This is a genomic window from Nocardia asiatica NBRC 100129 (assembly GCF_000308415.1).
Lineage (GTDB): Bacteria > Actinomycetota > Actinomycetes > Mycobacteriales > Mycobacteriaceae > Nocardia > Nocardia asiatica.
The window spans coordinates 1-55,913 of sequence record NZ_BAFS01000279.1; the positions used below are offsets into that span (position 1 = coordinate 1).

55 protein-coding genes and 1 riboswitch (1 of these 56 running past the window's edge) are annotated in these 55,913 nt (G+C 69.2%); of the genes, 26 read left to right on the forward strand and 29 right to left on the reverse strand.

Translation table 11 applies throughout. The features are described from left to right. Positions 1-159 precede the first annotated feature (159 nt). The 5 genes from ON27_RS26970 to thiC all read left to right on the forward strand — a co-directional run bounded on the left by ON27_RS26970 (position 160) and on the right by thiC (position 5,718). Complete coding sequence (locus ON27_RS26970) at positions 160-768, forward strand: TetR/AcrR family transcriptional regulator (protein WP_280411954.1); 609 nt, start codon at positions 160-162, stop codon at positions 766-768. 75 nt (positions 769-843) lie between these two features. After that, positions 844-2,040 carry a homogentisate 1,2-dioxygenase gene (locus tag ON27_RS26975; protein ID WP_043733877.1) on the forward strand — a complete coding sequence of 399 codons (1,197 nt, stop codon included), beginning with the start codon at positions 844-846 and terminating at the stop codon, positions 2,038-2,040. Continuing rightward, positions 2,037-3,215, forward strand: coding sequence for a fumarylacetoacetase (fahA, locus tag ON27_RS26980; protein ID WP_043733942.1), 1,179 nt, complete (start codon positions 2,037-2,039; stop codon positions 3,213-3,215). Before ON27_RS26975 ends, fahA begins: the two co-directional genes overlap by 4 nt. Before the next feature lie 134 nt (positions 3,216-3,349). Further along, the gene (locus ON27_RS26985; protein ID WP_043733879.1) at positions 3,350-3,796 is read left to right on the forward strand and encodes a hypothetical protein; all 447 of its coding nucleotides are present in this window, start codon (positions 3,350-3,352) and stop codon (positions 3,794-3,796) included. 156 nt (positions 3,797-3,952) lie between these two features. Beyond that, positions 3,953-4,075: riboswitch (TPP riboswitch) on the forward strand. Continuing rightward, on the forward strand, positions 4,066-5,718 hold the full coding sequence (gene thiC, locus ON27_RS26990) for a phosphomethylpyrimidine synthase ThiC (RefSeq protein WP_043733880.1): 1,653 nt from the start codon (positions 4,066-4,068) through the stop codon (positions 5,716-5,718). Its footprint overlaps the riboswitch before it by 10 nt. Positions 5,719-5,809: 91 nt before the next feature. Here thiC and ON27_RS26995 read toward each other — a convergent pair whose 3' ends face one another. Both ON27_RS26995 and ON27_RS27000 read right to left on the reverse strand, forming a co-directional pair. Continuing rightward, entirely contained in the window at positions 5,810-6,289 is a 480-nt protein-coding gene (locus tag ON27_RS26995) for a DNA-directed RNA polymerase subunit beta (protein ID WP_245560185.1), read from the reverse strand. Between the two features lie 318 nt (positions 6,290-6,607). After that, on the reverse strand, positions 6,608-7,837 hold the full coding sequence (locus tag ON27_RS27000) for a helix-turn-helix domain-containing protein (RefSeq protein WP_043733881.1): 1,230 nt from the start codon (positions 7,835-7,837) through the stop codon (positions 6,608-6,610). Between the two features lie 284 nt (positions 7,838-8,121). Here ON27_RS27000 and ON27_RS27005 point away from each other — a divergent pair, with 284 nt between their 5' ends. Both ON27_RS27005 and ON27_RS27010 read left to right on the forward strand, forming a co-directional pair. Then, positions 8,122-8,661, forward strand: coding sequence for a hypothetical protein (locus ON27_RS27005; RefSeq protein WP_043733882.1), 540 nt, complete (start codon positions 8,122-8,124; stop codon positions 8,659-8,661). Between the two features lie 31 nt (positions 8,662-8,692). Continuing rightward, the gene (locus tag ON27_RS27010; protein WP_157227356.1) at positions 8,693-9,676 is read left to right on the forward strand and encodes a hypothetical protein; all 984 of its coding nucleotides are present in this window, start codon (positions 8,693-8,695) and stop codon (positions 9,674-9,676) included. Positions 9,677-9,860: 184 nt separating this feature from the next. On the opposite strand, the gene ON27_RS27015 is transcribed toward ON27_RS27010, so the two are convergent. Further along, on the reverse strand, positions 9,861-10,322 hold the full coding sequence (locus tag ON27_RS27015; RefSeq protein ID WP_051047026.1) for a MarR family winged helix-turn-helix transcriptional regulator: 462 nt from the start codon (positions 10,320-10,322) through the stop codon (positions 9,861-9,863). Between the two features lie 90 nt (positions 10,323-10,412). Here ON27_RS27015 and ON27_RS27020 point away from each other — a divergent pair, with 90 nt between their 5' ends. Together ON27_RS27020 and ON27_RS27025 are read left to right on the forward strand one after the other, a co-directional pair. After that, positions 10,413-10,874, forward strand: a complete 462-nt coding sequence (locus ON27_RS27020; RefSeq protein WP_043733885.1) for an SgcJ/EcaC family oxidoreductase — start codon at positions 10,413-10,415, stop codon at positions 10,872-10,874. 45 nt (positions 10,875-10,919) lie between these two features. Further along, positions 10,920-11,378 carry a hypothetical protein gene (locus ON27_RS27025; RefSeq protein ID WP_043733887.1) on the forward strand — a complete coding sequence of 153 codons (459 nt, stop codon included), beginning with the start codon at positions 10,920-10,922 and terminating at the stop codon, positions 11,376-11,378. A gap of 39 nt (positions 11,379-11,417) precedes the next feature. On the opposite strand, the gene ON27_RS27030 is transcribed toward ON27_RS27025, so the two are convergent. Beyond that, positions 11,418-11,975: a TetR/AcrR family transcriptional regulator gene (locus ON27_RS27030; protein WP_043733888.1), complete on the reverse strand. Its 558-nt coding sequence runs from the start codon at positions 11,973-11,975 to the stop codon at positions 11,418-11,420. A gap of 39 nt (positions 11,976-12,014) precedes the next feature. On the opposite strand from ON27_RS27030, the gene ON27_RS27035 reads away from it, so the two are divergent. Continuing rightward, positions 12,015-13,259 (forward strand): KasA/KasB family beta-ketoacyl-ACP synthase, encoded by a 1,245-nt coding sequence (locus ON27_RS27035; RefSeq protein WP_043733889.1) that lies wholly within the window; start codon positions 12,015-12,017, stop codon positions 13,257-13,259. Between the two features lie 141 nt (positions 13,260-13,400). Continuing rightward, on the forward strand, positions 13,401-14,195 hold the full coding sequence (locus ON27_RS27040; RefSeq protein WP_043733890.1) for a thioesterase family protein: 795 nt from the start codon (positions 13,401-13,403) through the stop codon (positions 14,193-14,195). Between the two features lie 6 nt (positions 14,196-14,201). Here ON27_RS27040 and ON27_RS43175 read toward each other — a convergent pair whose 3' ends face one another. Further along, complete coding sequence (locus ON27_RS43175) at positions 14,202-14,378, reverse strand: hypothetical protein (protein ID WP_157227357.1); 177 nt, start codon at positions 14,376-14,378, stop codon at positions 14,202-14,204. Further along, the gene (locus ON27_RS27045) at positions 14,375-14,665 is read right to left on the reverse strand and encodes a hypothetical protein (RefSeq protein WP_043733891.1); all 291 of its coding nucleotides are present in this window, start codon (positions 14,663-14,665) and stop codon (positions 14,375-14,377) included. The genes ON27_RS43175 and ON27_RS27045 overlap by 4 nt, the downstream gene beginning before the upstream one ends. A 137-nt stretch (positions 14,666-14,802) precedes the next feature. On the opposite strand from ON27_RS27045, the gene ON27_RS27050 reads away from it, so the two are divergent. After that, entirely contained in the window at positions 14,803-15,645 is an 843-nt protein-coding gene (locus ON27_RS27050; RefSeq protein ID WP_043733893.1) for a DUF5919 domain-containing protein, read from the forward strand. Continuing rightward, complete coding sequence (locus ON27_RS27055) at positions 15,642-16,442, forward strand: inositol monophosphatase family protein (RefSeq protein ID WP_043733894.1); 801 nt, start codon at positions 15,642-15,644, stop codon at positions 16,440-16,442. Before ON27_RS27050 ends, ON27_RS27055 begins: the two co-directional genes overlap by 4 nt. Before the next feature lie 117 nt (positions 16,443-16,559). Here ON27_RS27055 and ON27_RS27060 read toward each other — a convergent pair whose 3' ends face one another. Next, entirely contained in the window at positions 16,560-16,967 is a 408-nt protein-coding gene (locus ON27_RS27060) for a glyoxalase superfamily protein (protein WP_043733895.1), read from the reverse strand. Positions 16,968-17,031: 64 nt separating this feature from the next. Continuing rightward, on the reverse strand, positions 17,032-17,676 hold the full coding sequence (locus ON27_RS27065) for a TetR/AcrR family transcriptional regulator (RefSeq protein ID WP_043733896.1): 645 nt from the start codon (positions 17,674-17,676) through the stop codon (positions 17,032-17,034). An 84-nt stretch (positions 17,677-17,760) separates the two neighbouring features. Between ON27_RS27065 and ON27_RS27070 the strand changes: the two genes are divergently transcribed. Together ON27_RS27070 and ON27_RS27075 are read left to right on the forward strand one after the other, a co-directional pair. After that, positions 17,761-18,843, forward strand: coding sequence for an epoxide hydrolase family protein (locus ON27_RS27070; RefSeq protein WP_043733898.1), 1,083 nt, complete (start codon positions 17,761-17,763; stop codon positions 18,841-18,843). 167 nt (positions 18,844-19,010) lie between these two features. After that, positions 19,011-19,634, forward strand: a complete 624-nt coding sequence (locus ON27_RS27075) for an NAD(P)-dependent oxidoreductase (protein WP_043733899.1) — start codon at positions 19,011-19,013, stop codon at positions 19,632-19,634. Positions 19,635-19,701: 67 nt separating this feature from the next. Here ON27_RS27075 and ON27_RS27080 read toward each other — a convergent pair whose 3' ends face one another. Beyond that, the gene (locus tag ON27_RS27080) at positions 19,702-20,838 is read right to left on the reverse strand and encodes a GTP-binding protein (RefSeq protein ID WP_043733901.1); all 1,137 of its coding nucleotides are present in this window, start codon (positions 20,836-20,838) and stop codon (positions 19,702-19,704) included. Positions 20,839-20,927: 89 nt separating this feature from the next. On the opposite strand from ON27_RS27080, the gene thiD reads away from it, so the two are divergent. After that, positions 20,928-21,773, forward strand: coding sequence for a bifunctional hydroxymethylpyrimidine kinase/phosphomethylpyrimidine kinase (thiD, locus tag ON27_RS27085; RefSeq protein ID WP_043733902.1), 846 nt, complete (start codon positions 20,928-20,930; stop codon positions 21,771-21,773). A 163-nt stretch (positions 21,774-21,936) separates the two neighbouring features. Here thiD and ON27_RS27090 read toward each other — a convergent pair whose 3' ends face one another. Both ON27_RS27090 and ON27_RS45425 read right to left on the reverse strand, forming a co-directional pair. After that, positions 21,937-22,659 (reverse strand): TetR/AcrR family transcriptional regulator, encoded by a 723-nt coding sequence (locus tag ON27_RS27090; protein ID WP_043733903.1) that lies wholly within the window; start codon positions 22,657-22,659, stop codon positions 21,937-21,939. A gap of 153 nt (positions 22,660-22,812) precedes the next feature. Beyond that, on the reverse strand, positions 22,813-22,935 hold the full coding sequence (locus tag ON27_RS45425; protein ID WP_280413528.1) for a hypothetical protein: 123 nt from the start codon (positions 22,933-22,935) through the stop codon (positions 22,813-22,815). Between the two features lie 152 nt (positions 22,936-23,087). On the opposite strand from ON27_RS45425, the gene ON27_RS27095 reads away from it, so the two are divergent. From ON27_RS27095 to ON27_RS27105, 3 genes are all read left to right on the forward strand, one after another. Beyond that, entirely contained in the window at positions 23,088-24,362 is a 1,275-nt protein-coding gene (locus ON27_RS27095; protein ID WP_051047028.1) for a bifunctional glycosyltransferase family 2/GtrA family protein, read from the forward strand. Then, entirely contained in the window at positions 24,362-26,455 is a 2,094-nt protein-coding gene (locus tag ON27_RS27100; RefSeq protein WP_043733905.1) for a glycosyltransferase family 39 protein, read from the forward strand. Before ON27_RS27095 ends, ON27_RS27100 begins: the two co-directional genes overlap by 1 nt. Before the next feature lie 586 nt (positions 26,456-27,041). Beyond that, positions 27,042-27,386, forward strand: coding sequence for a hypothetical protein (locus ON27_RS27105; RefSeq protein ID WP_043733906.1), 345 nt, complete (start codon positions 27,042-27,044; stop codon positions 27,384-27,386). 126 nt (positions 27,387-27,512) lie between these two features. On the opposite strand, the gene ON27_RS27110 is transcribed toward ON27_RS27105, so the two are convergent. The 7 genes from ON27_RS27110 to ON27_RS27140 form a co-directional block, all read right to left on the reverse strand. Beyond that, a complete protein-coding gene (locus ON27_RS27110; RefSeq protein ID WP_043733908.1) occupies positions 27,513-28,127 on the reverse strand; it encodes a TetR/AcrR family transcriptional regulator in 615 nt (204 codons plus the stop codon). Positions 28,128-28,132: 5 nt separating this feature from the next. Then, a complete protein-coding gene (locus ON27_RS27115) occupies positions 28,133-28,909 on the reverse strand; it encodes an enoyl-CoA hydratase family protein (RefSeq protein ID WP_043733910.1) in 777 nt (258 codons plus the stop codon). A gap of 11 nt (positions 28,910-28,920) precedes the next feature. Next, complete coding sequence (locus ON27_RS27120) at positions 28,921-30,081, reverse strand: acyl-CoA dehydrogenase family protein (RefSeq protein WP_043733911.1); 1,161 nt, start codon at positions 30,079-30,081, stop codon at positions 28,921-28,923. Then, positions 30,081-32,108 (reverse strand): acetyl/propionyl/methylcrotonyl-CoA carboxylase subunit alpha, encoded by a 2,028-nt coding sequence (locus tag ON27_RS27125; protein ID WP_043733913.1) that lies wholly within the window; start codon positions 32,106-32,108, stop codon positions 30,081-30,083. Before ON27_RS27125 ends, ON27_RS27120 begins: the two co-directional genes overlap by 1 nt. Positions 32,109-32,140: 32 nt before the next feature. Then, positions 32,141-33,739, reverse strand: a complete 1,599-nt coding sequence (locus tag ON27_RS27130) for an acyl-CoA carboxylase subunit beta (RefSeq protein WP_043733914.1) — start codon at positions 33,737-33,739, stop codon at positions 32,141-32,143. Next, positions 33,736-34,887 carry an acyl-CoA dehydrogenase family protein gene (locus tag ON27_RS27135; protein WP_043733915.1) on the reverse strand — a complete coding sequence of 384 codons (1,152 nt, stop codon included), beginning with the start codon at positions 34,885-34,887 and terminating at the stop codon, positions 33,736-33,738. Before ON27_RS27135 ends, ON27_RS27130 begins: the two co-directional genes overlap by 4 nt. 70 nt (positions 34,888-34,957) lie before the next feature. Continuing rightward, a complete protein-coding gene (locus tag ON27_RS27140; protein ID WP_051047029.1) occupies positions 34,958-36,676 on the reverse strand; it encodes an acyclic terpene utilization AtuA family protein in 1,719 nt (572 codons plus the stop codon). A 180-nt stretch (positions 36,677-36,856) separates the two neighbouring features. On the opposite strand from ON27_RS27140, the gene ON27_RS43180 reads away from it, so the two are divergent. Continuing rightward, positions 36,857-37,024 (forward strand): CG2302 family histidine operon protein, encoded by a 168-nt coding sequence (locus ON27_RS43180; RefSeq protein ID WP_157227359.1) that lies wholly within the window; start codon positions 36,857-36,859, stop codon positions 37,022-37,024. Positions 37,025-37,049: 25 nt separating this feature from the next. On the opposite strand, the gene ON27_RS27145 is transcribed toward ON27_RS43180, so the two are convergent. The 5 genes from ON27_RS27145 to ON27_RS27165 form a co-directional block, all read right to left on the reverse strand. Continuing rightward, positions 37,050-37,778, reverse strand: coding sequence for an adenylate/guanylate cyclase domain-containing protein (locus ON27_RS27145; protein ID WP_051047033.1), 729 nt, complete (start codon positions 37,776-37,778; stop codon positions 37,050-37,052). A gap of 554 nt (positions 37,779-38,332) precedes the next feature. After that, positions 38,333-39,094: an ABC transporter permease gene (locus ON27_RS27150; RefSeq protein ID WP_043733917.1), complete on the reverse strand. Its 762-nt coding sequence runs from the start codon at positions 39,092-39,094 to the stop codon at positions 38,333-38,335. After that, positions 39,094-40,098 carry an ABC transporter ATP-binding protein gene (locus ON27_RS27155; RefSeq protein ID WP_043733949.1) on the reverse strand — a complete coding sequence of 335 codons (1,005 nt, stop codon included), beginning with the start codon at positions 40,096-40,098 and terminating at the stop codon, positions 39,094-39,096. The genes ON27_RS27150 and ON27_RS27155 overlap by 1 nt, the downstream gene beginning before the upstream one ends. A gap of 367 nt (positions 40,099-40,465) precedes the next feature. Further along, on the reverse strand, positions 40,466-41,152 hold the full coding sequence (locus tag ON27_RS27160; protein WP_043733919.1) for a hypothetical protein: 687 nt from the start codon (positions 41,150-41,152) through the stop codon (positions 40,466-40,468). Positions 41,153-41,271: 119 nt separating this feature from the next. Beyond that, complete coding sequence (locus ON27_RS27165) at positions 41,272-41,970, reverse strand: MerR family transcriptional regulator (protein WP_043733920.1); 699 nt, start codon at positions 41,968-41,970, stop codon at positions 41,272-41,274. A gap of 84 nt (positions 41,971-42,054) precedes the next feature. Here ON27_RS27165 and ON27_RS27170 point away from each other — a divergent pair, with 84 nt between their 5' ends. Then, entirely contained in the window at positions 42,055-42,507 is a 453-nt protein-coding gene (locus tag ON27_RS27170; protein ID WP_043733921.1) for a DUF6194 family protein, read from the forward strand. 283 nt (positions 42,508-42,790) lie between these two features. Next, positions 42,791-43,777: an aldo/keto reductase gene (locus tag ON27_RS27175; RefSeq protein ID WP_043733923.1), complete on the forward strand. Its 987-nt coding sequence runs from the start codon at positions 42,791-42,793 to the stop codon at positions 43,775-43,777. Between the two features lie 97 nt (positions 43,778-43,874). Here ON27_RS27175 and ON27_RS27180 read toward each other — a convergent pair whose 3' ends face one another. Genes ON27_RS27180 through thiO form a run of 3 tightly spaced genes read right to left on the reverse strand, consistent with a single transcriptional unit; the run spans position 43,875 to position 45,959 of the window. Further along, the gene (locus tag ON27_RS27180) at positions 43,875-44,678 is read right to left on the reverse strand and encodes a thiazole synthase (RefSeq protein ID WP_051047030.1); all 804 of its coding nucleotides are present in this window, start codon (positions 44,676-44,678) and stop codon (positions 43,875-43,877) included. Next, on the reverse strand, positions 44,671-44,889 hold the full coding sequence (gene thiS, locus ON27_RS27185; RefSeq protein ID WP_043733924.1) for a sulfur carrier protein ThiS: 219 nt from the start codon (positions 44,887-44,889) through the stop codon (positions 44,671-44,673). Before thiS ends, ON27_RS27180 begins: the two co-directional genes overlap by 8 nt. Continuing rightward, positions 44,886-45,959: a glycine oxidase ThiO gene (gene thiO / locus ON27_RS27190; RefSeq protein ID WP_174377885.1), complete on the reverse strand. Its 1,074-nt coding sequence runs from the start codon at positions 45,957-45,959 to the stop codon at positions 44,886-44,888. Before thiO ends, thiS begins: the two co-directional genes overlap by 4 nt. A gap of 57 nt (positions 45,960-46,016) precedes the next feature. On the opposite strand from thiO, the gene thiE reads away from it, so the two are divergent. Further along, a complete protein-coding gene (gene thiE, locus ON27_RS27195) occupies positions 46,017-46,715 on the forward strand; it encodes a thiamine phosphate synthase (protein WP_043733926.1) in 699 nt (232 codons plus the stop codon). 9 nt (positions 46,716-46,724) lie between these two features. On the opposite strand, the gene ON27_RS27200 is transcribed toward thiE, so the two are convergent. Further along, the gene (locus ON27_RS27200; RefSeq protein ID WP_043733927.1) at positions 46,725-47,417 is read right to left on the reverse strand and encodes an NUDIX hydrolase; all 693 of its coding nucleotides are present in this window, start codon (positions 47,415-47,417) and stop codon (positions 46,725-46,727) included. Positions 47,418-47,601: 184 nt separating this feature from the next. On the opposite strand from ON27_RS27200, the gene ON27_RS27205 reads away from it, so the two are divergent. Genes ON27_RS27205 through ON27_RS27215 form a run of 3 tightly spaced genes read left to right on the forward strand, consistent with a single transcriptional unit; the run spans position 47,602 to position 52,611 of the window. Beyond that, on the forward strand, positions 47,602-48,984 hold the full coding sequence (locus ON27_RS27205; RefSeq protein WP_043733953.1) for a GlnX family signal transduction membrane protein: 1,383 nt from the start codon (positions 47,602-47,604) through the stop codon (positions 48,982-48,984). Beyond that, positions 48,981-49,961, forward strand: coding sequence for a glutamate ABC transporter substrate-binding protein (locus ON27_RS27210; protein ID WP_043733928.1), 981 nt, complete (start codon positions 48,981-48,983; stop codon positions 49,959-49,961). Before ON27_RS27205 ends, ON27_RS27210 begins: the two co-directional genes overlap by 4 nt. 7 nt (positions 49,962-49,968) lie before the next feature. Continuing rightward, on the forward strand, positions 49,969-52,611 hold the full coding sequence (locus ON27_RS27215; RefSeq protein ID WP_245560187.1) for a serine/threonine-protein kinase: 2,643 nt from the start codon (positions 49,969-49,971) through the stop codon (positions 52,609-52,611). Here the strand turns inward: ON27_RS27215 and ON27_RS27220 are convergent. After that, positions 52,608-53,819, reverse strand: coding sequence for an acetate kinase (locus ON27_RS27220; RefSeq protein WP_043733957.1), 1,212 nt, complete (start codon positions 53,817-53,819; stop codon positions 52,608-52,610). The two genes, ON27_RS27215 and ON27_RS27220, sit on opposite strands and share 4 nt — an antisense overlap. Before the next feature lie 71 nt (positions 53,820-53,890). Beyond that, positions 53,891-55,913, reverse strand: partial view of a phosphate acetyltransferase gene (gene pta, locus ON27_RS27225; protein WP_043733959.1) — the 3' portion only. Its footprint extends 50 nt past the window's final position; only the last 2,023 of its 2,073 coding nucleotides appear in the window; the start codon falls outside the window, past its right edge; the stop codon is at positions 53,891-53,893.

The following is a 55,913-nucleotide window of genomic DNA, read 5'->3' on the forward strand; positions in this document are numbered from 1 at the left end:
AAAGGGCAAGGGCGCCAGCGACCATGCCCCGGTGATCGCCGAATTCGCCGACGGACCCGAGCGCCCGTGACCCGCCCGGCACAGCCGCCTTTCCCCCGCCGCAGCACCGGGAACCGGACAGCGGGCGCCAGGCTGGGCGGCCTGAACAGCGATCCATCGGTGGGGCCACGACAGCGGGCGCAACACCTCGGCCCGGAACGCCGCCGCCCGCAGGTGCTCGACACCGCGCTGGCCATCGCCGTCGAGCACGGCATCGCCGCGGTGACCATGGCCGCGATCGCCGAGCGGATGAAGGTGACCCGGCCGGTGGTCTACGCCTGCTTCGCCGACCGCGTCGAACTGATCGAGGCCCTGATCCAGCGTGAGGAGGGCTACCTGGTCAGCGGCGTGCTCGAGGTGGTGACGCCGCGCGACGTGGACGCCGACGAAACCGTCTTCGTCGAGGGTTTTCGCGCGCTGCTGACCAAGGCCGCGAGCAGACCCGACGCGTGGCGGCTGGTCTACGGCAATCCCGACCCGGCGGTGGCGAACTCGTTCGGTCGTGGCCGCGCGCTCGTCATCTCGCGCTGCGCCAAGCTCCTGCGTCCGACGTTGCGGGCTTGGGGCACCGCGGACGCCGAACGCAAGCTGCCCGTGCTGGTGGAGCAGTGGGTCTCCGCGGGCGAGGCGGCGGTGCGCGCGCTGCTCGCCGACCAGGACGGCTGGACGCCGGCGGATCTGGGCGAGTTCGTCGGGGCCGCGGTCTACCGTGCCCTGCGAAACGCCTGATAGCCGATTTTTCCGGGCCTGATCTCACTACGATGGTGATCAACTATCCGACCACCGGTTGGCGGAGGAACGGTCATGGCGTTCTATCGGCGAGTGGGTGCGGTACCACCGAAGCGGCACACCCAGCATCGTGACGAGCAGGGCCGGCTCTACTACGAGGAGCTGATGGGCGAGGAAGGCTTCTCCGGCGACTCCTCGCTGCTCTATCACCGCGGCCTGCCGCCCGCGTTGGTGGACTCGACGGTGTGGGAGTTGCCCGATCAGCGCACGACGCCGAATCATCCGCTGCGCCACCGTCATCTGCGCCTGCACACCCTGTTCCCCGGCGACACCCCGGCCGAGACCGATCCGGTAACCGGGCGGCGGCTGCTGCTGGCCAACGCGGACGTGCGGATCTCCTACGTCGTCGCCAAAGGCGGTTCGCCGCTGTACCGCAACGCGATCGGTGACGAGCTGGTGTACGTGGAGTCGGGCGCGGCGGTGGTCGAAACCGTGTTCGGCGCGCTGCCCGCGCGGCAGGGCGATCAGGTGCTCGTCCCGCGCGCCACGACGCACCGCTGGCGGCCCAGCGGCCCGGAACCGTTGCGGGCGTATGTGATCGAGGCGACCGGCCACATCACGCCGCCCAAGCGCTACCTGTCGAGGTTCGGCCAGTTGCTCGAGCAGGCCCCGTACTGCGAGCGCGACCTGCGCGGTCCGGCCGAGACGATCACCGCGTCCGGCACCGAGGTGGAGGTGCTCGTCAAGCACCGCCCCGGCGGGCAGGTCCTCGGCACGCGGATGATCTACGCCACCCACCCGTTCGACGTGGTGGGCTGGGACGGCTGCCTGTATCCGTACGTCTTCAACATCGGCGATTTCGAGCCGATCACCGGCCGCATCCATCAGCCGCCGCCCGTGCACCAGGCCTTCGAGAGCGCCAACTTCGTCGTCTGCAATTTCGTTCCGCGCAAAGTGGACTACCACCCGCAGTCGATCCCGGTGCCGTACTACCACTCCAACGTCGATTCCGACGAGGTCATGTTCTATTGCGGCGGGAACTACGAAGCGCGCAGAGGGTCCGGGATCACTCAGGGCTCGGTGTCGGTGCACCCCGGCGGCTACGCCCACGGTCCCCAGCCCGGCGCCTACGAGAACAGCATCGGCATCGAGTACTTCGACGAACTGGCCGTCATGGTGGACACCTTCCGCCCGCTCGAACTCGGCGAAGGCGCACTGGCCTGTGCGGATCCGACCTACGCGTGGACCTGGTCCGGGCGGGGCCCCGAGTGAGGACCAGGGTCGAAGTACCGCCCGACTCGCTGTTCGGTACGGACAACCTGCCCTACGGGGTGTTCGTACCGCGGGGCCGAGACCCCCGGGCCGGAGTCCGGCTCGGTGATCACGTCATCGACCTGGCCGCGGTACTGGACGACCCGGTGTTCGCCGCACCGAGCCTGAACGCCTTCCTTGTGCAGGGCCCCGCACGCTGGGGCGCGGTCCGCGAACGGGTCCGCGAAGCGGTGGACGGCGAGATCGACAACGCCGCGGTCCATCCGCTGGCCGACGTGGAACTGCGGCTGCCCGTGCGGATCGGCGATTACGTCGATTTCTACGCGAGCATCGATCACGCGACGAACCTCGGCCGCCTGTTCCGGCCGGACGGCGATCCGCTGCTGCCGAACTGGCGTCACCTGCCGGTCGGCTACCACGGCCGAGCGGGCACCGTCGTGGTCTCCGGCACGGCGGTGGCACGGCCCTGCGGCCAGCGCGCGACGGAGTCCGATGCACCGGATTTCGGCCCGTCGCGGCGGCTGGACATCGAAGCGGAGCTGGGCTTCGTGGTCGGTGTCGGCTCGCGGCTGGGGGTACCGGTCGGGATCGACGAGTTCGCCGACCGGGTCTTCGGCGTCGCGCTGGTCAACGATTGGTCCGCCCGCGACATCCAGGCCTGGGAGTACCAGCCGCTCGGCCCGTTCCTCGGCAAGTCGTTCGCGACGTCGATGTCCCCGTGGATCACCCCGCTGGCGGCGCTGGACTCGGCGCGGATACCGCTGCCGGAACAGTCGCCCGCGCCGCTGCCCTACCTGCGGGCAACCGAGCCGTGGGGCCTGGACATCGAACTCACCGTGACGTGGAACGGACAACCGGTCACCTACCCGCCGTATGCCCGCATGTACTGGTCGCCGGCGCAGATGCTCGCCCATCTCACCGCGAACGGCGCCGCCACCCGCACCGGCGATCTGTACGCCTCCGGCACCATCTCCGGGCCCGCGCGGGATCAGCGCGGCTCGTTCATCGAGTTGTCCTGGGGCGGCCGCGAGCCGATTCTGGTGAACGACCAGCAGCGCGCCTTCCTGGAGGACGGCGACGAAGTGACGATCACCGCGTCGGCTCCCGGTCCGGGTACCGCCCGGATCGGGCTGGGCGAGGTCACCGGCCGCATCCACCCGGCACGTCCGCGCTGAGAATCCGGCCCGGCAACGCCGGTACCACCGGCACGGCCGACGCCCGGCTGCCGGTGACCGCTTCCGACGCTTGAGCACGACGCGATCCGGGTACGCCGCCGCTACAGCCGCCACATACGCCAAGGAGCGAGGTCATGACCGATCGCCCGGATGTTGCGCACCGCAGGCCGGATGGCGTCGACGACGTCACCGTGGCCGCGACCGGAAAACTCTCGGAAGCTCTGGAGACCGTCGAACGCGCCCGCGGTCACCTGTACGCCTTCCACCAGCTGACCGGCGGGGCGGACCTCGCGCTCGACCAGGCGGTAGAGCTGTTGCGCGAGGCGGGGCACGACGGCTTGGCCGAACGCGTATCCACCGAACTGATCGGGCGCAACGTCCTGGCCGGACGCTGGACCTTCCAGATCATCGAGGAATACGACGACGGGTACTACGGCCTGTTCCGCGACATCGAACGAGCCGCCCGAGACGAATTGCTCGACGGTCGCCGCCACCTCTACGAGGCCGAGATGAAAGAAGCCCGCCGCACCCACGGCGCACCCGGACATTCGGCCGGGCCGGAGACGACGGAGGCCCCGTAACAACCGCCGGGATCACCGGCGCGACCGAGCGGGCACGCAGGCGCGTTCGGTCGCCGCCGTTCGTGCTGCTGACCCGCACTACCCGCGAATTCACTCGATCCCGGCGAATCGCCGGGCGAGTGTCAGGGCGGTCCGGGTATGGTCGGGCGGGAAAATTTCACACCCAACGGGGGCTCGCACCAGCGGGCTGAGAGGACGGCTAGCCGAGAGGCGTCAGGGCCGTCGACCGTATGAACCTGACCGGGTAATGCCGGCGTAGGGAGGAAAAGATGGCACTCGCCGATGCGTCCGACGGCCGAACCGCACCCGTCGACAGCGTCACCACCGGCCCCATCGAGGGCAGCGTCAAGCACTATCTCGAAGTCGAGGACCTGCGCATTCCGGTGCGCCGGATCAACCTGACCAACGGGGAGCACTTCGACGTCTACGACACCTCCGGCCCGTACACCGACGAGACGGCGACGATCGATCTCGAAGGCGGTCTACCGAAGCTGCGCGACACCTGGGCCAAGCCGGAGGGCGCCGGTCCGCGCACCCAGCTCGCCTGGGCGCGCGCGGGCATCGTCACGCCGGAGATGCGCTTCATCGCCGCCCGCGAAGGGGTCGCGCCGGAGGTGGTGCGCGAAGAGGTGGCCGCGGGCCGCGCCGTGATCCCGGCCAACCACAAGCACCCGGAGCTCGAGCCGACCATCATCGGCAAGAAATTCCTGGTCAAGATCAACGCGAACATCGGCAACTCGGCCGTGTCCTCCTCGATCGCCGAGGAAGTGGAGAAGATGGTGTGGGCGACGCGCTGGGGCGCGGACACCATCATGGACCTGTCCACCGGCAAGAACATCCACGAGACGCGCGAGTGGATTCTGCGCAACTCGCCCGTCCCGGTCGGCACTGTGCCCATCTACCAGGCGCTGGAGAAGGTGAACGGCGACCCGACTGCGCTCACCTGGGAGATCTACCGCGACACCGTCATCGAGCAGTGCGAGCAGGGCGTGGACTACATGACCGTGCACGCGGGCGTGCTGCTGCGCTACGTGCCGCTGACCGCCAAGCGGGTGACCGGCATCGTCTCGCGCGGCGGGTCGATCATGGCGGCGTGGTGCCTGGCGCACCACCAGGAGTCGTTCCTGTACACGCATTTCGAGGAACTCTGCGAGATCCTGGCGCGCTACGACGTCACCTTCTCCCTCGGCGACGGCCTGCGGCCCGGCTCGATCGCCGACGCCAACGACGAGGCGCAGTTCGCCGAGCTGCGTACCCTGGGCGAACTGACCAAGATCGCGAAATCGCACGGGGTGCAGGTGATGATCGAGGGCCCCGGTCACGTGCCGATGCACAAGATCGTGGAGAACGTCCGGCTGGAGGAGGAATGGTGCGAAGAAGCGCCGTTCTACACCCTCGGACCGCTCGCCACCGACATCGCTCCCGCCTACGACCACATCACCTCGGCCATCGGCGCGGCGATCATCGCGCAGGCGGGCACCGCCATGCTCTGCTACGTGACGCCGAAGGAACACCTCGGCCTGCCCAACCGCGACGACGTGAAAGTCGGTGTGATCACCTACAAGATCGCCGCGCACGCCGCCGACCTGGCCAAGGGGCATCCGCACGCCCAGCAGCGCGACGACGCGCTGTCCAAGGCGCGTTTCGAATTCCGCTGGCGTGACCAGTTCGCGCTGTCCCTCGACCCGGACACCGCGCGGGAGTACCACGACGAGACGCTGCCCGCGGAGCCCGCCAAGACCGCCCACTTCTGCTCCATGTGCGGTCCCAAGTTCTGCTCGATGCGGATTTCGGCGGATGTGCGCGAGTACGCCGCGCGTCAGGGCCTGACCGAGACCGAAGCGCTGGAGGCCGGTATGGCGGAGAAGTCGGCCGAGTTCGCCGACAAGGGCAACGCCGTCTATCTGCCCGTCGTCTCGTAACAACCGCCCGCCGCCCGCCGCGTTCCGGCGGGCGGCGGGATGAAGGGTTCAAGCCCCCGAAGCTTGGCGTGTTGTCGAACTGGGCGCGCGTTCATCGCGCCGTGCGAACCGCTCGGGCGAGCAGGCACGCGCGCACGGCGTCCACCACCACCCGCCCCGAGGGCCGGTAGGCGTCCTGCGGTGCCTCGAGCCATACCCGGTATCGGTTGGCGCTGTCGACCGGGGACGGAAGCGCGATCGACGCACCGTCACGGAAGACCTTCACCCGGTCGCGGAACAACCCCGCGAACGTGCGCGGCTCGTCGGGCAGATCAGGGCGCAACAAGAACGTCCAGGTTCGCGAATACGGGTGGACGATGATCGGACCGAGACTGTGGCCCCCACTGCGCAACCGATCCGCCACCGCGTGGCCCAATGGTTCGGGCGCCGACACACCCCACACGATCGACCCCGCTCGCACGACGATGCGGCCGAGGGTTTCCGGTTCGACCTCCGCAGGAAGCTGGCACACCCGTTTGTAGAACGCGCACCGTCCGTGCGGGGTCGTCAGATCGAAGTTCTCCGCGCTCACGCCTGCACCCCCGCGTCAGTGTGGTCGGCGGTGGAGAGTATCGACTCGTCCTTCGGATACGCCGCTATCCGTTTCAACTCGGCCACCCCCGCCGAATACAACCCCCGCTCACCGCTCGCATCCATACCCCTGCGCCTCCCTGCCATCCGATTGGAAAGCACCCGACGCCGAGGGCATCAACACCAGCCAGCAGCCATAGCTGCGCTGGCGCGGCCGAGATGGGGAATCGGCCCGCTCACCCCGGCGTCGGGGCCGGAGACGACGTTATGAGCGGGGCCACAACGGATTTGTCCGAAAAGGACAGGCGGTGAATCGAACTCAGTTTCTCGGTGCCAGGTCAGGTGCGATTCCTAGACGCCAGGCCAGGCCGCGCAGATTTCGGCCCCCGGCGTCCCGTCGGGCGGTGCGGAGCTGATCCGCGATGGCTTCACGAACGAAGAAGTCAGTGCGAACCTGTTGCGGTGCGATGTCTTCGGCCTTCATGAGGAGGGCGAGACCCTTGTCTCGGTACTTCGGCTCGGAAAGGAGCGTCCGCCCGGCTTCGGCGTAGTAGTTGGCGCGGCGGGACTGCGACGGAATGGACTCGATGGGCAGACCTCGCGCCAACTCCACGGCACCTGCCCCATCTCCGAGTTCCATTCCGATCGACGACCGCCACATGCCGACGTTGGTGCGACCGAACCACAGTCGGGCAAAGCCACCGATTTCCTCATCCATCCGTGCCGCGACTGCTTCGGCCTCCGCGAGGTGTGTGTCAGCGGTGTCCCTATCGGATTGCACCGCTCCCGCCAGCGCTGCGGACAAGTGGAGCATGCCGTATGCCTGCAAGGCGGAGCCGTCATCGAGATGCGGCCTGAGTCTGTCGGCTGTACGCACGGCACGGTCGTACTGTTGCGAGCGCGAGAGCGAGCCCGCGATACTGCCGCGCAGCCAAACCGCGAACCCGATCCATGCAGGTGACTCGAGTTCTTCCGCGCATGCGTACGCAGCCTTCACGATCATGATGGGCAAGCCCCGGACTCCGAGCCGCTTGGTCGTCTGCGCCAACGCGTAATAGCAGCGGATGATGCCTACCAGGACATCTCGTCTCCACTGGGGCCGCCGGACGTACGCCGCGTGCAACTCGGTCAGCAGGCCAGGAGCCAACGCACAGGCAGCCGCGTAGTCGGTGGACTCCCGAACGAGTTCCAGCGCAGCCAGATCCTCAGCGATCTCCGCCCATTCGCGGATATCAGTTCCGGGATCGGTGCCGAGTTCACAAATCTCCAGCGCGTTCTCGACGGCGATCAGACCGGCGTACGCCTCGGCCGCTGGACCATCGGTGATCTCCCACGGCTGACCATTGAACTCCGAGGGCGATACCTTCAGTGCACGCGCGATCGCCTCGAGGGTGGCGCGATTGGACAACGGTTGTTCTCCGCGCTCGAGTCGGCCGAGATATCCATAGCTGATACCAGCCAGGCCCGCGACCACTTCGAGGCTCTGCCCGCGCCAGGCGCGGATCTCGCGCAGCCTGCGCCCGACTTCGTTCGGTGGAATGTCGTTCATGGCGTGCTCCTCCGCCGATGGCTCCCACTTGCGACGGTACCTGCGGAATCCCATCATGCCGGTGGGAGACAGGCAACAAAATGCGGGACTCCCGGCGCTGGCTCCCGGCCGATCCTCGTGCGGCAGGTCCGGCGGTGGGATATGCACTCGTACAAGTCGGTGTTCTTGTCGGGCTCCTGGCCGATCCCGGTGCGAACGGGTCCGTGTTTCGCGCACAGCCCGCCGGAGGCGTGGGAAACTCGGCCTGTTCGTCGTCGCGGGGTCTGATCGAACAGGGAGGAAGCATGGGCAGGGACGTCGCCTACACCGAGGCCGAGCGTCGGCAGATGGACGCCGACCAGCACGACCCCCGATGGTTGGCCTGGCTCGCGGACATGGACGCGGGCCTGGAGCGATTCTTCACCGAAACCGCGCCCGGGATGCCCGATGATCCGTGGTCGGCCGACGGGCTGCGCCATGCGGAGGCGCGCGCGCTCGAGCTGTTTCCCACTTTCGAGTCGGTGAGTCTGCCGGAGAGCCGCGCGATTGCCGACGAGTTCCACCGTTATCTGGGTGAGGTTTTCCGGCGCAGGTTCGAAGGCCACTGGTACAACGTGCCCAGCCACGACGATAGGCAGCACACCCGAGGTTACGGGCCAGTGGTCGATCTGCCGTTCACAGATGTGTACTTCACCGTGATCTCTCAGCTGACAGCGGCCATGGATCGGCGGACCGGACACTTCTGGGCACGGACGTTCGAGCGGATGCAGACCGCGCACCGCGAATGGGTGGATGCCGGACGCCCGCCGCTGAGTGTCTGGCTCGCACAGCGCAACACGCATTAGCAATCACATATTCGTGCGCAGGGGGGATGGCATGGATGAAGAAGAGCGCTACCGCCGCTATGTAGACCGGCAGTGGTTTCGTGGTCTGCGTGCCCGTCTGCCTGCGGACTATCGGCGTGTGCGAGATTCCCGCGCCCGCTCGCGCGAATTCGGCAATCTGTTTCGCGATGGGATGTGCGAGCTGCTCGGCCGGACAGCGGAAACCGGGTGGACGACAGAGCTGCGGTACGACACCAAAACCGGTCGCCGGTTCCACGACTCCGCCAACCCCGAGCGGTTGCGAGCAATGGAGTTCAAGGCCGGACGACTCGGAGACAAGTGCCTGCCCCAGCTCGAGAAAGACGCTGCCGCGCTCGAGGCCGGATGGACCATCGAGTGGTACAAGGTGCCCGGGGCCAAAGTGGATTCCAAGGTCGCGGTGAAAATGCAAGAACTGTCCGAGCGCTACCCCGATCAGTTCGTCGTCATCACGGTCACCCGCGAACAATTCGCCAAGGCGATCGAGCTGGGCAAGCAACGCGAGCGTGAGCGCGCCGAGCGTGAGCGCGCCCGCCAACAACCCGCTAGGGAAGCCGAGGCCCGCACCCATCCGCAACCACCCATCAAGGCGGACACGCAGCGAATCGAACAAGAACGCGCCGAAGCCCGCGCCGACGAGCGCGCCATGCAAGCCATGCTCGACTTACACACCCAACACCAGCATGCCCAGCAGGCGGAGCAACAACGCACCCCGGACACCCGCGCCGAGACCGGGCAGACCCGCGACACCGCATCCGAGCGCGACCCCACCGACGCAGCCCGCACAGCGCGGAAAGCGGCCGAACAGGAACGCGCCGAACGGATCGCCCGCGCCGTGCGCGAGGGCCTTCCTCCCGAAGTCGCGCGACTGCTGATCGAGGGACAGGCCCAACCGCTCTCGACCGCGCTGCAATCCCCGTCACATGACACGCCCCAGGTCACCCGGGGCGGAACACTCGGCCAGGACCGTACCCGAGGACAGTCCCGCGAGCAGTAATCGGTGCCCTCGAATCGAGTTTCCGGCGACGGTGGATTCAGACGCCGGTTCGTTGCTCGATCACGCGTCGGCCACCGTCACCGAGACGCACCGCAACGCGATCGCCGGAGCGCCCGGCATATCCGCCGATCCGCCCGTCGTCTGGTAGCGAACTGCCGCCTTGTCCCGGCCCGGCGGCGGTGCGCTACTCCGCTCCCCTTAGCAGCGCGGTGACCCGCAACGAAGTCTCGTGCAGCCGGTCGAACACCTCGAGCACGAGTTCCAGCTGCTCGGCGGTGTATTCCTTCATGGCCGCACCGAATTCGTTCGCCAGCACTTCGTAGTGCGGCGCGAGCGCGTCGATCTTCTCTTGGACCACGCTGACGATGACCCGCCGCCGGTCCTGCTCGTCGTGTTCCCGGCGCACATATCCGGATTTCAGCAGTCGGTCGATCATCCGCGTGATGGCTCCGGTGGTCAGCCCTGTCTGCGTGGCGAGTTCGCCCGCCGTGGCCGGGCCGCCGAGGCGCAACAGATTCAGGCAGCGCAGATCGGTCACGTGCATGCCGAGTCGATCGGCCACCGCCTGATGCATCATCACGGCGTCGGTGGCGCTGCGCTGGGCGGCCAGCGTCAGCGCGACGCCCAACTCCGCACGGTTCGACATGTTGACAACCTCGCCTTACTCGATCAATATCTTACTGAATCAACTATTTACTCGATCAGTTATTGATCGGCTCATCTTACGGGAGATGCCATGTCCATCGACCAGCGCACCGACGCCGACGCCGTCCGTGACCTCTTCGATCGCCAGGCGCAGGCATGGGCCGACGGCGACGCGGAAACGTTCGCCGCCCTGTTCACACCGGACGCGGACTACGTCACCTGGGTCGGCACGCACTTCAAAGGGCGAGCGGCCATCGCCGCGAGCCATGTACCGCTGTTCGAGAAGTACCTGAAGGGCACCCGACTGGACGGGGAGATCACCCAATTGCGCTTCCTGACACCCGATATCGCGATCATCCACAGCAAAGGCGCGGTACTGAAAGGCAAACAGCGGCGCACCCGGCGCAACACCAAAGTGCAGACCACCGTCGCCGTGCGACAAGACGGCCGATGGCAGCTCGCCGCATTCCACAACACCAAGTACCACTGGCTACTGGAGACGCTGGCAACGAAATTCGATCCCCGCCAAGCCCCTTCCAAGCTCGCGAGCTGATCCTCGGCACTGTGACACTGTCCTGCTACTTCGAGAAAGTTGTACGTGGACGACGACGAACGCCAACTGTGGGAGTTCGCGGTAGGACTCGGGTTGCCGGACGCGACCGGGCCCGGAGCTCTCGACGGCGAGGGAATCCACCCGGTTGCGCTGGCGCTCGAAGAGAGCGCCCATCGGATCCGCGGGGTGAACCGTATCCCGTGCTTCACCAGCTTCGGGCCGGTCACCTCGGTCGATGAGTTCGCTCAGCGGGCTTGGGGCGACGCGTACGACCCGGCGCGTGTCCCAGTCGAATGCCGTCTCGCCGTCTATGTGACCGATGACGAGTTGGATGAACTGGTGCTGGCGGTCGTAGCGGATCTCGGCATCGACGTGGACGGATACTCCTCAGTAGTCGGCCGTAAGGTCACCCTCGGCCTGCGAACCATCTCACTCGAATCGCCAGAGAACAGATTCTTCCAGCATCTCGTCGACCAGTACCGGGATCGGCCGACCACGGATTGACTGCGACGCGCTGAAGGCAGGATCGCAAGTCGAGCGAGATCATGGCACCGTCTGCTCGATGAGCCGGCGGGCCGCTCGATCGGTGCGTTCGACGTCACCGGTGATCAGCCGGTCTTGCAGAATGCCGCGCAAGCCTGAGACCAGCAGAGTCGCGACGACTTCGGGGTCATCGACGGACTGGATGACGCGCAGCCCGTCGGCCAGCGCCGAGACGAACGCGGCGATGGCCGAGGTGGCGTAATCGCCGTAGGGACTGTGTGGCGCGCAGGCCGCGCCGAGGACTTGAAGCATCACCCGGACGCTCGTGCGGCCCTCACCCGAGGTGTTGGCGGTCCAGAAGTCCCACAGACGGTCACGTAGTTCGGGCGCATTCCTGATGCCGGTGAAGAGGGCCGCGATGTCGGGGCGCTGCGTCGCCAGCGCTTGGACCAGCAGCTCCTCCTTGGTCGTGAAGTAGTAGATCAGCATGCGGGAGCTGGTGCCGAGTTCGGCGGCCAGCGGGCGCAACGACAGGTCCGCCAGCCCGTGCTCGGCGATATAGCGCACGACGGCAGCGAGGAGCTCGGCGCGTTTGGCGTGGTCGAGAGGGCGAGCCATGAGTTTACTGTAGCGATCGGTACAGGTATTCATGACATCGTGACTGTAACAATCGCTTCAGAAACTCGGGATTCAGTCGTGGTCACCGGGTACGCGGCGACCACGTCGCTGGCCGACGACATGGATACGACCTGGTCCGAATTACTGGCGGGGCACAGCGGAATCGGCGCGCTGGAGGACGACTTCGTTAAGGAGTACGACCTGCCGGTCCGCATCGGCGGCAAGCTGAAGTCACAGCCGGGGGCCGAGCTGACCAGGGTCGAACAGCGCAGGCACTCCTATGTGGAACAGATGGCGCTGGTGCTCGGCCGCCGGGTCTGGCGCTCGGCGGGTGCGCCCGAGGTGGACGGCGACCGATTGGCGGTGGCCGTCGGCACCGGGCTCGGCGGCGGCGACGCGCTGATCTCGGCGGTCGACGCGATGCGCGCGGGCGGCTACCGCAAAGTGTCGCCGATGTCGGTGCCGATGGTCATGCCGAACGGGCCCGCCGCCACCGTCGGCCTCGAAATAGGAGCCAGAGCGGGGGTTTTCGCACCGGTCTCGGCCTGCTCGTCGGGTTCCGAGGCGATCGCGCACGCGTGGCGGCTGATCACCACCGGCGAAGCGGACGTGGTGGTGGCGGGCGGGGTGGAAGGGCACATCGACGCCGTGCCCATCGCGAGTTTCGCGATGATGCGCGCCATGAGCACCCGCAACGACGAGCCGGAACGCGCGTCGCGCCCGTTCGACCGGGACCGCGACGGGTTCGTGTTCGGCGAGGCGGGTGCGCTGCTGGTGCTCGAGTCGGAGCGGCACGCACGCGCGCGGGGCGCGACCGTGCACGGGCGGGTGCTCGGCGCGGGCATCACCTCCGACGCCTATCACATCGTCGCGTCCGAACCGGAGGGGGTCGGGGCCGCCCGCGCGATGCGCAAGGCCATCCAGACCGCCGGGCTGCGGCCAGCGGACGTCCAGCATGTCAACGCGCACGCCACCGCCACCTCCATCGGCGACGCGTCGGAAGCCAACGCCATCACCTCCGTCGTGCCCGACGCCTCGGTCTACGCGCCCAAATCCGCGCTCGGGCATTCGATCGGTGCGGTCGGCGCTCTGGAATCGCTGGTCACCATGCTCACCCTGCGGGACCAGGTCGTGCCGCCCACCCTGAACCTCGACAATCCCGATCCGGCGATCGACCTGGACATCGTCGCGGGCGGGCCGCGTGCCCAGCGCATCGACTTCGCGCTGAACAACTCGTTCGGTTTCGGTGGGCACAACGTCGCGCTGGCGTTCGGCCGGGTCTGACGGCGGCGCGGATCGGGAGCCGGGCTACCGTCGAGAGAAAGAAGGATCGGCCCGGAGGACGTACCGACGTGGGTGAGCGCCAGCAAAGCAACCGAGGACACAGCGTGCGGTCGCGCGACGAGCCGAACTGGGGGCGCGGCCGTGCATGACGCGTTCTACCTCCCCGACCCGGACCAGCCGGATCGCTACCTCTCGACCGAACTCACCCGTGGCCCCTGGTCGCCGGACGCCCAGCACGCGGGTCCGCCGTCGGCGCTGCTCGGGCACGTGATCGAGCGGTGCGAGCCGCGACCGGGATTCCAGGTCGGCCGGGTCGCCGTCGAGATCCTCGGCCCGGTGCCGCTGGCGCCGCTGACCGCGGCGGCGCGCGTCGTCCGCCCCGGTCGCAGCGTGGAACTCGTCGAAGCGACGCTGTCCACCGAGCGCGGGCCGGTTCTGCGGGCGAACGCCTGGCGATTCAAGCTGGCCGAGCCGGAACTGCCGCTGCCGGAACGTTTCCTGCCGTCGGGGACGCGCCCCGGCCCCGAAACAGCGGACGCGCCGGAGCCGTTTCCGTCCACCCAGCCGATCGGTTTTCACACCGCCATCGATTACCGCTTCGTCAGCGGGTCGTTCGCCGAACCCGGCCCGGCGGTCTGCTGGATCAGGATCAAGCACCCGATCGTGGCGGGCACCGACCCGAGCCCGCTCGAGCGCACCCTCGCGGCCGCGGATTCCGGAAACGGCGTCAGCGCGGTGCTGGACTGGTCGAAATACCTGTTCATCAACACCGACCTGACGGTCACCCTGCACCGCCAGCCCGCAGGCGAATGGATCTGCCTCGACGCCGTCACCTATCCCCAACCGCATGGCATAGGTATGGCCGAATCGGCGCTCTACGACGAAAAGGGCCCCTTGGGCCGCAGCACCCAAACCCTCTTCCTCGGCACCCGCTGACCGGCTTCATCCGCACACCACCGAAACTCGTTCCAATGCGCGAAGGAATTGCAGACACTCCCCTCCGTGGCCGGCGTGCTGGGTCAGGATGATCTTCGCGACGTCGAAGGAGATCTCGCCGGGTTGTTCACCACAGATCCGGTGGCGGATTCGAACGATATCTGCGCTGACGGGCAAGGTCACAGCACCCTCCGCTGTGCCCGTACGTCGGGAACGACGTGTCCGGCATCGACCAATGTCCAGTAGGCATAGGCTTTGTCCGGGCAGGAATCGATGCTGCAACGAACATGGTCTTGCATGGTCGCATGTGCGTGCTCGATGTCGAGGCGATCGAAGATGTCGGTGACGGGCACGGCTGATTCAGGTAGTGCGTCATCTCTATCGAGTAGGTACGGCAGGACAAAGAAAGTGCCGCCGGCCAGCAGCGCCAGCGCGACGGTAACGACTCCTGCGGTGACGATCTGATTCATGTCGAGAAGTGTCGGCAGCGCACGAGTCTGTCCGCGTCGCCGCCGATGCCTCACCTTGATCCGCAGAAACAGCGGATGTATCTTCTATGTCTCATCTATGCCGGTACTGCCAAGCCGACCCTAGAGGTGGTGCACCTGTGGGAACCGTTCTGAAAGCCTTACTTCAACAGCGCCACCTTCAGACCGTCTCCGCGTTCAATCGCGAATACGACCGGATCGCAGACAAACTCGAACCGGAGCTGGTCGGTGCCGGACCTAAGAAGGCCCAGTTCTACCGTTGGCTCTCCGGGGGCCTCACCAGCCTGCCGTACCCCCATCACCGCCGAGTTCTGGAGGCTATGTTCCCAGGCCGGTCGGCTGAAGAACTTTTCGAAGACTGCGCGGATCCGAGCGACGTCCGGATGGACCGCCTCGTTCGATCTCGACCTTCGAATCACATGGCCGACGTCGAAGCAATTTTCGCGAACCGGACCGATTTCCTGCACGCCATGCCCCCACGAGAACTCTTCGAGGGTACCCGTCGGATCGATATGGCCGGCCTGTCACTGAATCTGCTCTGCCAGCAATACTCGGATACTGACCTCGTTCGACTGCTCGAGTCCGGCACCAATCTTCGCTGCCTATTCCTCGACCCGAACGGCTCTCACATCCGCGCTCGGGAGAACGAGGAGGGTCACGCCCCGGGCGTGCTGTCGAGCCTCACCGAACTCAACATGAAGTGTCTGATCCGGGTGCAGAAGAGGTATGCGGCAGAGCAGGCAGAGCGCATCCAGCTCCGCACCTACGATGAGACCGTACGCTTCAACATCACCATCATCGATGGGGCTGTCTGCATCATCCAACCGTATCTGCCGAGAGCTCGAGGCGTTGAATCGCCAACTCTGGTCGCTCGAAAATCGGATACTGCGGGGCTCTTCGACACCTTCTCCGAAATATTCGAAACGATGTGGTCCAGCGCTCGGGAGGTACCGTCGGTATGACAGTGAGTCGAGACGAACTGCTGAAAGTCGCACGTTCGGCTGTTGACCGAGGGGCCGAGCTGCTCCGTACAGCCGAACGAGGCCGTATCCGCGCGAAGAGCGACCGTGACTACGTGACCGACCTGGACCGCCGGATTCAAGACCACATCCGGCGGTACTTGGCCGAGACGACACCCGGGTTCGATTTCCTGGGCGAAGAATCCGACCCCATGTCAGGTGACCGCGCTGGGCAGCGGATGTGGGTTCTCGACCCTATCGATGGAACGTCCAACTTCATCCATGGACTGCCGCTCTGCGCCGTGTCGCTGGCTCTGGTAGACGACCGCGAACCGGTGATCGGAGTGGTCAACGCGCCGTTCCTGAACCTGGAGTACTACGCTGCCGCCGAACGGGGCGCGTTCGGCAACGGCACGCCGATCAAAGCGAGCAAGACCGAAACACTCGGCCAGGCAATCGTTTCCATTGGTGATTACGCGGTCGGCCCGGAGGCGGAGGTCAAGAACAAGCGCCGCTTCGCCCTGACCGCCGAGCTGGCGGCAACCGTCGAACGCGTGCGAATGTTCGGCTCCGCCGCCCTCGATCTGGTGTGGGTGGCCGAGGGGCGAACCGACGCCTGCATCATGCTGTCCAACAAGCCCTGGGACACAGCCGCAGGTGTGGTCATCAGCCGCGAGGCGGGCGCAGTCGTCCTCGACTCGACCTTCCGCCGACACAGCCTCGGGTCCGCCGACACGATCGCCGCGGCACCCGCTGTCGCCGATCAACTCATCGCCCTGGTCAACCGGTCGAGCTGCTAACGGCACCCTCCCGGCGGTGGACACCCGGACATGGGCAGGAGACGTGAGGCGTCGAATTCGCAGCGTGACAAAACGAGCCGCTCGGGACGGACACGTCGTCGTCCACGTCGATTTCGCTCACGGACGGGTCGAGATCTGCTGGACGCCCCAGCCGTTGCCGTCCGGGTCGGTGAAGAAGAAGAAGCCGACGTTGTCCAAGGGGTCGGGCATGGGGGTGGGGTTCTGGCCGAGGGATTGGATCTCGGTGACCTCCACGCCGCGGGAGGTGAGTTCCTCGTGGGCCTTGCGCAGGTCGTTGACCACCAGTTGCAGGCCCTGCTGGGAGCCGGGCGTCATGTCCGGGACCGCGCCCTTGCCGATCACGATCGAACACCCGGAACCCGGTGGGGTGAGTTGCACGATGCGGACATTTTCGTCGATCTTGGTGTCGTGGTCTACGGCGAAGCCGAGTTGCTCCGCGTAGAACTGCTTGGCCCGGTCGATATCCGACACGGGCACGATCACGACCTCGAGCGTCCAGTTCACGGCACATCCTTTCGGTGCGGACAGCGGTATTCGTACCAGTGCGGACGGGTTCACCCGGGGAAATTCATCGCCGCGCCCAGCGCCAGCTGAACTCGTCCGGCGCGGGCGGCGGGCCGGGCAGTTCACCGTCCGCGCTCAGCCCGGCCACGAGCATCGCGAGCACGCGGCGGCGCAGCTGGGCGGTGCGCTGCGGGTCGGGCACCGCGACGGCCGCGCACGACTCCAGGATCAGGCCGAGATCCTGCGGGCGCACGTCCGGGCGCAGCTTGCCGGTGGCGTGGGCGCGCCGCACGATCTCTTCGGTCGCCTCCGCGGAGTGCCGGACATCGGGCAGCATCGACTCGTCGGGGGTGAAGGTGCCCGCGAGATGCACGGTGAGCGAGTGCACGTCCGCGTCCACCACCCGCTCGAGAAAGCCGACCAGCGCGCGCCAGCCGTCCGCCTCCTCCAGCGCCGCATCGGCTTCGGTGTTGTACCGGCGTAGACCGTCGTGACAGAGCGTGCGCAGCAGCACCTCCTTGCTCGGATAGCGCCGGTACAGCGCGCTGATCCCGACGCCGGCGCGTTCCGCGACGGCGGAGATCGGGGCGGTGGCGTCGGCGAGGAAGACCGCGCGGGCGGCCTCCAGGATCAAGCCGTCGTTGCGGGCCGCCTGCGCCTTGCGGCCGGGCAGACCCTTCTGAGCTGGGGTATCGGATGTCTTCGGCATGAATCCAGCATAGCACTTGAACGGAATGATCCGTTCTGTTACGGTTCAATCAGAACAGAGCATTCCGTTTCAAAGGAGTTGGACATGACCGCGATCACCCCCTTCCGCATCGACATCGACCAGGCCGACCTGGACGACCTGCGCGATCGTCTCGCCCGCACCCGCTGGGCCGAGCAGATCCCCGGCTCGGGCGACACCTACGGGGTGAGCGTGGATCGGGTGCGCCACCTGGTCGGATACTGGCGCGACGGGTTCGACTGGCGCGCGGTCGAGCACTCGCTGAACGCCTACCCGCAGTTCACCACCGAGATCGACGGGCAGAACATTCACTTCCTGCACGTGCGGTCCGCGCGGGAGGATGCGTTTCCGCTGATCCTCACGCACGGCTGGCCGGGCACCTTCGTCGAGTTCGTCGGCGTCATCGAGCCGCTCACCGCGGCGGGCTTCGACCTGGTGATCCCGTCCGTGCCGGGCTACGGATTCTCCGGCCCCACCACGGAGGCGGGCTGGAACGACACCCGGATCGCCCGCGCCTGGGCGGAGCTGATGCGACGGCTCGGCTACACCCGCTACGGCGCGGTCGGCAACGACGGCGGCGCGCAGATCTCCCCGGAACTCGGGCGGGTGGCGCCGGACAACGTGGTCGGCGTGCACGTCGCGCAGGTGTACTCGTTCCCCTCGGGCGATCCGGCGGAGCTGGCGGATCTCGACGAGGGCGAGCAGCAGTCGCTGGCCACCCTGGACTGGTTCGTCAAGCACAAAATGGGCTTCAACGTGCTGCAATCCCAGCAGCCGCAGACGCTGGCGCACGCGATCACGGATTCGCCCGCCGGATTGGTCGGCTGGAACGGGCAGCTGCTCGGCCCGGATCTGGACGACGATTTCGTGCTGACCAACATCGCGATCCACTGGCTCACCGGCACCGCGGGCTCGGCGATCCGGCACTACTTCGAGAAGGACAAGGCCGAGCACCCCTCGGGGCCGACCACGGTTCCGCTCGCGCTGTGCGGCTCCACCGGCGATTTCCACGGCATCCGCCGTTTCGCCGAGCGCGACCACAACATCGTGTCGTGGCGCACGCACGACGTGTTCACCCACTACCTGCACCACGTCGCGCCCGCGCTGATGGCGCGGGAGATCACGGAATTCTTCGCCCAGCTGCGCTGAACGCCTCGGCCGAGCCCGCCCCGCGTGGTCGGCGGGCTCGGCCGAGATTCGGCGACTCGAGACAGTCTCTTATGTCATCGAGACTCACGGCCATGGTTCGTCTCGCTTGCCGCTGATGTACTGGATTCAGCAAAGGCACAACGGCTTTCGAACCAAGGAGAGAAATCATGAAAATCGCGGTCTTCGGCGCCACCGGTACCGTCGGTCGTCTCGTCGTCGAGCAGGCCCTGCGGGAGGGGCACGAGGTAACGGCCTTCACGCGCAGCGCCGCGAGCGTCGGGCAGCGCCACGAGCGACTGCGCGTGGTGGAAGGCGACGTGCTGGACACGCATTCGGTGCAGCGCGCGGTGCAGGGGCAGGACGCGGTGCTGATCTCGCTCGGCAACGGCCGCAAGGGCGTGGTCCGGGCGGGCGGCACCAAAGCGATCATCGACGCGATGAATCGCACCGGCGTCAAGCGGCTGATCTGCCAGACGACGCTCGGTGTCGGCGACAGCCGGGGCAACCTGAACTTCCTGTGGAAGTACGTGATGTTCGGTCTGCTGCTGCGCCCGGCCTACGCCGACCATGTCCGGCAGGAGGAATACGTGCTGGCCAGCGACCTGGACTGGACGATCGTGCGGCCGAGCGCCTTCACCGACGGCCCGGCCACCGGCGGCTACCGCCGCGGCTTCCCGGCGGACGAGCGCGGGCTCACCCTGAAGATCTCCCGTGCCGACATCGCCGGCTTCATGATCGAGCAACTGACCGACACGACCTACCTGCGCCAAGCGCCCGGCATCTCGAATTGAGGACGGCGCACCATGCGAGGGCGCGGCAGCGGCCCACGCCCCGAGCCGGGTGCGTGGGCCGCGGACCTCACGCGTGCTCGTGCAATTCGCCCCAGGCCGGGAAGGGATCGGGATATTCGGCCCACGCGCCCGGCCCCTGCGCGAACTCCGCGTCGGTGAGCAGGGCGGCATCCAGCAGCGCGCGCACCTTGCCGGAGTCCAGTTTTATCCCGATGAACACGATCTCCTGCCCCGGCGGCACTTCCAGCGACGACCACCAGGCGGCGGGTTCGAAGACCAGATTCGGCCCCGCTTGCGACCACACCGCGGCCAGCGTCGACCGGCTCGCGATCCAGCAGAATCCCTTGCTGCGCAGCAGACCCCGCAGTTGCTCGAGCGCGGCGGACAGGCGCAGCGGATGGAACGGCCGATCGGCGGTGTAGGTGAGGCTGCGAATCCCGTACTCCTCGGTCTCGGGCGTGTGCCCGCCCGCGAGTTCCTCCGCCCAGCCCTCGGACTCCGCGGCGACCAGCGGGTCGTAACGCCCGGTGTCCAGGACCTCGGCCAGATCGACCACGCCGTTGCTGGTGCGCAACACGCGGGCGCGGGGATTCAGGCGGCGCACCGTGGCCTCCACCGCTCCCGCCGCGGCCGCGCCGACCAGGTCGGTCTTGTTGACCAGCAGGACGTCGGCGAACTCCACCTGGTCCACCAGCAGGTCGGCGATGGAGCGCTCGTCGCCCTCGCCCGCCTGGAGGTTCCGCTCGGCGAGCGCCTGCCCGCGCGCCACTTCCGCGAGGAAGGTCGACGCGTCGACCACGGTCACCATGGTGTCCAGGCGGGCGACGTCACCGAGCCGGAACCCGTCCTCGAACTCCCAGTCGAAGGTCGCGGCCACCGGCATGGGCTCGGAGATGCCGGTCGATTCGATCACCAATTGATCGAACCGCCCTTCGCGAGCGAGCCGGGCGACGGCCTCGATCAGGTCCTCGCGCAGTGTGCAGCAGATGCAGCCGTTGGTCAGCTCCACCAGCTTCTCTTCGGTGCGGTCGAGATGGCCCTGGCCGGAAACGAGCGCGGCGTCGATGTTGACCTCGCTCATGTCGTTGACGATGACCGCCACCCGGCGACCCTCGCGGTTGGCGAGGATGTGGTTGAGCAGCGTCGTCTTGCCCGCCCCGAGGAAGCCGGACAGCACGGTGACGGGGAGCAGATCGGAGTCCATGCACTAATGATAACGATTTTCATTTGCTACTTGCGGGCGGGTTCCGGTTGCCGGTGGCGTCCGCAGCGCACCGCCGTAGGGTTTGTGTCGTGAAATTGCTGCCATTGCCCGCCGAGGGGCAGACCCCCGTCCGGGCGCTCACCATCGCCGGTACCGATTCCGGCGGGGGCGCCGGAATCCAAGCCGATACCCGCACCATGGCGCTGTGCGGCGTGCACGCGCTGGTGGCCGTAGCGGCGGTGACCGTGCAGAACACGGTGGGCGTCAGCGGCTTTCACGAGATTCCGCCGCAGGTCGTGGCCGATCAGGTGCGCTCGGTCGTCGGCGACATCGGCGTGGGCGCCGCGAAGACGGGCATGCTGGCCTCCACCGCGATCATCGAGGCGGTCGCCGCGGTGTGCCAGGAGGTCGGCATCGGCGGCGGCGGCGACATCCCACTGGTGGTCGATCCGGTCGCGGCCTCGATGCACGGCGACCCGCTGCTGCACGCCGAGGCGCTGGACGCGGTGCGCGGCACGCTGATTCCGCTCGCCACCGTGGTGACGCCGAACCTGGACGAGGTCCGCCTGCTCACCGGGATCGACGTCGGCGACGACGATTCGGCGCGGCGCGCGGCCGAGGCGCTGCACAAATTGGGACCGCGGTGGGCGATCGTCAAGGGCGGGCACCTGCGCTCCTCCGAGTACAGCACCGACCTGCTGTTCGACGGCGACCAATTCCTCGAGTTCACCGCGCCGCGCATCGCGACCGGCAACGATCACGGCGGCGGGGACACGCTGGCCGCCGCGATCGCCTGCGCGCTGGCACACGGCTATCCGGTACCCGAAGCGGTCGAGTTCGCCAAGGAGTGGACCTACCGCTGTCTGGCCGCGTCCTACGATCTGGGCGCCGGCCACGGCCCGGTGTCCCCGCTGTGGCGGTTGCGACAGAGCTGACCGGCGCCCGCTCCGCGCACGCGTTTCTTGTCGGTGGCCACTGCCATACTGAGGACGTCGCGGACACGGATGGCTTCAACGGCGAGGCCATCGAAGCAATCCGAACAACGACGTTCGGCGTTGTCGCGGCAGACCTCGGCGCCCGTCCCGGGGGGCGCTCTGGTCACATAGCGGAAAAGGCCAAGTGCAGCGGAAGCTCGGCCGCGATCGCGATGCCGTGCAGGCGAGCGCTCGCCGCCACCAGCGCGAAGATGATCTCGCTCAGATACTCGGCGAACTGCTCGACCGGCATGGCGGGCGGCTCCGGCCGGTTCGTCCCCAGCCACCAGTCGGTGGCCGAGGCCACCGCGCCGAAGATCGAGTAGATCACCAGTTCCACGTCCGCGACCCGCACCGATTCGTCGTCCACCGCGCCGGCGAACAGCGCGGCGGCGCGTTCGGCGGACTGCCTGGCCGATTGCAGGGTGCGGTCGGCGTCGGCGGAGCGCTGGGTGAAGTGGCTGTGCAGCATGAACCGGAACACGTTCGGCTGCCGCGCCACCACCAGCGCGTATTCCGAAGCGGCCCGGCGCACCAGCTCACCGGCCGAGTCGCCGCTCAGGTCGAAGCTGGTCATGACCTGTTCCCAGAGCAGGTCGCGGACCCGGTCGACGATCGCGTTGTAGAGGTCGGCCTTGTCCTCGAAGTGGCGGTACAGCTTCGGCTTGGCCGCGCCCGCTTCCTTCGCGATATCGCCCATGCTCACGCCGGGACCGAACTTGTCCAGCGCGCGGAACGCCGCGTCCACGAACTCCTCGCGCACCTTCTTGCGATGCTCGCGCCAGCGCTCCGTGCGAGCGTCCACACGTTTGCGCGGCGGGTCCTCCTCCGTCGCGCCGCTGAGCATCACGAATCCGGATGCTACCCGCTACCCCCGGTACCACACCGCACCCGCCGACTCGAGTGAGTTGTGCGGACACGAAGGGGATGCGCGCGCACGGCGTACAGATCTCCGGTGGGGGGGGACCGCTGAGCGAGTGGTTCTCGCTCAGCGGCCCGCTCAACGCTTCTTGGGATCGATGGCGGGCTCGCCGGCGGCCTTGGCTTTCTTCTCCGCTCGTTTTTCCTTGAGAGTCTTCTCGGATTTCTTGGACATCGAACTGCGCGGAGATTTGTCGGACAAACGTGGTCCTTTGCTCGGAGAACCTGAATGGTCCCGCTGTTACGACCGTACGCTACGCGGGCCCGTCCGGGCGGCACCATCGAACGCGGCTACCAGGAACCTCACAGCTGAGCCGCAGCACCGTGGCAGCGTGGCCGTCGAATCTGGTTCGCATGACCGAGACCTCGACCGTCGCGGCGGCGGAACGAACCGAGACCACGGGTGCGCCCGTGCTGGACGTGGTGATACCCGTCTACAACGAAGAGACCGACCTCGGCGTGTGCGTCCGGAGACTGCACGCCTACCTGCGCGACGGGTTCCCGTTCCCGGCGCGCATCACGGTCGCCGACAACGCGAGCACCGACGACACCTTGCAGGTCGCCCAGCTGCTCGCCGACGAACTGGACGACGTGCGGGTGGTGCACCTGTCCGCCAAGGGGCGAGGGCGAGCGCTGCGCGCGGTGTGGGAACACTCCGACGCGCAGATCGTCGCCTATATGGACGTCGACCTGTCCACCGACCTCAACGCACTGCTTCCCCTGGTCGCGCCGCTGGTCACCGGGCATTCCGATCTGGCGATCGGCACCCGGCTCGACGCCGCGTCCCGCGTGGTGCGCGGGCCCAAGCGCGAGATCATCTCGCGCTGCTACAACTTGCTGCTGAAAGCCTCGCTGCGAGCGCGCTTCTCCGACGCGCAGTGCGGCTTCAAGGCTGTGCGCACCGACGTGGCGCGCCGCCTGCTGCCGCTGGTGCGCGACGGGGAGTGGTTCTTCGACACCGAATTGCTCGTCCTCGCCGAGCGGGCCGGTCTGCGCATCCACGAGGTTCCCGTGGACTGGATCGATGATCCGGACAGCCGGGTCGACATCGTCGACACCGCGCGCAAGGACTTGCTCGGCATCTGGCGGCTTGGGCGGGCGCTGACCACCGGCGCGCTGCCGCTGGAGGAACTGCGGCGCGCGGTGGGCCGGGAACCGCTGGTGCCCGGGGTGCCGCTGGGCATGGTCGGGCAGCTCGTGCGTTTCGCGCTCGTCGGCGTACTGAGCACGCTGGCCTATCTGCTGCTGTACGTGGTGCTGCAACCGCTGACCGGCGCGCAGGCGGCGAACTTCGCGGCGCTGCTGATCACGGCGCTGGGCAATACCGCGGCCAACCGGGCCTTCACCTTCGGCGTGCGCGGATCGAACGGCGTTGTCGCCCATCAATTCCAAGGTCTGGTGATCTTCGGGATCGGGTTGGCGCTCACCAGCGGGTCGCTGTTCGCGCTGCATCGGTGGGCGCCGGACGCCTCGGTGCAGCTGGAATTGTTCGTCCTGGTGGCGGCGAACCTGGTGGCGACGCTGTTGCGGTTCGTCGGGCTGCGGTGGGTGTTCCGGGACGGCGGAGGAGCCGATCGCCCGGCTGAGCCGGTGGCCGGTGCCGGGCGTGGCAGCGAGGGAGACCGTTGATGACGACCACACTGACCGCCCAACCGGTCGCGGCCGACCCGCGGCCGAAGACGGACCGGAAATGGGAATATACGGCACTGGCGACGCTACTGCTCGGCACGGCGGTGGCCTATCTGTGCAACTTGAGCGCCAACGGGTGGGCGAACTCCTTCTACTCGGCCGCCGTGCAGGCGGGTTCGGTGTCGTGGAAAGCGTTCTTCTTCGGGTCTTCGGACGCGGCGAACTCGATCACCGTGGACAAACCACCCGCCTCGCTGTGGTTGATGGAGCTGTCGGTGCGAGCCTTCGGCCTCAACAGCTGGAGCATCCTGGTGCCGGAAGTGCTGCTCGGTGTGGCCACGGTGGCGCTGCTGTGGGCAACGGTGCGCAGGCCGTTCGGGCCCGCGGCCGGATTGCTCGCCGGGTTGGCGCTGGCGGTGACGCCCGTCGCGGCACTGATGTTCCGGTTCAACAATCCCGAGGCGCTGCTGGTGTTCTTGATGGTCGCCGCCGCCTGGGCGACGACGCGAGCAGTGGCGGACGGCCGCTGGCGCTGGCTGGTGCTCACCGGCGCGCTGATCGGATTCGGCTTCCTCGCCAAGCAATTGCAAGTGCTGCTGGTGGTTCCGGCGCTGGCGCTGACCTACCTGATCGCCGGACCGCCGAAGCTCGGCAAGCGCATCGCACAACTTTTCGCGGCGGGCGTCGCGATGGTGGTGGCCGCCGGATGGTGGTTGCTGGCGGTGGAGCTGTGGCCCGCCTCGTCCCGGCCGTGGATCGGCGGCTCGCACGACAACTCGATCCTGGAACTGACGCTCGGCTACAACGGGCTCGGCCGCCTCAACGGCAACGAGCGCGGCAGCGTCGGACCGGGTGGTGAACTACCGCCGGGCGGCAACGGCATGTGGGGAAGCACCGGCATCACGCGGATGTTCGAACCGGCGCAGGGCGGTCAGATCGCGTGGTTGATTCCCGCCGCCCTGGTCGCGCTCTTCGCGGGAATCCTGCTGCGCGGCCGCGCCGCTCGCACCGATCGGCAGCGCGCCTCGCTGGTGCTCTGGGGCGGCTGGCTGCTGGTGACCGGGCTGGTGTTCAGCTTCATGGCCGGCATCTTCCATCAGTACTACACCGTGGCGCTGGCCCCGGCGATCGCCGCGCTCGTCGGCGCGGGCGCGGTGCTGCTGTGGCGGGCGCGTCATCGGCTCTGGGTGCGGCTCGCGTCGGCACTGGCGGTGGGTCTCACCACCGCGACCGCGTGGATGCTGTTGTCGCGCAGTCCGGAATGGCAATCGTGGCTGCGCTGGACGGTGCTCGTCGTGGGCGTTCTCGCGACGCTCGCCGTGCTCTTTCCCGCGCCGCGCAAGCTGGCGGTGGCGTCGGCGCTCGCGGTGGCGTTCACCTTCCTGGCCGGACCCGTCGCCTATTCGGTCGACACGATCGCGACGCCGCATACCGGTTCGATTCCCTCGGCCGGGCCGAACGTCGCGGCGCATGGACGGCCGCCGTGGGGTGAGGGCATGCCCGGAATGGTCCGTCGCGGGCCGGACGGGGCGGTGACCAGCGGCGACGGACAGATCACCGGTGATGACGGCGGAATACCGCCTGGCGCTGTGCCGCAGGGCAATCCGCCCGCCGGGTCGGCGCCGGATGGCGCGATGTTCCCGCCCGATGGGCAGAACAGCCGAGCAACCGGGGCGACGGCGGGGATGCCCGGCGACGGCGGACCGGGGCCCAACGGCGGCGGCGGATTCGGCATCCTCGGGGCGAGCGAGCCGAGCGCGCAGGTCGTGTCGCTGCTCGAGCAGAACAACGGCGACTACACCTGGGTGGCCGCGGCCATCGGCTCCAACAGCGCCGCGGGCTTACAGCTGGCCAGCGAACTTCCGGTGATGCCGATCGGCGGCTTCAACGGCAGCGACCCGTCGCCCACGCTGGAGCAGTTCGAACAGTATGTCGCCGAGGGGAAGATCCACTACTTCGTCGGTGGCGGCCGCGGCGGACCGGGTTCGTCCAGCGATTCCCCGAGCGCGCAGATCACGCAGTGGGTCCAGGAGAACTTCACCGCCGTCCAGGTGGACGGGGTCACGCTGTACGACCTGACCGCTACCCGCTGAGACCACGCGACGCGGCCCTGCCGCCCTGCATACCCGGGGCCGCGTCGCCTGCCGGTGTTCAGCGCAACCCCTGATCCCGCTGAACACCGCATCCGCCGGCGCCATACCTCGGCGCCGGTGCGGATCGCTTTCCGGCAGTATGTTTCGCGGCTTCGACAACGGCGCTGGCGCCGGAGCCGAGAGCGCGCCGTCGTTCCATGTGCGTCCGCGAATTCGGTGAAGGGGTGCGAGCTCCGCGAGGTGGCCGCGAGCTCCGCCAAGTAGCTTGCGAGCTCCGCGCGATGACGTGAACTCCGCCAAGTAGCTTGCGAGCTCCGCGCGATGACCGCGAGCTCCGCCAAGTGGTCGCGAGTTCCGCCAGATGGCTGCGACTTCCGCCAGATGGCTGCGAGCTCCGCGAGGTGGCCGCGAGGTGGCCGCGAGGAAGCTCCGAATACGAGCCCGGCCCGGATGTTTCGCGCCCGGCTCTTGGCATCCCGCAAAACTCCAGCGATGATGATCGGATGCTCGACGGCTTCCGGCCGGGAGCCGGACCATCAGCTCACGTGTCCATCGCGAACATGCAGGGAAACAGTTGAACGCTTTCATGAAGCTGGCCGTAGCGGTGGTCAGCGCACTGGTCGCAACCACGCTCACCGCCGGATTCGCCGCCACCGCGGCGGCCGCGCCCGCCGCCCCGATCGCCGCCGCGACCAGCGAACCCCCGCAGGTGACCTACATCAAGGCGTGCCTGCCGCCCGGCGACACGATCGAACTCCGCACCGGAATCGGCGCGGCGATCGGAGCCGCGATCGGCGCGCTCGTCGGCCTGCCGGTCTTCTTCGTCGGCGCGATCCCCGGCGCGATCATCGTCGGCCTGATCGGGGCCGCCATCGGCGCCTCCTCCTACGCCATCGATTCCGGCCGCCTCGAGCAGCAAGGACTGTGCTGATCACCTGAACGCCGACAGTCCGGACCGCGTTCTAGTTCCGGTGCGCGGTCCGGCCGGTGCGCGGTCCGGCTGCCGATGTGCGATAGCCGCCGGTGGCCTCGGCGCGCCCGGCGATTCCGCGATCGGTCAGCGCGGCGCGTGCAGGGCTTCGTGCAAGGTGGCCGCCCACTGCTGGACGATCAGTTTGCGCCGTGCGGAGTCGTCGGTGAGCACGTCGGCCAGGCCCAGTCCGCGAGCCATGTCCAGGGTCGCTTGGACCAGGTGGTGGGTGACGGGATCGGAGTCGTCCACGCCGAGGGCCTCGATCGCGCGGCGGTGCGACGCGCGCCCGAAGCGGGCCTCCAGCGGGACGATGCGCTCGCGCAGCACCGGATCGGCGGCCGCGTGGGTCCACACCTGGAGCGCGGCCTTGAACAGCGGGCTGGTGTAGGACTCGACCAGCCCCGCCACCACCGCCTCGGTGCGGGCGATGCCGTCGCCGAGTTCCACCAGCGTCTCGGCTTCCTGCACCGCCTGCCCGCTGCGCGTGTCGAACATGTACTCCAGCGCGGCGGTGATCAGATCCTCCCTGGTGGGGAAGTGATGCTGCGCCGCGCCGCGCGACACCCCGGCCCGTTCGGCGACCACGGCGACCGTCGCGGCCGCCCAGCCCATCTCGGCCAGGCAGTCGATGGTCGCCTCGAGCAGGCGCTGCCGGGTGGCTCGGCTGCGGTCCTGCTTGGGTTCGTGGGGTGTCGCCATGGTCGTTATTCTGCCCAGCTCGGCGGGCGGCGCTGCAAAAAGGCCAGCATGCCCTCGTGGACTTCGGGAGTGCCGAAGAAGCTCGCCGAGCGCCGCGCGAGTTCTTCGGCGGAGGCGTCGAACCCGGCGAGGATGTCCGCGTTCACCAGTCGCTTGGCCTCGGCCAGGCCCTGCGGAGAGCCTTTGCGTACCTCGTCGCACAGCCGCGCGACCTCGGCCGCCGGATCGTCGGCGGTGACGGTGACCAGGCCGATCTCCTCGGCCACGGCGGCGTCGAACTTCTCCCCGGTCAGGTAGTACCGGCTGGCCGCGCGCGGGCTGAGCCTGGGCAGCAGGGTCAGCGAGATCATGAACGGCGCCAACCCGATGCGCACTTCGGTGAGCGCGAAACTGCTGCCCGGCCCGGCCACGACGAGGTCACAACCGGCCACGATGCCCATGCCGCCGGCGCGCACGTTGCCGTCGACCCGCGCGATCACCGGCTTCGGGATCTCCACCAACCGGCGCAGCACCCCGATCATGACCCGGGTGCGCTGGTCGGCGGCCACGGCCGGATCGGCGTCGCTCGCCTCGCTGAGATCCGCGCCCGCGCAGAAGGTGCTGCCGGTGTGCGCGAGCACGATGACGCGCACCGTGTCGTCGGCGGCCGCGTCGTCGAGTCCGCGCAGCAGCTCGGCGACCAGCTTGGACGACAACGCGTTGCGATTGTGCGGCGAATCGAGCATGAGCGTCGCGACGCCGCCGACGGCCTCGTAGCGGACGAACGGACCCGTCTCGGTCATACGCCGTCCTCTCAGTACGACTTGGGCAGGCCCAGCGAGTACTGGGCGACGAAGTTGAGCACCATTTCCCGGCTGACCGGCGCGATGCGGCCGATGCGCGCGGCCGCGAGCATCGCGGCCAGGCCGACGTCCCTGGTCAGGCCGGAGCCGCCGTGGGTCTGGATGGCCTGGTCGAGCGCCTTGATGCTGGCTTCCGCCGCCGCGTACTTCGCCATGTTGGCGGCCTCGGCGGCGCCCATCTCGTCGCCCGTGTCGTAGAGGGTGGCGGCCTTCTGCATCATCAGCTTCGCCAGCTCCAGTTCCACCTTCACCTGCGCGAGCGGATGCGAGATGCCCTGGTGCGCGCCGATCGGCGTCTTCCACACCGTGCGCTCCTTGGCGTACTCCACCGCGCGGTCGACGGCGTAGCGGGCCAGGCCGATGGCCATGGCCGCGCCCATGATGCGCTCCGGGTTCAGGCCCGCGAACAGTTGCATCAGCGCCGCGTCCTCCTTGCCGACCAGCGCGGTGGAAGGCAGCCGGACGTCGTCGAGGAACAGGCTGTACTGGTGGTCGGGCTCGATGATGTCCATCTCCTGCGCCGTCTTGGTGAAGCCTTCGGCGTCGGTCGGCACGATGAACAGGGCGGGCTTGAGCTTGCCGGTCTTGTGGTCCTCGGTGCGGGACACGATCAGCACCGCCTCGGCCTGGTCCACGCCGGAGATGAAGATCTTGCGGCCGTTGAGGATCCAGTCGTCGCCGTCCCGGCGGGCGGTGGTGGTGATCTGGTGGGAGTTGGAGCCCGCGTCGGGCTCGGTGATGCCGAAGACCATCTTGCCGGAGCCGTCGGCGAGCTTGGGCAGCCACTCCTGCTTCTGCGCGTCGGTGCCGTACTTGGTGATGATGGTGCCGCAGATGGCCGGGGAGACCACCATGAGCAGCAGGCCCGCGCCCTGCGCGGACAGCTCCTCCATCACCAGCGCCAGCTCGTACATGCCCGCGCCGCCGCCACCGTACTCTTCGGGCAGGTTCACGCCGAGGAAGCCGAGTTTGCCCGCCTCCTGCCACAATTCGTCCAGCGGCTCGTTCTTGCGCGCCTTCGGCAGCACGTAGTCGCGGTAGTTGTATTTCGCGGCCAGCGCGGCGACGGCGGCCCGCAGCGCCTTCTGCTCGTCGGTCTCGATGAAGCTCATCAGTTCTCCTGGGTTTCTACGGGTTCTGCGGGTTCGACGACCGCGAGCACGGCGCCGACGTCGACCTGCTGGCCGACGGTGACGTTGACGGCGCTGAGCACGCCCGCGGTGGGCGCGGCGATGGTGTGCTCCATCTTCATCGCCTCCAGCCACAGGATCGGCCGGCCCTGTTCGACGTGGTCGCCGACCTCGGCGCCGAGCCGGATCACGCTGCCCGGCATGGGGGCCAGCAGCGAGCCGGTGGCCACCTGGTCGGCCGGATCGCTGAAGCGCGGCAGCCTGCGCAGGGCCACGGGGCCCAGCGGCGAGTCGACGCAGACCTGGTCGCCATAGCGGGCGACCTCGAAGCGCCTGCGCACCGGGCCGCGTTCACCCGGCACCGCCAGCACCACGCGATCGGGAGCCGACTCGACGAGTTCGAGGCCGTCGTGGCCGTCCACGGTGACGCCGCCGCGGCCGAACCGGTAACCGACCTCGTGGGTTCCGGTCGCGCGGCTCTCGTAGGACTTGCGCTGCGACTGCGACGGCAGGTTCCGCCACCCGCTGGGCAGCCCGCCGCCCGCTCGTGCGCCCGCGCGGTTGGCCGCGGCGTCGGCGAGCGCGGCGGCCACGACGGACAGCGCCTCGTCGGTCGCCGTCACCAGGGGCGCGGCGAGCGCGTCCAGTCCGTGCGTAGCGAAGAACGCGGTGTCGGTGTCACCGGCCAGGAACGCCGGATGGCGCAGTACGCGCACCAGCAAGTCCCGGTTGGTGACCAGGCCGTGGATCTTCGCGCGGTGCAGTGCGGCAGCCAGCAATCGCGCCGCCTCGCCGCGTGTCTCGGCGTAGGAGATGACCTTGGCCAGCATCGGGTCGTAGTGCACGCCGACCACCGAACCGTCCACCACGCCCGTGTCCAGGCGCACGCCCGGCCGGTCGAGCAGGTCGAATTCGGCCCGCACGCCGGGGATATCGAGGCGGTGCACCGTTCCGCTCTGCGGCTGCCAGTCGTGCGCCGGGTCCTCGGCGTAGAGGCGCACCTCGATCGAATGTCCGCGCATCGCGGGCGGTTCGGCGGGCAGCGCGCCGCCCGCGGCGACGTCCAGCTGCAGCCGGACCAGATCCAGGCCGGTGGTGCACTCGGTGACCGGATGCTCCACTTGCAGCCGGGTGTTCATCTCCAGGAAGAAGAACTCGCCCTGCTCGTCGGCGAGGAACTCGACGGTGCCTGCGCCGGTGTAACCGATCGCGCCTGCGGCCAGGCGCGCCGCCTCGAACAGCCGCGCCCGCATGCCTTCGGTGCGTTCCACCAGCGGCGACGGAGCCTCCTCGATCACCTTCTGATGGCGGCGCTGGATGGAGCACTCGCGCTCGCCCACCGCCCAGATGACGCCGTGCGTGTCGGCCATCACCTGGACCTCGATGTGCCTGCCGGTCTCCAGGTAGCGCTCGCAGAAGACCGTCGGGTCGCCGAACGCGGATTCCGCCTCGCGCCGTGCCCCCTCGATCTGCGGGGCCAGGTCGGCCAGCTCGCGGACCACGCGCATACCGCGCCCGCCGCCGCCCGCCGACGCTTTGATCAGCACCGGCAGGTGCGCCTCGGTGACCTCGGCCGGGTCCAGTTCGGCCAGCACCGGCACGCCCGCGGCGTCCATCATCTTCTTCGAGGCGACCTTCGAGCCCATCTGCTCGATCGCCTCGACGGGCGGGCCGATCCAGACCAATCCGGCGTCGAGCACCGCCTTGGCGAATTCGGCGTTCTCCGAGAGGAATCCGTAGCCGGGATGGACGGCGTCGGCGCCCGCGGCCAGCGCGGCCTCGATGATCAGCTCACCGCGCAGATAGGTCTCCGCGGGGGTGTTGCCGGGCAGGCGCACCGCGGCGTCCGCCTCGGTGACGTGCGGCGCGGCGGCGTCCGCGTCGGAGTACACCGCGACGGTGCCCAGACCCATCCGGCGGCAGGTGGCGAAGACGCGCCGGGCGATCTCGCCCCGATTCGCCACCAGGACATTCGTCACCTGCCCACCTGTCACCCGACCGTCCCCCATCGAATCGCCCTGCGATGCAGTCATATCCGGCCTCACATTCGGAAGACGCCGAAGCCGTCGGCGCCCTTGATCGGAGCGTTGTGAATGGCCGACAGGGACATTCCCAACACGGTGCGGGTGTCGCGCGGGTCGATGACGCCGTCGTCGTAGAGCCGCCCGGACATGAACATCGCCAGCGACTCCGCCTCGATCTGCGCCTCCACCATGGCGCGCATCCCCGCGTCGGCCGCCTCGTCGAACGGCAGGCCCTTCGCCTCCGCGGCGGCCCGGCCGACGATCGAGATGACACCCGCCAGCTGCGCGCCGCCCATCACGGCGGATTTGGCGCTGGGCCAGGCGAAGACGAAACGCGGGTCGTAGGCCCGCCCGCACATGCCGTAGTGGCCCGCGCCGTAGGACGAGCCCATCAGCACCGAGATGTGCGGCACCTTCGAATTGGAGACGGCGTTGATCATCATCGCGCCGTGCTTGATGATGCCCTTCTGCTCGTACTCCTTGCCCACCATGTAACCGGTGGTGTTGTGCAGGAACAGCAGCGGCGTGTTCGTCTTGTTGGCCAGCTGGATGAACTGGGTGGCCTTCTGCGACTCCTCGGAGAACAGCACACCGCGCGCGTTGGCCAGGATGCCGACCGGATAGCCGTGCAATTCGGCCCATCCGGTGACCAGGCTGCTGCCGTAGAGCGGCTTGAACTCGTCGAAATCCGAGCCGTCCACGATGCGGGCGATCACCTCGCGCGGGTCGAACGGGATCTTCAGGTCCGGCGGCACGATGCCGAGCAGGTCTTCCGGGTCGTAGAGCGGCTCGAGCACCTCGGCGCGCGGGGCCGGGCCCTGCTTGCGCCAGTTCAGCCGCCTGACGATGGAGCGGCCGATCCGGATCGCGTCCTGCTCGTCCAGCGCGTAGTAGTCCGCGAGACCGGAGACCCGCGCGTGCATGTCGGCGCCGCCGAGCGATTCGTCGTCGGATTCCTCGCCGGTGGCCATCTTGACCAGCGGCGGACCGCCGAGGAACACCTTGGAGCGCTCCTTGATCATCACCACGTGATCGGACATGCCCGGTATGTACGCGCCGCCCGCGGTGGAGTTGCCGAACACCAGCGCGATGGTGGGTATCCCCGCCGCCGACGCCTGGGTGAGATCGCGGAACATGCGGCCGCCGGGAACGAACACTTCCTTCTGCGTGGGCAGGTCCGCGCCGCCGGATTCCACCAGCGAGATCACCGGCAGCCGGTTCTCCCGCACGATGTCGTTGATCCGCAGCGTCTTGCGCAGCGTCCACGGGTTGGAGGTGCCGCCGCGCACGGTCGGATCGGGCGCGACGATCATGCACTCGACGCCCTCCACGACGCCGATCCCGGCGATGGTGCTGCCGCCGACGTGGAATTCGCTGCCCCAGCCCGCCAGCGGGCACAGCTCCAGGAACGGCGAGTCCTCGTCGACGAGCAGTTCGATGCGCTCGCGCGCGGTCAGTTTGCCGCGCTTGCGATGCCGGGCCAGCTTGTCCGGGCCGCCGCCCGCGATGGCCTTGGCGAACTCCGCCTCCACCTCGGCGAGCTTGGCCGTCATGGCGTCTGCCGCGGCTTCGTACTCGGGCGCGGCGGTGTCCAGGGTGCTGCGCAGAACGGTCATGCCTGGTACCCCAATCGCTTCGCCGCCAGTCCGGTGAGGATCTCGGTCGTGCCGCCGCCTATGCCGAGGATGCGCATATCCCGGTATTGGCGCTCGATCTCGGATTCGCGCATGTAGCCGAGGCCGCCGAACAGCTGCACGGCCTGGTTGGCCACCCACTCACCGGCCTCCACCGCGGTGTTCTTGGCGAAGCACACCTCGGCGATCAGGTCGGTCTCGCCTTCGCAGCTGCGCTGCACCACGTCGCGGGTGTAGACGCGGGCCACGTCGATGCGCCGCGCCATCTCGGCGACCGTGTTCTGCACCGCCTGCCTGCTGATCAGCGGACGGCCGAAGGTCTCGCGGTTGCGCACCCACTCCAGGGTCAGGTCCAGGCAGCGTTGCGCGCTGGAATACGCCTGCACCGCCAAGCCGACGCGCTCGCTGACGAACGCGCCCGCGATCTGGAAGAAGCCGGAGTTCTCCGGGCCGACCAGATTCCGCGCCGGCACCCGGACGTCCACGTAGGACAGCTCGGCGGTGTCGGAGGCCAGCCAGCCCATCTTGTCCAGCTTGCGGCTGACCGTGAAGCCGGGAGTGTCCTTGGCGACGATGAGCAGTGAGATGCCGCCGGAGCCCGGTCCACCGGTGCGCACCGCGGTGACCACGAAGTCGGCGCGGACGCCGGAGGTGATGTAGGTCTTGGCGCCGTTGACGATGTAGTGGTCGCCGTCGCGGCGCGCGGTGGTGGTGAGGTGTCCGACATCCGATCCGCCGCCGGGTTCGGTGATCGCCAGCGAGCCGATCTTCTCACCCGCCAGCGTGGGCTTCACCCAGCGCTCGATCTGCTCGGCGTCGCCCGAGGCGATGATGTGCGGCACGGAGATGCCGCAGGTGAACAGCGAGGCGAACAGCCCACCGGAGGCACCGGCTTGGTGCATCTCCTCGCAGACGATCATCGCGTCCACGCCGTCGCCGCCGGAACCGCCCGCGGATTCCGGGAACTGCACCCCGAGCAGACCGAGCGCGCCCGCCTTCTTGTGCAGTTCGCGCGGGATCTCCCCGGCGCGCTCCCAGCCGTCGAGGTACGGCAGGATGTCGCGCTCCACGAAGCCGCGCACCGTGGCGCGTAATTCGCGCCGTTCCGGCGTTTCCCAGAGTTTCGTCATGCGGTGTCCTTTCTCGCATGACCGGGGGCCCTGCGTGGTGACGCGAGCTGCCGCCTCCGGGCCTGACCGGTCATGCGAAAAGCTCCACTGGAATGTCGAGGTGACGAGACCGCAGCCATTCGCCGAGTCCCTTGGCCTGCGGGTCGAAGCGGGCCTGATAGGCCACGCCCTGACCGAGCAGGCCTTCGATGATGAAGTTCAGCGCCCGCAGCTCGGGCAGCACGTGCCGGGTGACGCGCAACGAAGCCGCTTCCGGCAGTAGCTCTTTCACGCGCGCGACGGTGAGCGTGTGCGCCAGCCAGCGCCATTGCTCGTCGGTGCGCACCCAGACGCCGACGTTGGCGTCACCGCCTTTGTCACCGCTGCGGGCCAGCGCGATCGTGCCCAGCGGCGCCCTGCGGGTTTCTCCGGCGGGCAGCGGTTCCGGCGCGGGCGGATCGGCGAGGTCGGCGAGTTCGGCCGTCTCCGAGGCGGGCGCGATGGCGACCCGTGCGCCGTCGGGCAGCACCGCCGTGTGCGGCACTTCGGCGGCGTCGACGAACCCGGGCGTGAACACGCCGTAGGGCGATCCGTTGCCCGGCAGCGTGGTGAAGCTGCATCCCGGATAGCTGGCCAGCGCCAGTTCCACGGCGACATTGGAGAACGCGCGCCCGACCTTGTTCGGGTCCGGGTCGCGGACCACGCAGCGCAGCAGTGCGCTGGCCTGCTCCTCGGTTTCCGCGTCCGGCCGATCCAGACGCGCCAGGGTCCAGGTCAGCTCGGCGGGCCGGGTCGGGAGCCAGGCTTCCAGCTGGCGTCGCGCCAAGTCCGCTTTCGCCTCGATGTCCAGACCGGTGAGCACGAACTCCATCTCGTTGCGGAAACCGCCGAGGGTGTTCAGCGAGACCTTCAGCCGCGGCGGCGGCGGTTCACCGGCGACGCCGCTGATCCGCACCCGGTCCGGACCGTCCTGGTGGAGCCGGATGGTGTCCAGCCGGGAGGTCACGTCGGGTCCGGCGTAGCGGGGACCCTGGATCTCGTACATCAGCTGGGCCTCGACGGTGTCCACGGTGACCGCGCCGCCGGTGCCCGGGTGCTTGGTGATGACGCTGCTGCCGTCGGCGCGGATCTCCGCGATCGGGAAGCCCGGCCTGCCCAGATCGGCCAACTCGGTGAAGAAGGCGTAGTTTCCTCCGGTGGCCTGGGTGCCGCACTCGATCACGTGCCCGGCCACCACCGCACCGGCCAGCCGGTCGTAATCCGTTCGGCCCCAGCCGAAATGCGCGGCAGCCGGGCCGACGATCACCGACGCGTCGGTGACCCGGCCGGTGACCACGATGTCCGCGCCCGCGTTCAGGCATTCGACGATGCCCCACGCGCCGAGGTAGGCGTTGGCGGTCAGCGGCGTGCCGAAACCGAGTTCGGCGGCGCGCGCCACCAGGTCGTCGCCTTCCACGTGCGCGATCTTCGCGTCCAGTCCGAGGTCGGCGGCGAGTTTGCGCAGCCTTTCGGCCAGACCCGCCGGGTTCAGGCCGCCCGCGTTCGCCACGATGCGCACCTTGCGCTCCAGCGCGAGCCCGAGGCATTCCTCGATCTGCTTGACGAAGGTCTTGGCGTAGCCGAGATCCGGGTCCTTCATCCGGTCCCGGCCGAGGATCAGCATGGTCAGCTCGGCGAGATAGTCGCCGGTGAGCACGTCGAGCGGCCCGCCGTCGAGCATCTCGCGCATGGCACCGAGCCGATCACCGTAGAAGCCGGAACAGTTGCCGATCCGGAGCACCTCCGGGTCGGCGGCGAGCATACTGCTCATCAGCGGGAATGCCTCCTGTGCGGCGAACCGTCAGGATGAGCCGCATGCCGCACCCGTGAAGTCCGCGTTCCGCGACCAGCATCACACCAGGGCAAGAAAAAAGCAAGCATGCGTGCTTGTTAATTGCGTACGCAACGACCCGGCCACCCACACGGCGGTGGTCGAGCCGGTTGGAGCAAGATGGGCACAGTGTCCAGCGACGTGACCGTGATCATTCTGTTCGCCCTGGCGGGGTTCCTGCTCGGCGGCGCCTACACCACCTGGAAGACGGCCCGGCCGCTGTCGATCGCCCTGGGCGTCTGCGCCGTCCTCGCGGCGGGCGGCGCGCTGGCCTGGTGGCTGGCATGATCCGCGCGAAAGGCCCGGCCGCCGCCTAGCCCTTCGACAGCCGGAAGATGCGCAGGTCCTCGGGGACGCCGTTGAGCGGGGCCGCGAACAGGCTGCGGCGATACGGTTTGACCGCCAGGCCCAGTTCCGCCAGCGTCTCCGGCGGCAGCCCCCGCAGTGTGACCTCGGACAGCATCGTGTTCCCATTGCCGCCCGCCTCCATGACCCGCGCCGCGATCGTGACGTCCACGCCGAGCCAGTCGCCTCCGATCTCGCGCGGAGAACCGGTGTGCAAACCGATCCGCATCTGCGGGGTGTAGCCGCGCACCTGCACATCGGCCAGGTTGCGCTTGGCCGTCACGGCGGCGCGCACCGCCCGGTCCGCCGAAGGGAACACCGCCATCACGCCGTCGCCCATGCGTTTGACCACGTGTCCGCCGCGCTCGGCGATCGGCGGCTCGATGGCCTTGGCCACCTTGCGCAGCAGTTCGAGGGTGGCTTCGTCACCGGCCGAGAGCGACCAGCGCGAGAAGGCCACCAGGTCGGTGAACATAACAGTTACCTCTTGGCTACCTTTGCCGCGCCCGACCCGCTCCAATGCCGCCTGCCAGACCTGCAAGGCGCCGAAACCGATCTCGCGCGCCGCGCTCGGCGTGTCGCCGACCAGCCGGTCGGCCGCGCGCGCGACCGCACGCGCGCCGCCGGGCCCGGAAACCGACAGCGGGTCGCCGAAAGCGGGATCACCCGGCAGCTGCCTGCGCGCCTTGCGCAGCATGCCGATCAGATCCGCCCGCTGATTCGCCGCGCTCACCAGCGCGGACAGCTGGACGCGGCGGAACCCGCCGGGACGGCGGGAAGGATCGGACGCGTCGGACGGCTCCAACGGAATGACCACCTCGGGCGGTACGCCTTTCTCGGCCTGCGCCCCCGACCCCGGCTCGGAGCCGCCGGAAGGTGTTTCACTCACGCCCCGAGGGTATCTCAGCCGACCAGACGTGGACGTGTTACCGATCATCACCATGCGCCACCTCCGCTGCGAACCTCAGCGAGCACATCGTCGGGCCCGGCGATGGATAACGAGCTGGTTGCCGAATCGAGGCTACTCGGCCGAGAACAGGTCTCGGAAGCGGCAGGCAGCATAGTTTCCTCGATGTTCACACGCACGATCGGCCCGGCGCGAGCATTCGCACCGGGCCGATCGTCGCACCGTCCACCGGGCAGTGGCGGGCGGTGGGCGGAGCGCCGGACCTCCCGACAAGGTCGGCGCCCCTACCACCCGAGTGGCGAGGGAGGGCGACTCGGGTAGCTGAGCGGCTGCCTCGCAGCTGGTCAAGCGTCGCGCTGGTTCACCACGACCAGGGCCGCGCCGAAGACGATCGCGACGAAGGCGGTGAAATACAGCAGGCTGCCCCACGGTCCCCAATGCCAGTTGGCCGTGGACGCGGCCGAGCTGAAGAAGTGGTTGGCGTTCGCGAACGGCAGGAACGGGGTGACATTGCGGCCGAAGCTGCCGAACGCCCCGAGCAGACCCTCAATGAGCAGCGGCCACAGCACGATCAGCGAGATCGCGGCGGCGGACTGGCGCACCAGCACGCCGACGCCGACCGCGAGGAGCACGCACAGGAACGCGTAGATCGGGATGCCGTAGACCTCGCGCCAATCCTGCGCGCTGGACAGGGTCAGCGTCGCACCCGCCTCCGGACCGCCCAGGGCCTTCGCCACCAGGTAGGCGAGGAACACCAGGACGAAGGTCAGCACCGCGCCGTACCCGCCCACCAGCCCGGCCTTGGTCACGATGACCTTCGCCCGATGCGGCGTGGCCTGGTACGTGGTGCGGATGATGCCGAAGCGATATTCGCTGGTCACGGTCAGGGTGGCCATGATCATCAGGACCATCACGCCGAAGCCGCTGATGCCGGCCACCGCGGTGGAGACGGTCAGTTCGATCGCGCCGTCGGTACCGTAGGACGCGCGCGCCACCGAGGCGAGCAGAGCGGCCATGCCGAGCGCGAGGGCGACCACGATCGCCGAGCACCACCAGGGCGACCTGGTGGAGGTGAGCTTGATTCGTTCCGCTGCCAGCACGCCCATCAGAGCGCACCTCCCATCGCTGTGTAGGAACCGCCGTCCGCGGGGCCCTTCGTGGATACCCGAGCCGCCTCCGGGCCCGTCGGGTCGAAGCCTTCGCCGTGGTACTCCACCGCGCCACCGGTCATCCGCATGAACGCCTCCTCCAGCGAGGCGCGCTGCGGGGCCAGCTCGAACAGCGTGATCTCGTTCTCGCCCGCCAGCTTGCCGACCGCGTCGCTGGTCACGTTCGCCACCACCAGGGCGGGGCCGTCGGGGCCCGCGCCGTCCTCGCGGACGGTCATGCCGTTGGAGGTGAGCACGCTGCGCAACTGGTCGAGCTGCGGGCTGCGCACCCGCACCGACTGCTCGGAGGCGCGCTCGATGAATTCCTGGGTGGTCGAATCCGAGATCAGCTTGCCGCGCCCGATCACCACCAGGTGCTCGGCTGTCTGCGCCATCTCCGACAGCAGATGACTGGAGACCAGCACCGTGCGGCCTTCGGCGGCCAGCCGCTGCATGAACCGGCGGATCCACAGGATGCCCTCCGGGTCGAGGCCGTTGACCGGCTCGTCGAACAGCAGCACCTCCGGGTCGCCCAGCAACGCGCCGGCCAGACCGAGGCGCTGCGACATGCCCAGGGAGAAGCCGCCCGCGGACTTGCCCGCCACCTCGGAGAGGCCGACCAGCCGCAGCACCTCCTCCACCCGGGTCTTGGCGATGTCGTTCGACGCGGCCATCCACTCCAGATGCGCGCGCGCCGAACGGTTCGGATGCACCCACTTCGCGTCCAGCAGCGCGCCGACGGTGCGCAGCGGGTGGTCCAGTTCGTGGTACGGCTTGCCCTGGATCAGCGCGGTGCCCGCGGTCGGCCTGTCCAATCCGAGGATCATCCGCATGGTGGTCGACTTGCCCGCGCCGTTCGGCCCGAGGAATCCCGTCACCTGTCCGGGACGAACGGTGAAGGTCAGATCCTGCACCGCTACGGTCTGCCCGTAGTGCTTGGTCAGGCCTCTAAGCTCGATCATGCCGCCCAGCATTCCGTAAATCGCGGCGTCGCGCGTCGGTAATTGGTGGCGAGTCGGATCATCCTCGAGGATGAGAACGGTCCGTTGGCCCGCTGTTCTTCGCCGGGAGCGCCGCGGCGATTCGTTCTCGTTCGTCCGCGGCTCCGGCACGACGCGCGGCCGCATCCGATTGCGTGTGCGCTGGAAATCAGCGGTTTCGATGGAATCGGGACGTGCGGTCCAGTCCTCGTCGCCGGAGCCCTGACCGATATAGGGGCCCCCTAAGGGTCAGGCGCGGACACGTCCCGCACGACCGGGTCGCCCGGACGAAGCCGCCCGAAGGCACAGTGGCGGCGGCCGGCGGGGCTTCGGTTACTCGGCCGAGGTATCAGCGCCCCAGCAGTTCGGCAACACGCAGGAGTGGCGCGGCGTAACCGGGGATCAGGTTCGGGTCACGCAGCCTCCCCGAGGTCGGCGTGCAGGTCAGCAATTCGGCCCCCACGACGCTCCAGTGCGGGACCGCCCTGGCGATGTGCGCTTCGATCAGCGCCGGACCTACCAGCGCCTTGGCGCAGGCCGGATCCGGCGTGACGATCCGGTACTGCGCGTCGAACAGCACGTTGCCGGTCGCCGTCGGCTTGTCACCGAAGATCGCGCGGCCGAGCTGCGACAGCAGACCGCGGGAGTGCACCGCGACCGGCGGGTACGCCCGATCCAGTAGCACCAGGACCGCCACGAAGCGATGCGTGGTGGTCGTCGTCGTGCTGGTCGTCGTCGAAGAACTGCTGGACGAGGTCGTCTGATAGGAGTACTCGGCCACCGTCACCCAACGGCCGCCGAGCTGCCCGGTCATGGTCACACCGAGCCCGCGCGAGTTCCTGCCGGGCAGGCGTGCGGTCCAGTGCGCGCGGCCGCCTTCGGCGAACGTCCATCCCTGAGCCGTCGCCCACTGCCACAGCGTCGCCTTGCGAGCCCGCTCGGCACGAATCGACAGCGGCAGCACCACGGCCAACAGGACGACGACCGGCAGCACGGTCATCGCTGTCAGCGCGCCGAAGACCAGTCCCACTTCCATCGCCGTGCTCCTCCTGCCACCACGCTGTGCCGACCGCGTGTTCGCATCGTGCGCGAGCGACCTTCCCGGAGGCTTAAGAGATCATTGCGGCGCTGCTGCGAGCCGCACGGCCCTCGCGATCAGGGAAGCGGGTTCGCCGCGAGCAGGGCGGCGAGCGCGGCGGCCGCGTCGAGCAGGGCGCGGGAGCGAGCCGTGATGCTCGCGTCCCGGGCCGACAGCGCGGCTTCCAGGTCCTCGGATCGTTGGCCGCGCGGCAGCTCCGGCAGCAAGATCCGGAGGGTGTCGACGCGATAGCCCGCTCTGCGGAGCTGGTGCACGATCCGGGCATCCCGAACCTGCGACGGTGCGTACCGTCGCGTTCCGTGCGCGGTGACGCGGTCCGGAACGACAAGGCCCTCGGCGTCCCAGTGCCGCAGTGTCGACGGCCGTACGCCCAGCGCGGCGGCGAGTTCGGACACGCTCATCGAATCCGACGGGCGAACGTCTTCGATCGGCTCGGCCGAGATCGCGGCGGCCGCCCGCTTCGCCAGTTCGAGATCCGCCCGCTCGCGGTGGAGCCGGGCGTGCGCCGCGTCGAGAAGGACCAGCGCTTCGGCGATCGAGCGGTCGTGCACGGTCCGTACGATGCGCTTCGCCTCGACGGGGCCGACGCCCGCCGCCAGCGCCCGGTAGGCCAGCGCGGAACGCACATGGATCTCCCCGTATCCGCGATAGCCCGCCGCCGTGCGAGACGCGGGCGGCAGCACCCCGTCCCGCTCCAGATTGCGGATCTGCTGCACCGAATACCCGGCACGCCGCGCGACATCGACGGTGCGCATGGACGAGTTGAGAGTTACCACCCTGCTGTTCCTCGATATCCGCGTCGAAGTCTCCACATGCACTTTAATGAAACGCTGGAGCACATGAGCATCGACGAGATCATCGGTTACGTGTCCGCCCTCGACGGCGTCCTGACCCTGCGCCCGGAACCCCGCGACGGCTCCCCCGAGATCAGCTGGGGCGATACGTTCTTCTACTACTCACCCAGCGGCGTCGTACCGAAGGCCACTCAGCCCTTCGCCACCATCGTGACGAAGAACTACCCAGGCGACGAAGGTTCCCGCCTGGACCGCCCGGACGCGTTCCGCGTCAACATCGCCGCCGGAAAAGAAGCCTTCACCCAGTGGACCGGCCACACCCCCCGAGAACTGCCCGCCGACCTCGACCACAGCGTCACCGATACCGTCATCCCCCACCCCGTCTACGGCTCGGCAGGTTGGCTCGCGGTGGTGAACCCCGCCACCCGAACCAGCGAACAGATTCGCGACCTCCTCGACACCGCATACCAACGCGCCCGCGCCCGCTACCACCGCTGACCCGGCCGGCCGTCGAGGGAAGCACGAGAAGTACTGCGCCACTGATAATTTCGGCTGTGCGCGGACGAACCGAACGGCTGGCGATCTCGCGGATCGACCTCCTTTCCGGAGCACAGCCGCTATGACCGGCGGCACCGCGTCGAGACGGCGACTGCGCCCACCTCTCGGTCGGGTCGGGACCGCGGCACTCGAATTCCGATGCGTTCGCGCGCGGTTGACATGGAGTGCGCTCCAGCTTTTAGCGTCGGCGGCGACGAATTCGAATCCAGGAGGTATCAGCAACATGATCGACGTTCCCACTCGGCAGCTCGGCGGATTGACTGTCTCCGCGCAGGGTTTGGGATGCATGGGCATGAGTCACGCCTACGGCGCCGCGGACGACGAGCAATCGATCGCGACGTTGCGCCACGCCCTCGACTCGGGGGTGACCCTTTTGGACACCGCCGACTTCTACGGCGCCGGGCACAACGAGGAGTTGATCGGGCGTGCTGTCGCGGGCCGCCGTGACGAGGTGGTGCTGGCCACGAAATTCGGCTTCGCCAACCGCCTGGGTGAGCCCACCCGGATCCGCGGCGACGCCGCGTACGTGCGGCAGGCGTGCGAAGCGTCGCTGCGCCGGCTCGGAGTCGACCACATCGACCTCTACTATCTGCACCGGGTCGACCCGCAGGTGCCGATCGAGGAGACCGTCGCGGCCATGGCCGAGCTGGTGCGCGCCGGAAAGGTTCGCCACCTCGGGCTGTCGGAAGCGGGCGCGCGGACCATCCGGCGGGCGCACGCGGTGCATCCGATCGCCGCGCTGCAGAGCGAGTGGTCGCTGTGGACCCGGGACCTGGAGGCGGAGATCGCCCCGGTGTGCCGCGCGCTCGGCATCGGGTTGGTCCCCTTCTCCCCGCTCGGACGCGGATTCCTGACCGGCAGGTACAGCTCGGTCGAGGGGCTGGCGCAGACCGACGTGCGGCGCAGCCAGCCGCGTTTCGCCGAGGGCAATCTCGAACGGAACCTGACGATCGTCGCGAAACTCAACGAACTGGCCGAGGCGAAAGGAGTCACCGCCGGCCAGCTCGCTCTGGCCTGGGTGCAGCACCGGGGCGAGGACGTGGTGCCCATCCCCGGCACCCGGCGGCAACGGTATCTGGAGGAAAACCTCGCCGCACTGACCGTCGAGCTGTCTCCCGAGGACCTCGCCGCCATCGAGGCCGCCGCCCCGCCCGAGCAGATCGCGGGCACCCGCTACGACGCGACGAGCCTCACCTTCGTCAACGGCTGAGCCCGCCGCCGACGTGGCGTGGCGCCCGCGGCCGTCGGAAGCGCGACTGCGGTGCGTCGCACCGGCGGCGACCCGTAGACGATCGCGGGCGAACCCGTCACAGCGCTGGTGACGAAGCCTGGGCCCAGAACCGTTTCGGGATACGCCCCGCCAAGCGCGCCGCGTATCCGGCGCGGACCGCGTCCGCCATGGCGGCGGCCATCAGTTCGGGGTGGCGTGCCCTTGTCACGGCCGTGGCGAGCAGGACCGCCGAGCAGCCGAGTTCCATGGCGAGGGCGGCGTCGCTCGCGGTGCCGATGCCCGCGTCCAGGATGACCGGCACCTGCGCGTCCGCGACGATCATCTCGATGTTGTGCGGGTTGCCGATGCCGAGGCCGGTGCCGATGGGCGCGCCCAGCGGCATCACCGCCGCGCACCCCGCGTCCTCCAGGCGGCGGGCCAGCACCGGGTCGTCGTTGGTGTAGGGCAGCACGACGAACCCGTCGTCGACGAGTTGTTCGGCGGCGGTGAGCAGTTCGATCGGGTCGGGCAGCAGGGTGCGCTCGTCGGCGACCACCTCGAGTTTCACCCAGTCGGTCTCCAGCGCCTCGCGCGCCAGCTGCGCGGTGAGCACCGCTTCGGCCGCCGTACGGCAACCCGCCGTGTTCGGCAGGGGCGCGATGTCCAGCCGCTTCAACAGGTCGAGAACGCCGGTGCCGCCCGCGGCATCGATGCGCCGCATGGCCACGGTGGTCAGCTCGGTGCCGGAGGCGATCAGCGCCTCCTCCAGCACCGCGAGGTTCTCCGCGCCGCCGGTGCCCATGATCAGCCGGGAACCGAACTCGCGGTCGGCGATCCGCAGCGGGGCGTCGGCCCGCCCGGATGCCGTCGCCGCCTCAGCCGCCTCAGCCGCCTCAGCCACCTTGGACCGCCGTCAGCACCTCGATCTGCCAGCCGCGCCCGACGGGTTCGTCCCAGCGCGACTTGGGGAACACAGCGCCGTCCACCGCGAGCGCGACGCCCTGGCACGGCAGCTCGAGGCGGTTCAGCAGCTCGCGCACGGTGAGCGGCTCGGCGAACTCGTGCTCGTCACCGTTCACCGTGACACCGATGGGGACGGATGACAGTGTCATCGGATTCCTCCTACAGTCGTCGAAAAGCGTTGCGGATCGGCTACTTCCGCTTCGGGCAGCGTTGCCCCGCCGAGCAGGCTCGCCACCGCGTCCACCGTGAGCGGCAGGGTCAACATGCCGTTGCGGCCGTGTCCGGTGGCCGCGACGATCCGGTCGGTGAGCCGGCCGATCAGCGGCAGGTTGTCCGGGCTGCCCGGCCGGGAACCGGCGCTCGCCTCGGCGAGCTCGTATTCGCCGATGCCGGGGAACACCGCCTCCGCGTCGGCGATCAGGTCGCGGACGCCTGCGACGGTGACCGCGGTGTCGAAACCGGCCTCGTACTGCGTGGCTCCGACGACGATCCCGTCGGGCCGAGGCACCAGGTAGACCGGCCGCCCGTGCACCCGGGCGCGGATCACGCCGCGCGGCGCGGGGGCGACCCCGGGCCGGTGCCGCAGGCGCAGGATCTCGCCCTTGACCGGCCGGACCGGCAGCTCGGGCCACAGCCTCGCCGACGCGGCGCCCGCGGCGAGCACGACTTGGTCGTGCGGAAGGTCCCGCAGCGAGTCCACGGATTCGGCGCGCATCGTGACCCCCGCCGCTTCGGCCGCCCGCCGCAGCGCGCCGACGAGCTCGCGATTGTCGATCGCGGGTTCGGCGGGTGCGAGCAGCCCCGCGCGCACCGATCGCGCCAGGCTCGGTTCCCGCTCCCGCACTCCGGCGCGGTCCAGCAGGCGCAGCTCGTGCCCGCGCGCACCGACCCAGTCGGCCACGGTGCGCAGGTCGGCGGCGTCGGCCGCGTCCAGCGCGACGGTCATCGTGTGGTCGGCGACGAAGACCGCCACACCGGTCGCGGCCGTCAGGCGGGCGGCGAACTCGGGCCAGCGGGCCAGCGAGGCCGCGCCGAACGCGAGCACCCGGTCCTCGCCCGGCCAGCCTTCCGACAGCGGCGCGAGCATGCCCCCGGCGACCCAGGAAGCGCCGCTCGCGACGGACGAATCGAACAGGGTGACCGACCAATCGGCCTCCGCGGCCCGCCATGCCACGGCGAGCCCGACGGCGCCGCCACCGACGACGGCCAGAGTCCGCATCCGATCCACCTGCCTCCTGTTTCGCATCCCCACGGTAGCGCGGCTACCGTCGAAGGCGTGCAACCCTCCCACCCGAATCGACCCGCCTCGCCGCGGGAGCGTCTGGCGAGCGCGCGGCTGTATCTCTGCACCGACGCACGCCGGGAGAAGGGCGATCTGGCCAAGTTCGCCGAAGCGGCGTTCGCGGGCGGAGTCGACATCATCCAGCTCAGGGACAAAGGATCACCGGGCGAAGCCCAGTTCGGCCCGCTGGAGGCCAGGGCCGAACTCGGCGCGCTGGCCGAGCTGAAAGCCGCCGCGCGCAGGCACGGCGCGCTGATCGCGGTCAACGACCGCGCCGACATCGCGCTCGCCTCGGGCGCCGACGTGCTGCATCTCGGTCAGGGCGACCTACCGCCCTGGTACGCCCGCCGCATCCTCGGGCCCGACGTGGTGATCGGACGCTCCACCCACAATCGCGCGCAAGCCGGACTCGCCGCGATCGATGAGCACATCGATTACTTCTGCACCGGCCCGATCTGGCCGACCCCCACCAAACCCGGCAGGCAGGCGGCGGGCCCCGAACTGGTCCGCTCGACCGCGGAGGCCCATCCCACCCGGCCCTGGTTCGCGATCGGCGGGATCAACGCCGACAATCTCGCGCAACTGCTGGAGGCCGGGGCCCGGCGGGTCGTCGTGGTGCGAGCGATCACCGAGGCGCGCGATCCGGAAGCCGCGGCACGCGAGCTGAAGACGGCGCTGCTGGCGAACGCGTGAGCGCCGCGGTCAGGAAAGCAACTGCCCGCGGGTGAACGAGAGCGCGGTCTCCACCGCCGTGTTCCCGTTCGGCGCGGGCTCCGCCACGTGCGTGCCCGGCTCGTCGACGATCCTGGCGTAGTCGCCCGGTCCGGCCGGATCCGAATGCAGCCACACGAAGCCGAGGTCGGCGAGGTCGAGGGTGCGCGGCAGCGCGGCGGCCACCGCGCGGTCGTCGCCGACCTCGGCGAGCAGCACCCGGGCGGGCGCGGCGCGCAGGGCCGGCCAGGAGGCGGCGAAGCCGGGGTGCAGCGGACGCGCCTCCACCTCGTCCTCGGGAACCCAGGCCAGCTCGGTGCTCTCGCGATTGCCGGTGGTCGGGAGGGCCATCACCGCGTCGGCGACGACGGTGGTGTAGGTCCAGCCGCTCAGGGCCGAGGCCGTCACCCGCTCGCCGCGCACCCGGACGTCGGCGGGGTCGATGCCCGTCTCCTCCCATGCCTCGCGAACCGCCGCGTGCACGGGCGTCTCGTGGCTGTCGCGGGCCCCGCCGGGCAACGCCCAGGTGCCGCCTTGATGACTCCAGGGAGCGCGGTGTTGCAGCAGCACCGCCGAGCGACCGCCGCCGAGCGGAGCGCGCAGGAGAAGTCCGGCGGCGCCGAAGCGACCCCAGTGCCGCAATCCGTCGGGGCCACGCCACCAACCGTCACCGTCACCACGCATCTCGTACCCATCCTCGTCCTGCTACGACCGTGCCCCACCCCGTTTCCTCCCAACCGGGGGTGTTTCACACGCCGCGGCGCCCGTACGACCACAATAAACTCCGCACCAACACGCACGGGTCGATCGGATTCTCGGTCCAGCCGTCGAGAAATCCGCGCACGCGGCCCAAACTGGGGAGGTGGACATGGCTAGCTCCGAGCCGACGACGGCCGAACTCCGGCCGTCGTCCGCGCCCGAGCCCGCCGGTCGGGACATCCCGGTCGGGCTGAGCGTCGCGGTGGTGCGCGAACGACTCGACCTGGCCAACCTGCGTTCCTTCGTCAATTCCTCACCGGGGCGGCTGATCGCGCTCGGCCTGCTGCTCATCGGCCTGTGCCTGGCGGCGGGCTCGATGACCGCCGCGACGGTGGGCGACCGGCAGCAGGGCCTGGACGTGCTGCTCTACGAGACCGAGCCGGACGCGCACTCGGCGCATCGGCTCTACACCTCGCTGTCGATCGCCGACGCCGCCGCCAGCACCGCCTTCATCGCGGGCGGCCTGGAACCGCAGGCGGTGCGCGACCGCTACACCCAGGCGATGGGCGAGGCGGCCGCGGAGTTGGTGACCCGATCCGACCGTGCCGCCGGGCCGAACCCGGCGATGGATTCGGATGCCCGGCTGCGCACCGGCATAGTTACCGGCCTGCCGGTGTACTCGGGTCTGGTGGAAACCGCACGAACGAACAATCGCAGCGGATATCCGGTCGGCGCCGCGTATTTGAGCGAGGCGTCCAACCAGATGCAGACGACGCTCCTGCCGATGGCCGAGGAATTACACAACCATCGCTCGGCGGCGGTGACGGCGGCGCAGCGCAACCACGTGCGCCCACCGTGGTCCGCGATCGGCCTGCTGATCCTCACCCTCGGCGCGCTGGTCTGGGTGCAGCGGGATCTGGCGCGCCGCTGGCGGCGCGTGCTCAATCCGGGCCTGCTGTTCGCCTCCGCGGCCATGTTGATCCTGCTGGCCTGGACGGTGATCGCGGGCTCGGTGTCGGCGACGTCGATGATCAGCGCCCGCGACGACGGCGCGGTGCCGGCCTCGCGGCTGACCGAGAGCCGGATCCTGGCGCAGCAGGCGCGCGCAGCGGAGACGTTGAAGCTGGTGCGCCGGGACGCCACCGGCGATTACGACCGCACCTACGACGCGGACATCGAGCGCCTGGCCGATCTGCTGGGCAACTACCCCGCTTCCGCCCCCGCGGCGGGTGAGGTGCGCAACGCCGTTCCGGCGCTGGCGCGCTGGCGGGTGGCGCATCAGCGCATGAACGACGCGCTGGCCAAGGGCGATTTCAACAGCGCGGCCGTGGTGGCGACCGGTCCCGGCGCCGCGGACGCCACCGTGCAGGTGGAGGCGCTGGACCGTTCGCTCGAGCAAGGCATCACCGCGACCAGGGACACGCTGCGCGACAGGATCTCACAGGCGGCGCGCGTGCTGGACTTCCTGGGCGCCGGAGCGATGATCCTCGGCATCCTGGCGGCATGCTATGTCGGACTCGGCATGTGGCCCCGGCTTCGGGAGTACCGATGAGATCCGCACGCGGGATTCTGGCCGTCCTCGTCGTGGCCGCACTGGCGAGCGGCTGTACGAGCGATTCCAGTGCGCCCACGCCGACCAAGTCGCCCGTCTACACCGATCCGCCGCTGCCCGCCAAAGCCGTTCCGGTGTTCACCGATTCTCCCGTCCCGCCGGCGCCGGGCACGCCGAGATGCGGTGACCCGACCGCCAGCCTGCGCCCGACCGGAGCGGGGACCGCCGCGCGCGGCCCGACGATCGATGCGATCCGGGCGCGTGGCAGGTTGCTCGTCGGCCTGGACACCGGCAGCAATCTGTTCAGCTACCGCGACCCGGTCTCCGGCGCCATCGTCGGCTTCGACGCCGACATCGCCAGGGAGGTGGCCCGCGACCTGCTCGGCAGCCCGGATCTGATCGAGTTCCGCAGCCTGGGTTCCGCCGAACGCGAGGCGGCGTTGCAGAATCGCACCGTCGACCTGGTCGCCAAGACCATGACGATCAACTGCGAGCGCCGGGAGAAGGTCGCCTTCTCCACCGTCTACCTGCACGCGAACCAGCGCGTGCTCGCGGTGAAGAACTCCGGGATCCGCAGTCTGGCCGATCTCGCCGGTCGGCGGGTCTGCATCGTTTCCGGCACCACGTCGCTGGAGCACATCCGCCGCGACCAGCCCGCCGCGACCATCCTCACCGTGCCCAGCTGGGCCGACTGCCTGGTCGTGCTGCAGCAGCGCCAAGTGGACGCGGTCAGCACCGACGACGCCGTCCTCGCCGGACTCGCCGCGCAGGACCCGTACACCGAATTGGTCGGCGGCAGCATCAGCGAGGAGCCGTACGGCATCGGCATCCCCAAGGGCAACGACGATCTGGTCCGTTTCGTCAACGGCACGCTGGAACGCATCCGCAACGACGGCACGTGGGTCGGTCTATATCAGAAGTACCTCCCCTCGCTCGGCCCCGTTCCCGCCCCGCCCGCCCCCACTTATCAGGACTGACGGGCGAATGAGCACACGGCCCGCCCCCGAGCCCGACCCGGACGACATCGCCACGGGACGGCCGGGTCCGGCCGATGTGTTCGAGGGCGGCCTCACCGGGCTGGCCGGGCATCGTCCGGGCGGCGCCGCGCCGGAAGGACCGCGCGCGGATTTCGGCCCGAACGCGAGCACGGACGACGGCTCGACCGGAACACCGGGCGGCGCCGGCGAATCGAGCGCCGCAGGAGCGGAAGAAGACCCGGACGCCACCCGCATGCAGCTGCGCCGTGTGCACACCGCGGGCACAGCAGCCCGGCAACGCGAGCCGGATCCCGACCCGTCCGAGCTGGAGCAAGCGCCGTCCGACGCGGACCAGGATGTCGGGGAACCGACGCGTTCCACCGGCGGCGACGACGGTCCCGGCACGGTGGCAGCACGCGACGATCGGGGGACGGCGGCGTGGACCGAGGCGGCGGGGCAGGACGATACCCGCGCGGCGACGTCCGAGCCCGCGTCCGCGCCGCTGCGCACCTCCGGGCGCAGCGTGCGCACCGCGCGGACCCGTCCTTCGGTGCGGCGGCTCGGCGCGGGGCTGGTGCCGATCCCGACGGTGACGCCCGCGGACCCGCGCGACGCCGTCCTCACCGACGCGGTGGTCTCCGAGGGCAGGCGGTTCTGCTGGCGCTGCGGCAAGCCGGTCGGCCGGGCGACGGCGACCCGGCCCGCGACCACGGCGGGCGTCTGCTCGACCTGCGACTCGCCTTTCGACTTCCGCCCCACGCTGCGGCCCGGCGACATGGTGGCGGGGCAGTACGAGATCCAAGGTTGCATCGCCCACGGCGGGCTCGGCTGGATCTACTTGGCGATCGACCGCAACGTCAGCGACCGCTGGGTCGTGCTGAAGGGCCTGCTGCACACCGGCGACGCCGAAGCGCAGGCCGTCGCCATGGCCGAGCGCCAATTCCTCGCCGAGGTGGCGCATCCCAGCATCGTCAGGATCTACAACTTCGTCGAGCACACCGGTCCGGACGGCACACCGGTCGGCTACATCGTCATGGAGTACGTGGGCGGCCGGTCGCTGCGCGACATCCTCGACGCCTACGAACGCCCGAACCGCATGCCGGTGACCGAGGCGATCGCCTACCTGCTGGAGATCCTGCCCGCGCTGGACTACCTGCACTCGACCGGGCTGACCTACAACGATCTCAAGCCCGACAACGTCATGGTCACCGAGGACCAGGTCAAGCTCATCGACCTCGGCGCCGTCGCCACCATCGAGGCGTACGGGAACCTGTACGGCACCAGAGGCTTCCAGGCCCCGGAGGTCGCGAGCACCGGTCCGACCGTCGCCTCGGACATCTACACCGTCGGGCGCACGCTGGCCGTGCTCACCCTGAACATGCCCTCGGAGCACGGACGTTATCTCGACGGTCTGCCCGACCCGGCGGACGAGCCGGTGCTGGCGCGCTACGAGTCCTTGCACCGGCTGCTGCTCTGCGCCACCGACCCGGATCCACAGCGCCGCTTCCCTTCCGCCCGCGCGATGTCCGCCCAGCTGTCGGGCGTGCTGCGGAAGATCCTCGCGCTGGAGACCGAGACCGAGCATCCACAGCTGTCCACCGTGTTCACGCCGCCGCGGACCGGTTTCGGCACCGAGGAGCTGATCAGTCAGACCGACGCGTATGCCGACGGGCGGCCGCGCAGCAGCTTGCTCGACGCCCTCGATGTGGTGGCGGCATTGCCGATCCCGCTGCTGGACCCGGCCGAGCCGTCGGCGCCCCTGCTCGCGGCGGCGGTGCATCCGGAGCCCGCGCACGCCCTGGAGGCACTGCGCGACGCCCGCGATCGAGCCGACGCCGACCCGGGCAACGCCCCGGAGACGCTCGACCTGGAACTCACCCTGGCCGAGGCGCGCGTGCGGCTGGATCTGCGCGAGTCGGCCACCGTCCTGGATCTGCTCGCCCGGCTACCCCAAAGGGAGTGGCGGGTGGGCTGGTATCGCGGTATGGCCCAATTGCTCGACCGCGAGTTCGAGCGCGCTTTCACGAATTTCGACGAAGTCTTCCGGGTGCTTCCCGGCGAACTCGCGCCTCAGCTCGCACTCGCCGCCACCGCCGAACTCATCTTGCAGCACTGGGATTCGCCGGACCCCGAACAGTGGCGCGCCTACGCGGAGAAGGCGTACGAGACGGTGTGGCGCACCGATCGCACCGTGGTGAGCGCCGCCTTCGGGCTGGCCAGGCAGCTGGCCGCGGACGGCCGGGTGAACCAGGCCGTGCAGGCGCTGGACGCCGTGCCCGCCGCGTCGCGGCATTTCACCACCGCGCGGATGACCGCCGTGCTGTTCATGCTCACCGCCGAGCCGGTCGCCGACCTGGACGAGGCCACCCTGCACATCTCGGCGTCGCGGGTGCTGAGCCTGCCCGCGGGCGAGGGCCGCGCGGTGCAGATGCGGGTGCTGGTCCTCGGCGCGGCCTTGGCGTGGCTGCAAGCGGGCAACGTGCCCAAGCGCCCCGACGCCACGCTGTTCGGCACACCGTTCACCGAACGGGAACTGCGGGCGGGAGCCGAGGCGAATCTGCGCACCCTGGCTCGCGGGGCGCCCGATCGCAAGCATCGCTACGCCCTGGTCGACCTGGCCAATTCGATTCGCGCGAAGACCTGGATCTAGTCGAGCCGCTCGACCACCCGCCGCGCGGCGCGGGCGATGGCCAATTCCTCGTTCGTGGGCACCACCAGCACCGCGACCGGCGTGTCCGGCGGGGAGATCCGCCGGGCGGTGCGATCGCCCGTGGCATTGGCCGCCGGGTCGACTTCGATCCCGAACCGGGCCAGACCGGCCAACGCGTCGGCGCGCACCTGCGGGCTGTTCTCCCCGACCCCGGCGGTGAAGGTGATCGCGTCGACGCCGCCGAGTTCGATCAGATACGCCCCGAGATAGCGGCGCAGGCGATGGATGTACACCTCGTAGGCCAGCCGCGCCGCCTCGTCGCCACTGTCGATTCGGCGCCGCAGTTCACGGAAATCGTTCACCCCGGACAGTCCTTTGAGGCCGGAATCCCGGTTGAGCAGGGTGTCGATCTGATCGATGTCCAGATGCGCTGACCGCGCCAGATGCGCGACGATGCCGGGGTCGAGATCGCCCGGCCTGGTGCCCATCACCAGCCCTTCCAGCGGCGTGAGGCCCATGCTCGTGTCCACCGGACGCCCGCCGCGGATGGCCGAAGCCGACGCGCCGTTGCCGAGGTGGAAGACGATCTGGTTGACCTCGGACGGGTCGCGCCCGAGCAGCTCGGCCACGCGGCCGGACACGTATTCGTGTGAGGTGCCGTGGAAGCCGTACTTCCGGATGCCGTGCGCGGCGGCGACTTTGGCATCGATGGCGTAGGTCCTTGCGGCGGCGGGCAGGCCGTGGAAGAACGCCGTGTCGAACACGGCGACCTGCGGCACGCCCGGCAACAGCGCACGCGCGCTCTCGATTCCGGCGAGGTTGGCCGGATTGTGCAGCGGGGCCAGTGCGGCGAGATCGGCTATCGTGGCGACCACGTCGTCATCGATCAGCGTGGGCCGGTAGAACACCTCGCCCCCGTGCACCACCCGGTGCCCCACCGCCCGTACGCCTTCCTCTTCCAGATCGTGGCCCGTCGCGGCGAACGTCTCGAACACCAGGCGCAGGCCCGCGGTGTGGTCGGCGATCGCCACCCGGCGCTCGGTGGTCGAGCTTTCGGCGCGATGCTCGATCGCACTGTCGTCCTCGCCGATGCGCTCCACGATCCCGGAGGCGGCGACCACGCTCGACTCCGGGTCCAGGAGTTGGTACTTGATCGACGACGAGCCGGAGTTGATCACCAGCACTCGGTTTCGCGCCGCCTTGCCCATCACGCCTCCCGCGCTTCGCTCCGCAATCACCATCACGGCGCGGCCGTTCGCGCCGGAGCGGACCGCGCGCATCAGCTCCCCTGCGCTTGGATCGCGGTGATCGCCACGGTGTTGACGATGTCGGCCACCAGCGCGCCGCGGGAGAGGTCGTTGACCGGCTTGCGCAAACCTTGCAGCACCGGTCCGATCGCGATCGCACCCGCGCTGCGCTGCACCGCCTTATAGGTGTTGTTGCCGGTATTGAGATCGGGAAACACGAACACGGTCGCGCGCCCGGCGACCTCCGAATCGGGCAGTTTGGTATCGGCGACGGTCGGTTCGATCGCGGCGTCGTATTGGATCGGCCCTTCCACCGGCAGTTCCGGCGCGCGCTCCCGCACCAGCTTGGTCGCGACGCGCACCTTGTCCACGTCCGCGCCGCTGCCCGACTCCCCGGTCGAATACGACAGCATCGCGACTCGGGGTTCGATGCCGAAGCGGTCGGCGGTCGCCGCGGAGGACACCGCGATGTCGGCCAACTGCTGGGCGGTCGGGTCCGGCACGACGGCGCAATCGCCGTAGGCGAGCACCCGGTCGGCCAGGCACATGAGGAACACGCTGGAGACGGTGGAGACCCCCGGCACCGTCTTGATGATCTCCAACGACGGCCGGATGGTGTGCGCCGTGGTGTGCGCCGCGCCGGAGACCATGCCGTCGGCGATCCCCTTGTACACCATCAAGGTGCCGAAATACGAGATGTCGGCCACCGTCTCGCGGGCCCGCTCGAGCGTCATGCCTTTGTGTTTGCGCAGGTCGGCGTATTCGGCGGCGAACTCCTCCAGGTAGCCGGAGCGGCGCGGGTCGAGCACCTCGGCGGCGGAGATGTCCACCCCGAGTTCGGCGGCGCGGGCCCGCACGGTGATCTCGTCGCCGAGGATCACCAGGTCGGCGATCTTGCGCTGGAGCACCCGCCCCGCCGCGCGCAGGATGCGGTCGTCGTCGCCTTCGGGGAGCACGATGCGTTTGCGATCGGCTCGCGCGCGCTCGATCAGCTGATATTCGAACATCTGCGGCGTGACCACCGAGCTGGGTGGGACGTCGATGCGCCGCAGCAGCTCTACCGCGTCGACGTGTTCCTCCATCAACGCCAGGGCCGTGTCGACCTTGCGCGGATTGCCCGCGGACATCCGGCCGCGGGTGCGGTAGGCCGCTCCCGCCGTGTCGTAGGTGCCCAGGTCGGTGGTGAGAATCGGCAGCTTTGGCTTGAGACCGGTCATCAGCCGCGCCACCGCGGGATGCGGCAGCAGGCCGCCGTTCATGATGATCCCCGACAGCGACGGAAAGCCTTCCGCCTCATGCGCGTTGACGACGCTCAGCAGCACGTCGGACCGGTCGCCCGGCGCGATCACGACGACGCCCTCGACCAGCCGTTCCAGGATGTGCTCGGCCGTCATACCGCCGACCATGATCTTCAGCGCCTCCCGGTGCAGCAGTTCCGGGTCGCCGCTGTACATCTCACCGTCGACGGCCGCGCACAGCTCGGCCATGGTGGGCGCGATCAGCAACGGCACTTCGGGCAACGTCCACGAGGGGACGCCGAAGTCGCGCAGCGCCGCGCACACCTGCTCCAGTCCCTCCGGGGCGCAACGATTGGCGATGATGGCGACCAGCTGCGCGTGCTCGTGAACCAGTTCGGACGCGCACAATTCGGCCAGTTGCCGCACCTCCTCCGGCGTGCGTTCCGCGCCGCGCAGCACCAGCAGCACCGGCGCGCCCAAGTTGACCGCGATCCGCGCGTTGAAGCGCAGCTCGCTGGGGCTGGCCACGTCGGTGTAGTCGCTGCCGACCACGACCACGGCGTCGCACAGCTTGGCGACCTCGTGGTAGCGCAGCACGATCTCGCTGATCGCGCCATCCGGGTCGGCGTGCACCTGCTCGTAGGTGGTGCCGATCGCCTGCGCGTAGTCGATGTCCGCCGTACTGTGCTCGAGCAGCAACTCGAGGATGTAGTCGGGCTCGGTGGTCGAGCGCGTGATCGGGCGGAACACCCCGACCCGCGCGGTCGTCGCGCACAGCGTCTGCAGTACCCCGAGGGCCACCGTCGACTTACCGGTG

Bases quoted from the DNA above. Each gene is read 5' to 3' on its own strand.
- ON27_RS27200 (WP_043733927.1), bottom strand. From the start codon at position 47,417: ATGCGTGGTGACGGTGACGGTTGGTGGCGTGGCCCCGACGGATTGCGG.
- ON27_RS27135 (WP_043733915.1), bottom strand. From the start codon at position 34,887: ATGACGAAACTCTGGGAAACGCCGGAACGGCGCGAATTACGCGCCACG.
- ON27_RS27130 (WP_043733914.1), bottom strand. From the start codon at position 33,739: ATGACCGTTCTGCGCAGCACCCTGGACACCGCCGCGCCCGAGTACGAA.
- ON27_RS27125 (WP_043733913.1), bottom strand. From the start codon at position 32,108: ATGGGGGACGGTCGGGTGACAGGTGGGCAGGTGACGAATGTCCTGGTG.
- ON27_RS27075 (WP_043733899.1), top strand. From the start codon at position 19,011: ATGAAAATCGCGGTCTTCGGCGCCACCGGTACCGTCGGTCGTCTCGTC.
- ON27_RS27170 (WP_043733921.1), top strand. From the start codon at position 42,055: ATGAGCATCGACGAGATCATCGGTTACGTGTCCGCCCTCGACGGCGTC.
- ON27_RS27205 (WP_043733953.1), top strand. From the start codon at position 47,602: ATGGCTAGCTCCGAGCCGACGACGGCCGAACTCCGGCCGTCGTCCGCG.
- ON27_RS27215 (WP_245560187.1), top strand. From the start codon at position 49,969: ATGAGCACACGGCCCGCCCCCGAGCCCGACCCGGACGACATCGCCACG.
- ON27_RS27100 (WP_043733905.1), top strand. From the start codon at position 24,362: ATGACGACCACACTGACCGCCCAACCGGTCGCGGCCGACCCGCGGCCG.
- ON27_RS27010 (WP_157227356.1), top strand. From the start codon at position 8,693: ATGGATGAAGAAGAGCGCTACCGCCGCTATGTAGACCGGCAGTGGTTT.
- ON27_RS26975 (WP_043733877.1), top strand. From the start codon at position 844: ATGGCGTTCTATCGGCGAGTGGGTGCGGTACCACCGAAGCGGCACACC.
- ON27_RS26985 (WP_043733879.1), top strand. From the start codon at position 3,350: ATGACCGATCGCCCGGATGTTGCGCACCGCAGGCCGGATGGCGTCGAC.
- ON27_RS27145 (WP_051047033.1), bottom strand. From the start codon at position 37,778: ATGCTGCGCAAGGCGCGCAGGCAGCTGCCGGGTGATCCCGCTTTCGGC.
- ON27_RS27120 (WP_043733911.1), bottom strand. From the start codon at position 30,081: ATGAGCTTCATCGAGACCGACGAGCAGAAGGCGCTGCGGGCCGCCGTC.
- ON27_RS27150 (WP_043733917.1), bottom strand. From the start codon at position 39,094: ATGGGCGTGCTGGCAGCGGAACGAATCAAGCTCACCTCCACCAGGTCG.
- ON27_RS27220 (WP_043733957.1), bottom strand. From the start codon at position 53,819: ATGGGCAAGGCGGCGCGAAACCGAGTGCTGGTGATCAACTCCGGCTCG.
- ON27_RS27090 (WP_043733903.1), bottom strand. From the start codon at position 22,659: ATGCTCAGCGGCGCGACGGAGGAGGACCCGCCGCGCAAACGTGTGGAC.
- ON27_RS27115 (WP_043733910.1), bottom strand. From the start codon at position 28,909: ATGACCGAGACGGGTCCGTTCGTCCGCTACGAGGCCGTCGGCGGCGTC.
- thiC (WP_043733880.1), top strand. From the start codon at position 4,066: ATGGCACTCGCCGATGCGTCCGACGGCCGAACCGCACCCGTCGACAGC.
- ON27_RS27105 (WP_043733906.1), top strand. From the start codon at position 27,042: ATGAAGCTGGCCGTAGCGGTGGTCAGCGCACTGGTCGCAACCACGCTC.
- ON27_RS27065 (WP_043733896.1), bottom strand. From the start codon at position 17,676: ATGCCGAAGACATCCGATACCCCAGCTCAGAAGGGTCTGCCCGGCCGC.
- ON27_RS27160 (WP_043733919.1), bottom strand. From the start codon at position 41,152: ATGGAAGTGGGACTGGTCTTCGGCGCGCTGACAGCGATGACCGTGCTG.
- ON27_RS27080 (WP_043733901.1), bottom strand. From the start codon at position 20,838: ATGGACTCCGATCTGCTCCCCGTCACCGTGCTGTCCGGCTTCCTCGGG.
- ON27_RS27000 (WP_043733881.1), bottom strand. From the start codon at position 7,837: ATGAACGACATTCCACCGAACGAAGTCGGGCGCAGGCTGCGCGAGATC.
- thiO (WP_174377885.1), bottom strand. From the start codon at position 45,959: ATGCGGACTCTGGCCGTCGTCGGTGGCGGCGCCGTCGGGCTCGCCGTG.
- ON27_RS27015 (WP_051047026.1), bottom strand. From the start codon at position 10,322: ATGTCGAACCGTGCGGAGTTGGGCGTCGCGCTGACGCTGGCCGCCCAG.
- ON27_RS27020 (WP_043733885.1), top strand. From the start codon at position 10,413: ATGTCCATCGACCAGCGCACCGACGCCGACGCCGTCCGTGACCTCTTC.
- ON27_RS27070 (WP_043733898.1), top strand. From the start codon at position 17,761: ATGACCGCGATCACCCCCTTCCGCATCGACATCGACCAGGCCGACCTG.
- ON27_RS43180 (WP_157227359.1), top strand. From the start codon at position 36,857: ATGGGCACAGTGTCCAGCGACGTGACCGTGATCATTCTGTTCGCCCTG.
- thiS (WP_043733924.1), bottom strand. From the start codon at position 44,889: ATGACACTGTCATCCGTCCCCATCGGTGTCACGGTGAACGGTGACGAG.
- ON27_RS27165 (WP_043733920.1), bottom strand. From the start codon at position 41,970: ATGCGCACCGTCGATGTCGCGCGGCGTGCCGGGTATTCGGTGCAGCAG.
- ON27_RS27030 (WP_043733888.1), bottom strand. From the start codon at position 11,975: ATGGCTCGCCCTCTCGACCACGCCAAACGCGCCGAGCTCCTCGCTGCC.
- ON27_RS27005 (WP_043733882.1), top strand. From the start codon at position 8,122: ATGGGCAGGGACGTCGCCTACACCGAGGCCGAGCGTCGGCAGATGGAC.
- ON27_RS27140 (WP_051047029.1), bottom strand. From the start codon at position 36,676: ATGAGCAGTATGCTCGCCGCCGACCCGGAGGTGCTCCGGATCGGCAAC.
- ON27_RS27055 (WP_043733894.1), top strand. From the start codon at position 15,642: ATGACAGTGAGTCGAGACGAACTGCTGAAAGTCGCACGTTCGGCTGTT.
- ON27_RS27210 (WP_043733928.1), top strand. From the start codon at position 48,981: ATGAGATCCGCACGCGGGATTCTGGCCGTCCTCGTCGTGGCCGCACTG.
- ON27_RS27095 (WP_051047028.1), top strand. From the start codon at position 23,088: ATGACCGAGACCTCGACCGTCGCGGCGGCGGAACGAACCGAGACCACG.
- ON27_RS27175 (WP_043733923.1), top strand. From the start codon at position 42,791: ATGATCGACGTTCCCACTCGGCAGCTCGGCGGATTGACTGTCTCCGCG.
- ON27_RS27045 (WP_043733891.1), bottom strand. From the start codon at position 14,665: ATGAATCAGATCGTCACCGCAGGAGTCGTTACCGTCGCGCTGGCGCTG.
- ON27_RS27155 (WP_043733949.1), bottom strand. From the start codon at position 40,098: ATGATCGAGCTTAGAGGCCTGACCAAGCACTACGGGCAGACCGTAGCG.
- ON27_RS27110 (WP_043733908.1), bottom strand. From the start codon at position 28,127: ATGGCGACACCCCACGAACCCAAGCAGGACCGCAGCCGAGCCACCCGG.